Origin of the sequence: Chryseobacterium rhizosphaerae (assembly GCF_003385455.1) — a bacterium.
GTDB classification, from domain to species: domain Bacteria; phylum Bacteroidota; class Bacteroidia; order Flavobacteriales; family Weeksellaceae; genus Chryseobacterium; species Chryseobacterium rhizosphaerae.
Window position 1 is genome coordinate 1 of sequence record NZ_QNUF01000026.1, and the last position, 57,671, is coordinate 57,671.

Sequence of the window (57,671 nt, forward strand, 5' to 3'; positions counted from 1 at the left end):
TTTCTTTACTTTATGTGTTTTTATTTTCATTAAAAAAGAAAGTGATTTCTGGATTTATTCTCTGTTACAAAGTGCCGGGTATATAGGAGCAGGTTTGGTAGGACAATATCTGTTAATTAAGAAATATAAACTGAAATTTATTTTTCTACCCTATAAAATAATTGTTAACACGATAAAAACAAATTCATCAATTTTTATCAATCAGTTTGTACCTACTTTATATAATAATACAAGTACCTTTTTACTTGGGATTTTAGGAACAGCTCAGTTAGTGGGTATTTATCAAGCTATTTTAACAATTGTAAACCTGATTGTAACCTTGATTGAAATTCTTTCCCGTGTTTTTTTTCCTTTTTTAAACCGCAAAAAAGATGCATTTCAATGGTATAAAAACATGATGTTGATTACCATAAGTGTACTGATAATTGGTGTACTGGCTTTTAATAAAGTGATTTTTTGGTATTTAAATGTGAATTATGATAATGCTTTTTGGATATTATTGATATTAGCAATAGGATTATTTGGCTATACACTATATAATATTTTTGGGCTTAATTATTTTATTGTACATCGTCAGGATAAGCTAGTCATGAAGAATACATTATTTGCTTCTGTTTTAGGGTTTATTCTTGCATATCCGTTGATTCATTTTTATTCTGTATTAGGAGCTGCAATTAATTTATCCCTAGCAAGATGTGTGATGGGTGGAGGATTATATTATAAATTTTTTAGAACAAAGAAATGAAGATAGCAATACATCATCGTAAAGGAAGTTTTTCAGATCGATGGATCGAATATTTGGAAGGACGAAATATACCTTATATCATCTTAAATGCTTTTGATAATAATATTATCAGGCAAATAAAAGAGAATAATGTATCCCATTTTATGTGGCATTTTGATCAGAATTATTTTGAAGATATGCTCCATGCAAGAACTTTGTTCAGAGCTATCAGCCAAATAGGGGTGAAAACTTTTCCTAATGAAGATGCTTACTGGCATTTTGATGATAAAGTAGCACAGAAGTATCTCCTGGAAGCACTGGGAGTTCCATTAGTAAAATCAGATGTTTTTTATCACAAAAAAGAGGCTGATGAATATATAGAAAGCACATCATTTCCTAAAGTCTTTAAACTAAAAGGAGGTGCCGGGTCAATTAATGTAAAACTTATTAAAACAAAAGATCAGGCAAGAAAAATAGTAAAACAGGCATTTGGCCGTGGGTTTGAAGCCTTTGATTCGTGGACGGTATTTACGGATACTATCGAAAGATTTTGGAGACAGAAAACACTCCATAATTTTCTTAGAGTTCTAAAATGGGGATTTAAAGGAATTTTTGTAGATAAACAATACAAAGTTTTTCCGAAACAGAGAAACTATGTCTATTTCCAGGAATTCATTCCTAATCTGACTTATGATATAAGGCTTATCGTTATCGGCGATAAATGTTATTATTTGAAAAGAAATACCAGAGATAACGATTTTAGGGCTTCAGGCAGTGGAATACTTGAGTTTGTACCGGGGAATTTTAATATACAGGCAATAAAGATAGCTTTTAAAATTGCGGATCAGCTAAATATGGGATGTGTTGCTTATGATTTTGTATTTAATACAGATAATGAGCCGCTCATCGTAGAGATCAGCTATGGCTTTCAACCTTATGTATATGACCAGTGTACTGGGTTTTATGATGCCAGTTTGAATTGGCATGAATCTAAAGTAAATCTGGAAAATGAAATGATTCATAATTTTTTAAAGCAATAAATTTTTAGATGAATATATTATTTTTAGAAGCAGTACAGTCTCATGGAGGTGCCAGGAAAAGTACACTGGAGTTGGCAGAGCGGTTAACGAAACAAAATCATACTGCCCATATTGTTGACTTTTGGGGGAATTGTGAAGAATTTGTTGAGGATGCAAAAAGTAGAAATCTGCCTTTGAAAATCCTTAACCAGAGAGATTCTGCTATTATTATACAATCTTCCAAAAATCCTTTGCAAATGGTTAAACAATTAACCAGTTTATACTTGGACCAGAAAAAAATGGAAAAAGTATTGAAGGATTATATAAAAAAAAATAACATCAATTATATAGTTGTTAATAATTCTAAAACACTTTCTCTGCTAAAAAAAGATGAATCTTATAAAATTATATTTTTTGCAAGAGGATGGTTTAATCTGAATTCGATTCCAAAATTGAAACGGATTTTATATCGGAAAAGAGTGGATTATTTCTTTGGCGTTTCACAATCTACAAGACAGTCTGTTTTTGCGGGGAGTTTTGCTCCGTTAAGTAATATTTTTGTGGTACCAAATGCTATTGATATTGAAAAAATTGAAAATTTTAAAAAAGAAAACCCGGTTGTAAAAACCGGAAAATTAAAAATATTGCACTGTGGAGGATTTTTAAAAGAGAAAGGCCAGCTTTTAACACTTGAGCTTGCTGAAAAGATGAAAGCTCAGGGAATTGATTTTGAAATTACGATTGTTGGAAGTTTATACGATGGAGCAAGTTCTGTAAATTTTTATAACGAAGTCAATGAGCTTATCAAAATAAAAAGTCTTGAAAACGATGTGAAGATCGTTCTTAATAGTAAAAATCCTTATCAGTATTTTAATGAAACAGATATGCTAATCCATCCTTCTTATACCGAAGGTTTACCAAGGGTAGTAATGGAAGCTCTGGCATTCAAGAAACCTGTTATAGCTAATGCTGTAGGTGGAGTTACAGATTTTATACTGAATAATTATACTGGTGTAATCTGTGATTTTAATGTGGTGGATGATTACTTTAATGCAGTGACCCATTTACATCATAACAGAGCTGAATATGAAAGACTTGCTGAGAATGGATATCAGCTGTTGTTAGCTAATTATACGCCTGAAAAGCAAGTTAATAAATTTGAAGATGTTCTAAAAAAATTATAATGTATGAAGACGATTACTGTTTTTACACCAACTTATAATAGAGCTTATCTGTTACCCCAGCTTTATGTCAGCTTGGTAAGCCAAACCAGTCAGGACTTTGAATGGCTGATTATAGATGATGGGTCGACCGATAATACAAAAGACTTGGTAAATGGTTGGCAAAACGAAGGGAAAATTATTATCCGGTATATTTATAAAGAAAATGGAGGTATGCATACCGGGCATAATGTAGCTTATGCTCATATCCATACAGAGCTGAATATCTGCATAGATTCAGATGACTTTATGCCTGAAAATGCAATAGAATTAATCATAGGGTTTTGGGATAAAAATAAAAGCGAAAAATACGCAGGAATCCTGGGGCTGGATGTTTATAAAGATGGAAATGTTGTTTCTAACCGAAACTTTCCTAAAGGAGTGAAATCAGGGAAATATTATCAACTGAAAGGGAAATATGGACTTAAAGGAGATATCAAATTCGTTTATCGTACTGATGTTATACGGAAGTATCCTGAGTATCCGGTTTTTGAAAATGAAAGGTTTACCCCACTGGGCTACAAATATCTTTTAATAGACCAGGATTATGATATGTTGTTTTTTAATGAACCTCTATGTGTTGTAGAATATATGGCAGATGGTTCTACAAAAAATATCATTACACAATACTTTAAAAATCCAAATGGTTTTATCCATGAACGAAAAGTTAGAATGAAATATGCTTATACACTGAAAGAAAGATTTATCAATGCTGTGCATTATGTTTCTTCGTGTTTGACTATAGAAAAGAAAGGAATTATAAAGGAAAGTTCTAATAAAGGTCTAACTGTTATTGCCTTCCCTTTTGGCTTATTATTGAATAAATATCTGAAAAATAACTATGACAGGAAGAGACCAATTTAAAAAATTTAAGTTGATCATCAATATCCTTGTAGGGGTATTTGGGATCTTGGGCAGGAAAGGGAACTATTTTTTTCTGTGTATGTTTAGAAATACTAATGGAAGGATAGGTTTGCTCCTGAGATATGTCTTTCTGAAGAATTGCGGACTAGAGGTAGGAGATAACGTATCTGTGCAGCCAGGTGTGTATTTGTTCAATCTTCATAAAGTAACAATAGGAAATAATGTAAGTATACATCCTATGTGTTATATAGAAGGAGCAGGTGGGATAAAAATTGGAGATAATGTCTCTATTGCTCATGCTTCTACATTAATATCAACCAATCACACATGGACTGATACCTCTATTCCAATTAAGTATAATCAGGAAACACTGAGTCCTGTAATAATAGAAGATGACGTATGGATAGGCTGTGGGGTAAGAGTTTTATCGGGAGTTATGATCGGCAAACGATCAATTGTTGCAGCGGGTGCTGTAGTCAATAAATCATTTGAACATAATAGTATGCTGGGAGGTATTCCTGCAAAAATGATCAAGAAAATTAATGAAAACTAAACTGATACGCATAACAACGGTACCGATTTCTTTAAAGGTTTTATTGAAGGGACAACATCGATTTATGTCAGAATATTTTGACGTAAAAGGAGTTTCGTCGTCCGGAAAGGAACTGGATGAAGTGAAAAATGATGAAGGAATTGAAGTCATAGCAATTGATATGTCCCGTCAGATCACTCCTATTAAGGATATGAAGTCTTTATGGAGTACTTATAAGCTTTTAAAAAAGGAAAAACCAAACATTGTTCACACTCATACACCTAAAGCAGGTATAGTAGGGATGTTGGCAGCAAAATTGGCGGGAGTTCCCCACCGTCTACATACTGTGGCTGGTTTGCCCCTGATGGAAGCAACAGGTACGAAACGTAAAGTACTGGACTTTGTAGAAAGATTGACTTATTCCTCTGCAACAATGGTTTATCCCAATTCAAAAGGATTATATGAATTTATCTTACAAAATAATTATACAGATCAAGACAAATTAAAAGTAATAGGGAATGGTTCTTCGAACGGAATTGATACCACATTCTTTTCGCCCGAACAAATTAGTGATACGCAGAAAGAGCTTTTAAAAAAGGAATTAAATATAGAGGATACAGATTTTGTATTTGTATTTGTAGGACGTTTGGTAGGAGACAAGGGAATAAACGAACTGATCACTGCTTTTTCTCAGATAAGTAAAGAAGCAGAACCACCACACCGTTCTAAATTATTATTGGTGGGCCCACTGGAGCAGGAGCTCGATCCACTGCATCCGGATACTTTAAAAGAAATTGAAAATAATCAGGATATCATATCTGTAGGTTTTCAGAAGGATGTTCGTCCTTATTTTGCGATCGCTGATGTATTGACATTTCCAAGTTATCGTGAGGGGTTTCCTAATGTAGTGATGCAGGCAGGAGCAATGGAATTGCCAAGTATTGTTTCTAACATCAATGGATGTAACGAAATTATTATTGAAGACCAGAATGGAGTCATAGTTCCTGTGAAAAATGATGGCCAACTGAAGGAGGCAATGGAGAAAATGATATCGGACAAAGATTATTACCAGCACTTAAAAAAGAATGCACGGTCCATGATTCAGTCCCGCTACGAACAATCAGTGGTTTGGAATGCACTATTAAATGAATATAAAACTCTAATTGAAAAAAAATAATATCATGTATCAATTTTTTTTAAAAAGGGCTATAGATTTTCTGATTGCATTGATAGGGCTTATTTTGCTGGCTCCTGTTTTTATTATTGTTATGGTCTTACTGTATTTCGCAAACCAGGGTAACCCCTTTTTTGTACAAACAAGACCAGGTCTGAATGAAAAGATGTTCAACATCATTAAGTTTAAGACAATGAATGACAAAAAAGATGAAAAAGGTAATTATCTGCCTGATTCGGAACGTTTAACACCCGTGGGAAGTTTTATACGCCAGACTTCCTTAGATGAGCTTCCACAGCTGATCAATGTATTAAAAGGAGACATGGCATTGATAGGTCCAAGACCTTTGTTGCCACAATATTTGTCTTTGTATAATGAATCTCAGAAACGCAGACATAATATCCGTCCAGGGATTACAGGATGGGCACAGGTGAATGGGAGAAATGCCATTTCCTGGACCAAAAAATTTGAATTAGACATTTGGTATATCGATCATTTGTCATTTGCAACAGATTGCAAAGTGGTTATCCTTACCTTAAAAAAAGTACTAAAAAAAGAAGGGATAAATCAGGTAGGACAAGCAACAATAGAAGCCTTTAATGGCAGTAATTAATTTTAAAAAGTAGATAGTATGTATTTATATGGAGCAAGTGGTCATGGCAAAGTAGTGGCTGAGGTCGCTGAAGAATGTGGTTATAATATAAAAGCTTACATTGATGAAAATCTGTCTAAGCATAAAATACTAAATTACCCTGTTATTCATGAGATTCCGCCTTTTGATATAGATGTATTTATTTCTATAGGCAATAATAAACTGCGGAAGAAAATAGTCAGTCAAAATGAACAGTTCAATTACGCTACACTCCTTCACCCAAAAGCGATAATCTCTAAAAGATTACAGATAGGGGAAGGAACTATTGTAATGCCCGGTGTTACTATAAATGCGGCAACTGATATAGGAAAACACTGTATTATCAATACCAATGCTTCCGTTGATCACGACTGTATTATCGAAGATTTTGTTCACATTTCACCTAATGCGGCACTTGCAGGAAATGTAATAGTAGGGGAAGGAACCCATATAGGAACAGGTGCTAGTGTCATACAAGGAATAAAAATTGGGGAATGGTGTACCATTGGAGCCGGCGCTGTTATTATTAACGATGTCCCAGCCGGATCTACAGTGGTAGGCAACCCCGGTAAAATTATAAAAAGTAGAAGTTTAAAAATCCAGAACAGTAAAAATATGAAATCAAAAATATGGTTATCATCTCCCCATATGGGTGGAAACGAATTAAAGTACGTCAAGGAAGCATTTGATTCAAATTGGGTAGCCCCCTTAGGACCAAATGTTGATGGTTTTGAACAAGATTTGGAAATATTCTTGAGTGAAGATGTGAAAATAGCTGCACTTTCTGCAGGAACAGCTGCCCTACATTTGGCATTGATAGAATGTAATGTTAGCCATGGAGATGAAGTGATATGTCAGTCTATGACATTTTCTGCCTCTGCCAATCCAATTGTCTACCTGGGAGCAAATCCCGTTTTTATAGATTCTGAAAAAGATACCTGGAACATGTGTCCCGTAGCTTTACAGGAAGCCATAGAAGATAGAATGGCAAAAGGTAAAAAACCTAAGGCTATTATTGTCGTTAATCTGTACGGGATGCCGGCAAAAATGGATGAAATATTATCAATAGCTAATAAGTACGATATTCCTTTAATTGAAGACGGTGCCGAATCATTAGGCTCCAAATATAAAGGGAAAGCTTGTGGTACTTTTGGACGCTTTGGTATTCTCTCATTTAATGGTAACAAAATTATTACAACTTCCGGAGGAGGTGCCTTAGTATGTCACACTGATGAAGATAAGGAAAAAACAGTCTTTCTTTCCACACAGGCCAGAGATAATGCCCCACATTATCAGCACTCTGAAATTGGATATAATTACAGAATGAGTAATATTAGTGCAGGAGTTGGAAGAGGGCAAATGGAAGTGTTAGATGACAGGATAGAAGGCCGTAGAAAAATGCATGATTTTTATTGCGAAATTTGTAAAAATATAGAAGGAGTAAAAGTGTTTTCAGAACCGAATTCCGATTTTTATAGCAATCACTGGCTATCTGTTATTACCATTGACGAAACAAAGACATCAAAGAGCTATGAAGACCTGCGTCTGGCATTTCTGAGCGAAAATATAGAGTCCCGTCCTATCTGGAAACCAATGCATTTACAGCCTATATTTGAAGATGCACCTTACTATGGTGGAAAAGTAGCCGAGGATCTGTTCGGAAAGAGTTTATGTCTGCCATCAGGATCTAATTTATCAGAAGATGATAAAAAGAGAATTGCAAAAGTAATGGTAGAAGTTTTTTCAAATAAAAAAGAATATTCGGTATTATCATAATTCAATCAGCAAATAGTGCTGTTATTTCACCAAATACAATTAAAATACAAAACAACACCAATAGTTTTTTGGTGTTGTTTTTTATAATAGGGAAATTCAATTAAAATAAACCTTGGTACATTCTAATAAAGAATTCTACGTCCGTCAAGCTTTATAATTTCCTCATTGACCATTTTTTTTACGATTCTTATTACTGTTTCCACCCGCAGACCGGTCAGATCAGCAATCTGCTGGCGGGTAAGCTCCACCGGAAAGCAATGTTGGCAGTCTCCATCATAGTAACTCTTCAGATACTCCATTAAGCCCTGTAAGCGGTGAATAGGATTTTGGGAAGCCATATTCCGAACCATTAAGCTGTTATAATATAATCTTTGTGACAGGCACGCATTCATTTCTAAAGAAAGATCAGGATGTTTTTGTAGCATGTCTATGAAATTAGACTTTGGCATTCTAATAATCTCTACGGCTTCTAAGCTTACCGCATTGGTAGGATAGAGCCTGTCTATAAACAGAAGCGGATCTCCAAAACTTTGATTTTTACCCAGAATATTCTGGATAAATTCTTTTCCATCATCATTAAATGTATTCAGCTTTACCTTACCGCTTATCACCTGGAAATAATACAATGAATGTTCTCCTTCTCTGAAAATAAACTCTTTTGCTTTATATCTTATACTTTCACCACCAAATGAATGAAGAATATTTTCATCAATATTCATACAACTAATCGTTTTTTTCATAACCCTAATTTATTAATCTTATTCTATATTTTATAGTGTAAGTGAGAAAAGCTTTCGAAAAACGAAAGCCCGTATAATTTTCAAAAGGATGAAGTTAGTGTGTTCCTGATAGATATGCAACCTGTTTTTTCGGCAGAAATTTATATGGAGCTATGATCAACACCATACGAAATAAAGACACAGGCTATCCTCCTTCTGTATAATTTCAGGATTAGCATATAAATGAGTACTGCTCGTAGAGTAGTATAAGAATAAGGTAGTGTATGAGCGGCACGAGCGAGAAGCCCGCGCCAGAGATGCGAAATTTAATTAAGCTGGTAATTAGATATCACTAAGCTCAAAATAAAATGTACATAATCCTGTTCAACATCTTTTCTGTTGATCAGTTTATTTTTATATTCGTAAGAACTCAGCTTTCCTATCAATTCCTGATAAGCTTCAAACTGATCACCTTTAATTTTTATTCTTACGTTACCATCTCTTCTTTTAATCAGATCATCATCTAACGTTCTCACTTTAAATAAAGCTTCACATAACGTTGGACGGGATTGCATAGATCCAATATATCTTTCTACAATATTAACTTTGAACGAATCAAATATGATCGTGTTAAAAACAATTTTAGAGTTAGGCTTCTGCGTATTAAGCTCAAGCTTATAATTCATTAATTTAAATTTTGGTAAATATAAGGTTAATTATGCCAAAAACCAGTACCAATTTAATAGATCGTTCCCATTATAATGATTGAATTTTATTAATTCTATAAAAAAGAGAACATTAAAAAAAGGAGTTTTTGTTCACGATGTGTGGATATTTTATACTGCAAATAGCATAGAATAAGCTGATTTTAAGTAGTATCCTGAGAAGAATAATTAGAGGTCTTACATTACAATCCTATAAAATTATCAGCTTATAAATGAGTGATAAGTAAAAAAGCATCGGATTTTTTCTATTCTTTATTTTTTTCCTGATAGGCATTTACGTAAATTTATTCTCTGTAAACAGAAAATATACTAATATCAATACAATGGAGAGATATAATTATGGAATGATTGGCCTTGGAGTAATGGGTCGTAATCTTCTTTATAATATTGCAGATAATGGTTTTTCAATCGCAGGATTCGATCTTGATGAAGTGAAAATAAAAGAATTACAAGAAGGGGCTTCTTCACAAATGAAGGTAAAGGGTACAGGAACTTTGGAAGATTTTGTAGCTGCACTGGAAACACCCCGAAAGATTATTCTTATGGTTCCTGCAGGTAAGCCCGTAGATGCAGTCTTAGAAAATATTACACCCCTTTTAAGCAAGGGAGATATTGTTATTGATGCAGGGAATTCATATTTTAAAGACACCAATAGACGCGTTGAAGATTTAGCTTCAAAAAATCTGCATTTCATGGGAATGGGAGTTTCAGGTGGAGAAAAGGGAGCCAGAACTGGTCCCAGCATTATGCCGGGAGGAGATTTGGAAGCATTTACCCTTCTTCAGCCGATGCTTGAAGCCATTGCCGCAAAAGTAGATAATGAAGCCTGTACCGCATATATGGGAAAAGGTTCTGCCGGAAACTATGTGAAAATGGTACATAATGGAATTGAATATGCCATTATGCAGCTTATCAGCGAAGCATATGATCTTCTCAAAAGAGGAGCAGGATTAAATAACGATCAGCTCTACGAAGTTTTCAAAGAATGGAATAACGGAGAAATGAATTCTTTTTTGATCGAAATCACAAGAGATATTTTTCAGCAGAAAGATTCATTAACCGACAGTTTTCTTGTAGATCAGATTTTAGATAAAGCCGGAGCCAAAGGAACCGGAAAATGGACTTCTGAGCAAGCTATGGAAATTGGTGTTTCTATCCCGACAATTGATATCGCAGTAACATCCCGAATTTTATCAGCATATAAAGAAGAGCGAATTCTGGCTTCCCAATTGTATTCTGAAAAAGAAATTACAAGTCCGGAAGATATCAAGCTATTCATTCAGGAAGTGGGAGATGCTCTTTTTCTGGCCACATTAATCAGCTATGCACAAGGTTTGGCTTTACTGGTGAAAGCGTCAGAAGAGTATAGCTTCCAGATTCCGCTGAAGGATGTTGTGAAAATATGGAGAGGAGGCTGTATTATCCGTTCGGTATTGCTGGAAAAATTCTATGCCGCATATACCAAAGATCCTAACCTTTCTAATATTTTACTGGACCCGAATATTGCTGTTCTGGTTAAATCAAAAATTAAAGCATTAAGAAAAACAGCAGGATATGCTGCCGAAAATGGAATTTCAAGCTTAGGAATTCAAACGGCTTTAGGATATTTCGATGCCTATACTACAGAGTCTCTACCGGTAAATCTTATCCAGGCCCAACGTGACTACTTTGGGGCACACACCTATCAGCGAATTGACAGAGAAGGTGTTTTTCATACGGTATGGAATAGTGTAAACAATTAAAATTCGGAAAAATGAATGAAAATAAAATCTTGCAGCCAACTACAATCATTATTTTTGGTGCTACAGGAGATCTTGCTAAAAGAAAACTTTTTCCGGCGTTTTATAATTTATATATCGACGGCAGAATGCCCAAAGGCTTTAATATTATTGCACTAGGAAGGGCAGATAATACCGACGAATATTTTAGAAATTATATCAAAGAAAATCTGGAGAAATTCTCCAGAAAAAAAATCACTTCCGAAGATTGGGCAGGTTTTCAGGCTCATATTACCTACTTTCAGCACCAGCTGGATCAGGAAAGCTCATATCAGGATCTCCACCAGAAATTAAAAGATTTTGATACCGTTTACGGAATGAGAGCCAACAGGCTGTTTTACTTATCCATTGGTCCTAATTTCATTGCTACGATTTCCAATCATATCAAAAATACATCTTTAGCTTCTGATGCTAAAAAAGACCGTATTATTATTGAAAAACCCTTTGGGCATGATAAACAATCTGCGATTGAGCTCAACAGCCTTCTGTCGCAAACATTCGAGGAAGAGCAGATTTACCGTATCGACCATTATCTGGGGAAAGAAACCGTACAGAATATATTGGCATTCAGATTTGGGAATTCGATTTTTGAACCTTTATGGAATTATAAGTACATAGAATCAGTACAGATTACGGTAGCTGAAGAAGTAGGGGTGGAAACAAGAGGCGCTTTCTACGAACAGACCGGAGCGCTGAAGGATATGATTCAGAATCACTTATTGCAGATTCTTTGTATGGTTGCTATGGAACCGCCGGCTTCTATACAGTCAGGTGAGATTAGAGACCGGAAAGTAGATGTGTTGAAATCTATTCGTAGAATTTCACCGGATCAGGTAGACCATTATGCAGTAAGAGGTCAGTATGCAAAAAGTACGATCAACGGAGTGGAAGCAAAAGGCTATCGCCAGGAAGATGGAATTGCTGCGGATTCTAATACAGAGACTTTTGCAGCGATAAAATTCTATCTGGACAACGAAAGATGGCAAGATGTTCCTTTTTATGTTCGTACCGGAAAAAAAATGAAAGAGAAACATTCTTATATTACCATTCAGTTTAAGCCTCTTCCTCATTCTACTTTTTCAGGAAGTCCTCATCTTTTATCAGCCAACAGACTTATTATTAATATTCAGCCGATGATGGATATCAGACTGCAGTTTATGACCAAAAAGCCAGGACTATCGCTGGTTTTACAGCCGGTAGAAATGATCTTTGATAATTTTGTATGTCAGGAAGATAATCCGGAAGCTTATGAAACCTTATTATTGGATGCCCTTTTGGGGGATCTTACCCTATTTATGCGTTCCGATCAGGTGGAAGAAGCCTGGGATGTTGTCAAAACAATTCAGGAAGCCTGGGAAAATAATAAAGACTCATCTTTTCCAAACTATAGTGCAGGAAGCTGGGGACCGGAAGAGAGTTTTGCTTTGGTAGAAAGACAGGGCCACAGCTGGGTATAATACAATCAATTTAAACAGACGAAAATGAATATTACAGTATTTAATGATTTAGAAAAACTGTACAGAAAGGCGGCAGATACATTTGTTGATCTTTCAAAAGAAGCTATCCGTAAAAATAACCGTTTTACAGTAGCTTTAAGCGGAGGTTCTTCTCCCAAAGCGATTTTTAAATTGCTGGCAACAGAGGAATATGCAGGAAAAATTGAATGGAATAAACTATATTTTTTTTGGGTGGATGAGCGATGGGTTCCTCTGGACGATGAGAAAAGTAATGCACGTATGACATTTGAGGAACTGCTTAATCAGGTTCCTGTGACTAAAGACCATATTTTCCCTATGTATCAGGAAGGAATACTTCCGGAAGATTATGCCAAAGAATATGAGCAACAGATTAAAAGTGTTCTTGGTAAGGAAGGTATTTTTGATTTTATCCTTTTAGGGATGGGAGACGATGGCCATACTGCCTCTTTATTTCCAGGTGAAGAAGTTCTGGATGAAAATGAAAAATGGGTTTCTGCTTATTATCTGAAACCTCAGGAAATGTTTAGGATCACATTGACTGCACCGTTGATCAATAAAGCTGAAAATATACTGGTTGTAGCCTTCGGAGAATCCAAAAAACATGCATTGAATGAAGTATTACAGGGAGAATATAATCCCAAATTATACCCACTACAGCTTATTCATAAAAAAGAAGGCTTTCAGTTTTTCACTGATGAAAAAGCAAAAGGATAGTCTATTATAGATAGATCTTAGATTCAGGTTTAGAGCAGGAAAGCTTACTGCTCCTGACACCATAAAACAGTACCATTGGATTTCTAATGGTACTGTTTTTATTTCTTAGCAGTGTGATTGAGTATTTGTCATCCGAATATAAAACGGACAATGTACTGCCTATAAAAATAAGAAACGTCAACATATGTAGAGTTTTTTGATGCTCTTCATCGATACATTTGTTTTCAATAATTCAAAACAAAAAATATTATGAAACGTATACTATTTAATCTATCTGCTCTTTGCATAGGGGTTCTGGCTTTTTCACAAAACACGAATAATCTTAAACCAATCAGATCCAATACTATGAATACTATTACTCACAAAAATCCAAAAACTCTTTTTGACCCGACACCGTTTGCATTTTCTCATTCTACAACTCATGAAGGGGAGGGGAAATATGTATTTATATCCGGACAAAGCGGAGGAGAAGGCTTGAAACACAATCTTTCAAAAGATTTCAGAACCCAGGTAAGATTTGCTCTGAAAAACCTGGAAACGGTACTTGCAGATTATGGACTGCAAACCAGGGATGTTCTTAAAATTACCATACTCATTGTAAATCATAATCAGGAAAAGCTTAAAATATGGACAGAAGAAATGCATAATGCATGGAAAAGCGATGAATTTCCGGCAAGTACATTAATTCCGGTTCCTACACTGGCTTTGGATGATATGCAGATAGAAGTAGAAGCCATTGCCTTTATGAAAAACTAAAACCAGTTGAACCCACTTTTAGACTATAAAAAAGGCTTTCAGAACAACTGAAAGCCTTTTTATTTATTTGAAATGAAACATTAATCTTCCATAGCCTCACCGGACTTTCTGTAGATGAAGTTCCCATAAATATGTCTTCTTGCAAAACGGCTTGGTGAATCCGAATTAACCATTTTGATATAGGTGTTTCTTGGAACACCAATATATTCATACATTTTTCCGTTCAAATGCTGAACTTTTAAAATCTGTTTTTCAAGATAGAAATCCTGAATATTTGATTTTGTTGTCGTTTCCGTATATTCTTCCTTATATTTTTCCTGTGTTTCAGGATTAATACTTACCAAAAAGTGGTAAGCCTCAATCACAGATTTGCTCTTTTCTTCTGCTTCCAGTTTTCCAGCTTCATCATTAATAAACTTATCAGGATGGGAATCTTTCATCGTATTCCTGTAAATAGTCTTTAATTCTTTTAAAGTAACAGTTTTGTCAACTCCAAGAAGCTTTCTGTGCTCACCAATTCTTTTCATATTTTGAATCCTTATTTTCGGGGTGCAAAATTAAGAAAATTAATTCAAAAAAACGTAAGTTATTCATTATTAATTTATTTCGAGCCGGAAAAAAGAGTTGTTAATTCCATAGTATCTCACTATCAAGATGCTATAAAACAAAACAGCATCATTAGTTTTCTAATGGTGCTGTACACAGTTCACATTTTTACCTTGGTAAAATGGTGTTCGAAATAATCTGCTTAATCATATTTGTGTTCCATCATCATTTGCATTACTTCGTAAAAACAATCTTAGTCTGAAGGAATAAATCGGGAAAACCTTGTAACGTGAGGATCATTCAGTGTTTATCTGCCTTTTTCTACAGCTTTTAGGATGACTGCTGTGGCAAAAGGTGATACTGACTGACCCTTCACGAAAGTTTGGAATATCTTTTTACAACTTCAATTAAGTGTTTTTTAATATATAAAATGGTATTAGTTTGCACAAATATACACAATAAGACACTACGAAGTGTCTAAAATGATAAAAATTTTTCATAAACTTGTATATTGAATGTTTATCATGGAGAGAAAATCAGCAGCAGGCAGTATCCGAAACAAGGAACGCAGTAAAAAGAAATTTTTGGATGCGGTTGGAAAAATTCTGAAAACAAAAGGATATGCAGCCTTAAAAATCAATGATATTGCTGCTACAGCGGGAGTAGACAAGAAAATGATCTATACCTATTTTGGAGGAATGGATGGTCTGATGGATGAATATATACGTTCGCAGGATTACTGGAGTAATGTAACAACCGAACAGACATTGCCTGATTTATCAGACGGAGGAAAGTTACTTACGGAGCATTTGTTACTCACACAATTTGATTATGTATTCAGCAACAAAGAGTTTCAAAAATTATTACTGTGGCGTTTATCAGAACCCAGAAAGTCATTAGCAAAACTGACCGAAAGACAGGAAGAAAGCGGAGAAAATCTGTTTACACTTATTGGAGACCCCTATTTCAAAGAACATTCTCAAGATTTTCGTGCTATTATGGCTATTATGGTTTCAGGACTGTATTACTTGAATCTTTATTCTTCCCTGAATGGCAGTATTTTTTGTGGGATAGACGTCAATACCCCTGAAGGGCGTGATAAAATCAAAAAAGCAGTCTCTTTTCTGGTAGAACAAACCTATGAAAAACTGTAATATTCAATCCTTATTACTACAAAAACGTCCCATAAAATAAAAAATGCTGCCCTTTGAGAGCAGCATTTTTATAATTCCTATTCAACAACAATACTTTCAATGCCTTTTTGCAGAGCTGTTTCCTGAATAACAGGAACGGATAAACCTTCAGCCCGAACCACTGAGATATCGTTCATTCCCATAAAACCAAGTGTTTTTTCGAGATAAGGAATTACAAAATCGTAACCTTGTTTTTCACCTTCGGAATAAATTCCACCACTTGAAAAAGCCAGGTATACTTTCTTGTTTTTGACCAATCCCTCGGGCCCGTTTTCGTCATACCGAAAAGTAACACCTGCTCTGGCGATATGATCAAGCCAGGATTTCAAGGTAGACGTTATACTGAAATTATACAGAGGAGTTTCAATGACGATGAAATCTGCTTCCTGCAGTTCCGAAATTACAGTGTCAGAAAGTTTAATAAATTCTAATTGCTCAGGAGTACGGTGTTCAGCAGGGGTAAAGAACGCTGTGATTTGCTTCTCTTCCAAATGAGGGAAAAGGGGATTGGTCAAATCACGTTTTTTTAAAATAATTTCGGGATATCTGTTTTTAATTTTTTCTACCACTGCGCTGCCCAATTTTTTGCTTACTGATGATTCTGTTCTGGGACTTGAAATAATATGAAGTACTTGTTTCATTTTTTTTATTTTTTTAAAAATTTGATATTTCAAAATTATTTATATTTACTAAAAAAAAGATAGTAGTTACCAAAAGGTTAGTAATAACTTTTAGGTTAGTAACCCCAAAAAGTAAGTAAAATGGAAGAAGAAAAACCAACGTACTCACAGCCTCAATGTACTACCCATCTATCTGCTACTGAAGATGCTTTATACGTTCTTGGTGGAAGATGGACTATACGTGTAATGATAGCCATCTTGGGGGGACACACCCGGTTTAACGAACTGCAGCGAACGATACATGGAATTTCTGCAAGAGTATTGTCGAGTGAATTGAAAAAACTGGAGGTCAATCATTTGGTAGAGAGGTCGGTTCTTGCTGACCATAAACCTGTTTTAGTGGAATATATTCCCACTGAATACAGCCAGTCATTAAAAGATGTAATTGCTGCTTTAGCAGACTGGGGCGTAAAACATAAAAAGAAAATTACCGCCTGACGGGGCCACTATTCCCTACATTTAATTAATTTATTTAAATAATGACAAGATGATTATATGTGAAGACCTACTATTTTCTCATGGGGCCCGACTGGAAAAATACAATGTAGGGGACTATATTTTTGAGGAAGGAACAGGTGCTAAATATTATTTGCAGATAAAGACAGGCACGGTAAAGCTGAATACTTTTTTGGAAGATGGAAAAGAGTTTGTGCATGGGCTGCCTTTTGATGGACATTGTATTGGAGAAAGTTATTTATTTACCACCCATCATTATGCTGTCAATGCCATTGCCGTTACAAACTGTGAGATCATAAAGATTTCCAAAAATAAGATTGTAAGCATTTTACTGGAAACTCCAACGTTAATGTTGGAATTGAGCAGGTATACAGCAGACAGACTGCATTTCAGGTATATGATCTCGAGCTTTTTGGCTATTTCTGACCCTATGGTCAAGCTTGAGAAGCTTTTTGATCATCTTAAAAATTATTTCGGATTTGAAGAGGCTTATTCTTTTCTGATTCCTTATACCAGGCAGCAGATAGCCACTTTAACGGGTCTAAGGGTAGAAACTGTGATTCGGAATGTCAAAAAAATGCAGGAGCAAAACCTTGTTAAACTCGATAACACCAAGATTTATTATTAATTTTCAAAAAGCTTATTAAAAAGAAAAGTTGAGGTATCCCTTAAAGAAGTATTGCTCCGGCTCTGTAAACTGAACATTATTTCAATATCAAAACAGGTTGATGGGTATTCTGGTAAATCCCTTCGGAAATACTTCTGCTTGCCAAATAATACAGGAAACTATGCCTGCCCGGTAATGCAATGATAAGATCAGTTTCATGGGAAGAGGCAAAATTCAGGATCCCGTTGATAATGTTTTCATCGTATGAATAATGAATACTGCTTGGGATCTCAGTAAGATGCAGACGGATATACTCTTCCAGTTCTTTCTTCTTGTCAGTACTGGTATCCTCACCTTCATGGGTATTTATATTTAAAAACTGTAAACGGACATCCTGCTTTTGAATAAGAGACTTGTGATGAAATAATCTCTCTAATTTTTTAATGCCTTTGACATCGCAGGGAATAAATATATTCTTAATGGGAGTATAGCTGTAGCTATTGGGAACAATTAAGGTTTTGACAGGGCTTGTTCTTGCAATGCTTATAATATTGTCCGAAACATAGCTGGTGGTAGTAGAAGCAGAGTCATCACTTCCCAGGATAATCAGTTCCACGGATGGCTGATTATTTAAAATCTCATTGATACTTCTTGTAACAGCCCAGTCACTGAGCACTTTTGAAACTTTTATATCAGGTGCCTTTTCTGTAATCATACTGCTTAGCTGATTCAGCAGTGTCTCTGTTCTTTCGAGTAAATTATTGATGTTTTCTTCATTAACGAATGAATGTCCTTCCGCTATATGAAGAAAATCAAATTCAGATTCTCCCGCGGTTTTTAACAGAATAATATGCTCATATTCGTAATGTTTTGCCCATTCTGCAGCCAGTTTTACTGCATTTTCTGTTGTTGATGTAAAATCAATGGGTACAAGGATTGTTCTCATATTTTATTATTTTAGATCCTGATTATTCAAGGTTGGCCGTCATTTTTCTGACCAGAATAAGGGCTTTGTTGATCTCATCTTTATGAAGATCTCCAGCTGCTTTTTCATAAAGCTCCAGGGCCAATGGGTAGATAGCTTCTATGGTCTGCTGTCCTTTGGACGTAAGAAAAATCTGTTTATTTCTTCGGTCATTCTCATTTTCAATCCGTTCTACTAATTCCCGCTTTACAAGATTGTTGATGAGGTAGGTGATGCTGGACTTGTCCTTGCTCACCTGAGTTCCAATTTCCTGCTGGTTGATACCGTTATTGCGGGAAAGAAGACCCAAAATCTCAATCAGTTCAAAAGAAAGATCAGAATCATATTCATTAATCTTGGACTGAATCTTTTGTCGTAACCGACTTTTCATCTCACTCATAGCCAGCCCTAGTTCTAAGGCCAGTTCTGAAATATGGGTTGATTTTGCAGGCATAATTTTTAATAAATAATTATGATAAGTATAAAAAGAACTTCTCATACTTTCCTAACAAATATACTCAAAATTAGTTTTAATTAAAACTAATTGGTCGCAAAAAAGAGATAATTTTTCTGTTGATTTTTACATCTTAAATAGCTTGTCTGCTAACGGTGAAAAATCAATACATTTGTTTGGGCTGATCTGAAATCCGGAAGAAAAAAACTAGCCGAAAAAGAAAGATGAAAAATAAACTGACGTTGCAGCAACTCCAGCTTTTAACCCTGGAAAGCCAGGGACTGACAAAAAAATCTCCGTTTGGAACGGGAAAAAATGCTGTACTTAATGCCGTGGAGCATCTTGGATATATACAGATAGATACCCTCTCCATTATCGAACGGGCCCACCACCATACACTTTGGACGAGAATTCCGGATTTTCAAACAGATTACCTGGAAGAATTGGTAGAGGAACGCAAGATATTTGAATATTGGTTTCATGCAGCTTCTTATCTGCCTATCCAGGATTTCCGTTATGCTTTACCCCAAATGCTTCACGTTAAACAGGACGCCTCTCATTACTATAATGCAGACAAGAATGTAATGCAAGCTGTAATAGATACCATTCGTGCAGAAGGTCCTAAAAGAGCCAGAGATTTTGAAACCCAAAGCAGCAAAACGGGTAGCTGGTGGAATTGGAAACCCGCAAAATTAGCCCTTGAGAGACTTTTTATGCAGGGAGATTTAATGATCTGTGGACGCAGGGGTATGCAGAAAATGTATGATCTCACAGAAAGGGTATTACCCAAAAGCATCAGTACAGCAGAACCTGCTCCCATTGAATTTGCTGAGTATTTAATAAAAACCTATCTCAGGGCCTATGGATTTACTACAGTAAAACAAATAACGCATCTGAGAACCGGAAATGTACTAAAAGCGAATGTAAATAAGGCTTTGCAGTCCATGATGGAAGAGGGGACACTCAGTAAAGTAGATGTCGAAGGTTTGCCTCCGGTTTTTATACAAAACAATTTGCTTGAAAAAACATTCAATTCTACACCTTCCCATGTCAGGTTGCTGTCTCCGTTTGATAATTCCATTATTCATCGTGACCGTATTAAGCAGATTTTCAATTTTGACTTCCGCCTTGAATGTTATACTCCAAAAGAGAAAAGGCAGTATGGCTATTTCTGTTTGCCTATCTTATTCGGGGATCAATTTATCGGAAGGGTAGACTGTAAAACTCACAGGAAAGATAAAAAATTTGAACTGATCCATTTATTTATTGAAAACACCGATATAAGCACTGAAGTATGGCTGGAACCTTTTATAGAAGAGGTAAAGCGTTTTGCCGCATTTAATGGCTGTGAATCTCTGATACTGACCAAGGTAAGTCCTTCAAAACTGACAGCAGTCATAAAAAGAGCCTTATTTCGAAAAGAATCTAAAGGCGGAGGCATGACATAAAAATGCCTCATCGTAAAATAATGAGGCTTACCATATTTTTCTGTGTAAGAGTATTCCTTATCTGAACGTTATTTTCCCACGATATTTTCCAGAACTATATTTTTAATTGAAGCTTCCTTATAGCTCCAGTACTGGCTGTCATGGGGCATTTGGTTTTCAAGAATAACCAAACTTGTGTCAGTGGAAGGAAAATAAACATTCATGCAGGTGAAACCATCTCCAAGTCCAGTAATTCCGAAATAATTCAGTCCTTTTTCCGTGATAATTTTAACGCTGTAGCCAAATCCCATACTTTCTTTCCCGAAGGCATTATGTTGAGACTTTGTAGAAGGAGTCATCATCATCTTCTGGTATTCAGGAGAGAGTAGCTTGCCTTTATAGAGAGCCTGATCCCATTTTGCAAGATCTTCAACGGTAGACACAATTCCTGCTGCAGCTAGTAAGTCCTTATTTAAAAATGAGTTTTCAACCTTTTGAAATTGGTTTTCCTTATTCATAAATCCGGAAACTAACGCCTGATTATGTTGCGGATCATAGCAGAATGTTTTTTCCATTTTCAGTTTTCTGAAAAGCGTATTGGCCAATTCTGAAAAGCTTTTTTTAGTGGTATTCTGAAGAATTTTCCCCAAGAGGTTGTAGGATAAATTTCCATATTTGAATTGTGATCCCGGTTTAAAAGCCAATGGCTTGTCTGTATCAACAATACCATGGGTATGGTTCAGAAGGTGGTGGATGGTTACCGAGTCTGCCCAGGATTGTTTCAGTTCCGGTAAATATTTTTTGATGGGAACCTGAAGGTCAAGATTCCCTTTTTCAGCAGCCTGTAAAACCAACACGGCTGTGATTTGTTTAGAATTAGACATAATCTCAAACTGATCGTCAGCTTTCAGGAGAATTTTCTTCTCAAAATCTTTGTATCCATGGGATTTTATAAATTTTGTTTTTTCACCCTGAGATACCAATACGACACCATTGAACTGTATAGGTGCTGATGCCGTCATAATGCTGTCTATTTTTTTGAAATACGTTTCTGTTTTCTGAGCATTCAGATTCAGTGCTCCGGTGATCATGCAGATTGCAGTGATACTGTTTTTTATAAATGTCATTTTTTTTGCTGAGATTTATTTTTCTAAATATTCCAGTACTTTCTGGGTCATATATTTCCTTTCTTCAGGCGTTACATCATTATCCATACTGCTGTGATGGATGGTCGTGAATTCTACGACCATACCATATTTTTCTTTCTCATCTTCTAAAGGTAAAACTCCTTCATCTGCAGGGTAATCATCGGAGCGGAGAGTATAGATCTCAGGTGATTTTGTTCTGGGTAATGTCATTCTGCGGTTGTCGAGGGCAATCACTTTATGAATCAATGCCGGATATTGATGAGCAAATAATGCCGTCATATCACCACCGTTAGAATGCCCTATTACAGCAAGTTGACTGTAGGTAAGATCAGGGAATTCTTTTTTCATTGTATTCAGAACAAAAAGGATATTTTGGACCCCGCGTTCCCAATTGGGTCTCCTTGTCACTTGAAGTTTTCCGTCCATAGCCAGCATTTCATCCGTAGGAAGCTCGTGTTGGATACTAACGACAAAATATCCTTTGGAAGCAAGGAATTCTGTCAGGTAAGAATAGATAAAATAATCACCACCTTTATTTTCACCCCAACCGTGGCTGAAAATCACAGGGATTTTGTTTGCATTCGCCTGATTGGCAGGTTTGTATATGGCAACCGGAATTTTTCTGTGTCTGGATTGATCAAAATACGTTAAAGTATCACGTTTGAAATCTCCGGTTGTATCAGAAGATATATTCTTTTGTACAGAACACTGGATGGAAAAAATACTTAAGAAAATGAATAGGAATAACTTCATTGGAAAATTAGTAATTGTTGAAGGTCTTTTTTAGAGGGGAGGATCGTCATTTTTTGATGCCTTATAGTTCAGGCGGACTAATAGATTGTTAAAATGAAAAGAAATTTTCTCTCCCGCAAAGGGTTTATTCTTTGCTGTAATAATTATATGTGGCTCTAGCAATGTCCGCAATTAATTTTTCGGTATCAGTTCGTTCTTCAGTTATATTTTTCAGATAAACGGAAAGGATAATATGTTTTCCATTTGGAAGTTTAAAAATTCCAACATCATTCATTGCTGCCCTCAGTTTGTTTTCATTGGTGCTTGAAATACCTGTTCTGTGGGCTAGCTCGGTATGATCAGGCAAGCCTGCTTTCATCCATGTCAGACCACGGGATGTTTCTGTCATAATTCGATAAAGGTATTGCGATGTATTTTCTTTCAAAACTTTTCCATTATAGAATTTTTCAAGCAAGGCAGTGGTGGCAATAGGAGTTGTAACGTTTAAATAGAGGTTATCCCAGTTTGACATTTGCTGCTCGTTCACTTGAATGATAAAATCTTTAATACCTTGCTGATTAATAAACTTTTGAACAGGTTCAGTTCCGCCAAGAATTCTTAAAAGAATGTCGCAGCCGTTGTTATCACTGTGAGAAACTGTATATTTTAATAGCTGATCAAGAGTCAAATTTATATTTCCATTGGGGAATTCTTCCTGGATAGGGCTCCATGTCCCGGGAAGAAGATCTTCTTTTTTGATAAAGAATTTCTGATTCAGTTTTAGCTTACCTTTATCAACCTGATCTAGCACTGCCAGAGCAATATGAAATTTAAAAACACTCATCATGGGCATCATGCTGTTTCCATTGATGCTTAGAGTATCTCTATCTTCGATATTTTTTATGGAAATGCCTACCGTTGCATTTTTAGAGGTAATAATCTGCTGTATTTCTTTTCGTAAACGTTCAATGGACTGTGCATGTATTTGAATACTGATGACACTTACAGAGATCAGGAAAAGCATTTTTTTCATTTTGTGGAAAATTAGTTTTTTTATTTTTTGGCGGAGGTTATCCTAATTACTGTAAAAACTTTATTCTGGATCTTGCGATTTATACTGAAGAATATCTGCTAATTTAATAAAAAATGGTGTGAGCTTTGTTTTGAATAGTAAAAAAACAGAAAATTTAATTTTTTTTAACCTTTCTATATTGATCTATTGCTTTAATGAATGATAAGACCTCTATGTTGAATGCGGCCAGTCATCCGATGGTGATAGGAAATGCTGTTGCAAAGGTTACAAAAAAAATAGCCTGTTAACGGGATTCCTTTGGATATAGGATATTCCATTAACAGACCAGGTATTTTTTTAATGGGATCAATTACTCACTGACAGTTTTATTAAGCCATTCCAGAATATCAGCATAGACTTGTTCTTTGATATCCTCATTTAATATCTCATGTCTCATTCCGTCATACAAATTCAATTGTACATTTTTGAATCCATCAGCTTTTAAATTGTCGACAGTAGATTGTACCCCCTTACTAAAGTCTCCCACAGGATCATCAGCTCCACTTATAAAAATGAAAGGAAAGTCCTGAGAAATAGATTTTGACCAATCTCTGGCAGTTGCCGTTTCCATCACTGAAAAAAGGGTATAGAATGCATTATTGCTAAAGGGGACCCCACACAATTCATCAAGCATGAAAGCTTTTCTGTTTTCTTTATTTACACTTAGCCAGTTGGTACCGTAGTCAAATTCTTCATCCTTAAAATGACTGTTGCTTAGTTTACCAAATAATTCGGCGATAAGTTCGCTGCGATTATAGGGAGATACGGAGCTGAGAAGAGAAAGCAGCCCTTTAGCGGGTCCAATAGCCGGGTTTTGACCACCTGTTCCTATGATGACAGCCCCTTTGAAACGGGATGATTGTTTTCTTAGTAAACATCTTGTAATAAATGATCCCATTGAATGTCCTATAATAAAATGAGGGACTTCCGGATAACTTTTTTCAACGAACTCAGCCATATTTCTGGCATCCCGTATAAGTCGTTTTTCCGGGGCTTTTAAAGTGAAAAATCCCAGTTCCTCTTTAGTTTTTGCTGTTTTCCCATGTCCTAAATGATCATAGGTAAGTACTGCAAAACCTTGGTGAGCCAGGTACTTGGCAAAGTCTGCATAGCGGCCACTGTGCTCCTGCATACCGTGAAGGATCAGTATAGTAGCTTTTGCTGTTGTTTCAGGTTGGTAGAAGGTGTAGTATAACTCATGGGTTTCATCACTTACAACACTGGGTAAGTAATTTGAAGTCTCTTTCATCTTTTTAAATTTTTATAATTATTTTTTTTTGTATTAAAACCAAAATCCTGCACCTGCTGTGAACCGGCCTCCGTCACTTCCTGTAAAGTAAGTAGCTCGTATAGAAAGTGTTTCCAGAGCACTTACCCATATTCCTCCGCCCACAGACTGATGCCATTTGCGTGAATATTCATCATCCATCCATACACGTCCGTAATCATATCCTGCCAATATTCCGAAATCCATAGGAGCGACTCCATTTTTTACATGTCCAAAGTTCCAGCGGATTTCACTGCTTTGAAATAGAGAAGAACGTCCCAGGAATCTATAATTCCTGAACGATCTTAAACCGTTGTTTCCTCCTAGGTCCGCTCCCTGAAAAAAATCAAAATTGTCGTTATTGATGTACTTTCCGTGTACTTTTGTTGCAAGGACAAAGCGTCCATTACTGTCAATACGGTGCGCAATGTTCAGGAGACCTTCATAGGTCATAAAATTGCGTTGGGTATCCTCCAGATTTGTTTTCCAGGCTGCCGATAGAGCAAATCCAAATCCCATAGTAGGAAAAGCAGCATTATCACTGTGATCATAGCTGAATATATATTTTGCTCCTGCAAATTTTTGACTGTCGAATATTCGGGAGTCAATTTGGCCGGATTGCGCAATAAAGCGTTCCGGAGTATATTTTACCTTGTAATCTTCGTATCCTAGCTGAATGGTCTGTACAAGGCCCAAAAAGCTTTTTTTGGAGAAAGACGGAGTTACCTGTAACTGTTGCATTCTTACCTTATTATAATCAATACTCAACTGATCTTTATTATCAATCGTATTATTCCCAAAGCCAAAATAATTTTGCGCAAAGTTGGGCGTTGTAAAACGTCCCCTTAGGTTAAATGCCCATTTACCTATAGCATTAGGAAAATTACCATTATATATAAGTTCTAGCCCACTTGTAGCTGTCAGATAATTGGCATTAAAAGTATGTTTAGCGGTATAAGGATCGCCCTCAAATCCATTTTGGGTATAGTTTACAACAGCGCCAATTTTGACTCCCTCATCAGGATTGTAGCTTAAGCTGGGATAACCGGCCCAAAAATTATAAAGTGGTTTTTTATAATCATAGGTATTGATCTCATGTTCATCTGTTATTTTTTTAGCTGTGTGTCCTGTAAGGTTATAGGTGTTGTTCTGAGATTTAAAATCATACAGCTTAATATTTCTTCCATTTTGAACATTATACACATCGTGGTTTTGTCCACCAACAATTCTTACTTTTATTCCCGTACTTTCTGCTCCTGAGATATCGAAAACATCATTGTCATTCAATCCATAAACCCATATTTCTTTAGTTTCACCTTTAGGATATTCCCGTTGAAAAACAAGCTCATCACCTTCTTTTTTAATTCGATATTGTGAAATAGAAATTTTATCTTTTTCTTTTTTAATCACAAACCGATCTTGTTTGTTGGTTCCGGTGAGCAATACTGTTTTTTGTAGCGCTTTATAGTAATCGGTTGCATAGTGTACCATTTTATCCCTTCTTATTTTAAGGGTCTGCTGGATCTGCTGGATGGTTTCATCTTGTATTTCTTTAGGTAAATTACGGAATGCACCATCAATCACTTTGTCTGAAAGGTTTTGTTGAATGTATTCTGCTTCCTTTTTCCAGTCCTGTTCAGTAGCATTTCTTAAAAAAGCAAGATCCAGAGGATAAGGTTCCCGGTTCATCCATTTTACATCACGGATATCTTCTTTGAAACTCTGCATATGCCGTAATGGAGGAGCCATCATAATGAATTTAAAGATAACCCCATCATATTTACTGAAAGCCTGGTCCCGATCCTTTGGAATAGGTTTATAAATGTATTGGTCATTTTCTTTATATTCTGCCCAGCGCCATTGGCCATCATGTCTGTCCCAGTCACCTATAAGCATATCGAAAACACGGGCACGGATATAGCTTTGCTGGTCTACTGAATATTTTTCAGATTTTTGAAGATTCATCATCATATCCGAAGTATTCATGGTTGTGGTAGCGCCATTAAGCTGTTTTAAATCTACATCACTTCCGGATAACCGTTCTTCGATCTGATAAAGCTCATCTCCATATCCATTATTGAATTCTCCGAGTGCTTTTTGTTTGGGAATATAATACAGCTGAGAATTGGAATGAAGGACATTTATTTTCTCTGCAAGATTTTCAATCGCGAAAGGGGTATATGGATGTCCTGTGGTATAAAAATCCAATAGGAATTTTTCAGCAACAGTTTCTTCAAAATCACTTCCAAAGCTGGAGTTTTTGAATGCTACAGCATTAAGAAACCGTATGGCACTTTTTTTCACTCCTCTCATAGCGTATTCCTGTCCGTTTTGTGCAATCAGGCGTAAGGAGTTAGATTGGTGTCCACCGCCGGCACGGACAGGGGAAAGTCCCCCTTTTAAGGTGTCTAGTGTTGCTACTTTAGCCTGTATTGGTGTGCTATAGTATTTTCTGTAATGCTCACCCCATAACCAGGTGTATAGCTTGGATTTTTTTGTTAAAGATTCAGGATAGACCGAAGTCACTATATTTTTGGGGAATTTTTCAGGATATGTTTTTTCAACACCAGGCTTCTGAGCTTTTTTTAGTACCTGAATTTTTGTCAGAAGTTTTTCCGAGTCATTTTTTGTATTGTAGTAAGCTACATTAGCACTGCTATCTTGATTAATATCCAGAACGGCATATCCGTTTCCGCCAAAAGAAAAATCCTGAGAATTTGTCACTTTCGCTGCTCCATTTTCAGATCCTGCGCCGCTGATAATCTGTCGAACATTTTTTTCTTCCAGATATTGAAGATTATGATCATGCCCCGATACGAAAATAACATTGTTATTATTCTGTACAATAGATTTGATACGACTTGTCAGGGCAGCATAATGAATATTGTTCATGTCCTGAGGGCTTATACTTGATGTTGAACGGAATACATTGATAATAGTACCCAATACAGGTAAAGGAATCTGATTTCCGAGGGGATAAAGCTGGTCTTTCCAGGAAAAATATCCTGCATGGATGCCTTTACTGATAAGAGGGTGATGTAATGCTACAACAATAAGGTTATTTTGATTTTTGTTGATCAAACCTTCAAATTCTGCAAAAAAATCATCTCTGGAATTTATATTGCAGGCGGCATTGATTTTTGATTCGTTTTCCCAATTTTCAAGAAACCATTGGCTGTCAATAGTAATCAAAGTGATATTATCTTCCAGTTTTATTTTATCAATCGGGCAGCCGTTTTTGGGAAGGAATGCTTTTTTATTATCCAGGTACTGGGTGACTGTCTTTTCCTGATTTTTTAAACCTTTAATCCCATGTTTCCAATCGTGATTACCAGGAATAACTACTGTCTTTCCTTTATAGTTCTGTGTGATTCTCAGCTGATCTTCGAGTGTTGACTTGGCTTGTTTATATTCCTTATTATTTTTATCAGGCATACCCCCGGGATCAATATTATCCCCCAGAAAAAGCAATGTAGAATTGGCCGGGGCACTATTGAGCCTGTTTTGAAGTTGCTTTAAAGTATTTTGCCCCATATGCCTGTTGCTGTTTCCTATATTGCCAATAAGAAGAAGCTGATGGGCAACTTTGGATGAATCCTGCGCCGGAACCTCAGCTATATTTTTTCCTTTCTGAATATTATAGGTGGCACATGATTGAAGTAGGATTCCAAGAACAGATATTTTTATGGAAACGGGAACTGGATTTTTAATATTGAAGTGCATAATTTTACGAATTGATAAGGTTGTAGTTTTCATTCATTTTATTAAGTATTCGTTTTTTGAATTTGATTAAGTATGTTTCAAAATCCTTTGTTAGACTATTTAAATAAGATGATTGAAATAATAAAACTGATAGCGGAGGACAAAATACCAAACATAAATACGTTATAGGCAATCCGCAGGCGTCGGTATTTTTTACTTAGGACAATTCCTTGTATATAGATATCCTTAATGAGTGTCTGATACAAGTAGTGGTCGTCTTCCATTACGGAAACCATTGCTTTATGGTAATTATCAAAAGGCATATTGTAATAATTCCCAAAAAATATCAGATTTACTTTTTTCTCTTCTAAATCTTTTTGGCTATACTTTCCGGAAGAAAGATTAGGACGGGTTGCGAGAAGGGAAAAAAATATGGTAAATATATTTACACTTAAAATCATATAAGTGGGCATACTTAGATAGGAGCTGCCGTCTAATTTCCGGATCAACTGACTGAAAATAATGGATAATATGATAGAATTAACTGTTATAAGAATCTGAGCTTTTTTGTCTGCCATATCAGACATCCTTTGATTATTTCCCGAAGCTATTCTAAACATTGTTTCCACGCCTTTACTAGGCTTTTCTGCTTTTTCTTTTTTGGAAGATGAAATATTGTCTGTTTTATTCTTTTTTAGGAGTTCCTTTATTTGATTAATGTTATCTTGCTTTCCAGAGGTGTAGTTGGTGTCTGCGAAGGTTGTAAAATAGGAGTGAGATGACATCAGCTTGAGGGTGTCAGCCAGCCATTCTTCTTTGGAGATTTTTTTTTCTGATAGGTTTTCCCTCTCTTTCCAAAGTTTGTCATTATATTCCAGAAAATCAGGTAAGGAAAAGTGATGTAAATCGGCATCACATATTATTTTTTCTTCTTCACTTTTAGGGGTCTGCGGCATTTTTGTTGAGAGGATGCATCTTGTTACGAATTCTATATCATCATCTGGGCCTCCGTTTTTGTTTAAAAAATCTTGTGCAATTTCTACACTTACAACTTCATGGTTCTCTCCCTTGGTTTTAAAATAACCTGTATCGTGGAACCAGGCTGCTATCAACAAAAGAGCTTTTGATCTTTCATTGTATTGATCATATTCTGCCATTATTTCAGAAGCAGCTGCTACGGAAGAGGTATGGTGAAGATTATGATAAGTCAGCTCTGGAGGAGCAGACTCGAAAAATTTTGTTACTTCATTTTCAGCCAGAAGACTAAGTTCTTTATAATTTATCATTTGTTGTTTTTGTTATTTCGTTGATGTATCCTGAATAGTCACTCTTATTGCTTTCAATCCTGATACACCCTGCATATCTTCCAGGTCTAAGTCTTCTATTGAAGGTTCAAGAATTTTATTTTCCTGGAGGTATTCAATATGTTTAAGATAATCCTCAATATCTTTTTTGTTATAATAGACTATGGCTATTTTACGGGGCTGTGTCAGTCTTTCATCAGAATTTTTAATGACAGCTTTATCAATTCTCTTTTTGATAATCTCGTACCTTATATTGTAGGCTCCTTCAACATCGAATCTTTTTTCATCATGACGGAAACTGATGGTAATGGTATTGGGTTGCACGAAAATCAGCTGGGTTGTCTGAATCTTTTTCGGAAGAAGATTTTGGCATGATTCTGTAATGATGGCAATATTTACCATGGAGATAAGCTGACGAAGTCTGACATTTTTAAGATAAACATCATTGAAAGGTTTGTCGGGAGCAATAGACTGTCCAATGTATATATTGAATTCTACACCGTCTGTGCGGTATCGGTCAAAATAATAGGGATAAGAATCCTGAAGTTCCTCATTCATCTTATCCAGTACTGAAATGATGTGTGTGTTCAGTATCTGGAATGTTTCCTCAATAGCATTGCTTTGCTTGTGAAAAGCTCCGTCTTCGGAGAGCTCTTTCAGATAAGGAGCTGTTAGATGCTGTACTTCTACATCCTGAATACCTAGCTGCATAATCAAATCCATGGATTCTACTGTTAAAAAATAGGCGATTTCTGCATCATCATTAATACTTAAGTTATTATTCTCTATCCTCTTAATAAAAACTTCTGCCTGATAAATCATTTCTCCCAACAGGTCTACATTTCTAATGTGTTTTAGCGCATTCAAAGTACGAACCAATGAATTCAACTGTGTGGTGAAATCTTCTGTAAGAGCTTTATTTCTTTCAATCGTAGAATTCCGAAAATCTATTGCTCCATAAATAGGATGTATACCATCAAAATGAATGGGAACAGGGACAAGCTGTTCTCCATTTTTTTCATTTTTTAAATAAGATATTCCTGCATTATTAAATTTCCATTCTACAGAGGGCTGGATGGCTGTAAAATGATTTTTGATGCTTTGATTGAGCTCTCTTAAATATTTGTTTATAATCGAAATAAAAAGGTTTTGAAGAGGAAATGTAAATTCTTTGAAACTGGAAAGAATAAGGTCAGTTTGTAACCCTGCATTTTCATACAGAATAACTGATAATCCAATAATTTTATCCTGAAAAAAGATAGGAAGGGAAAAAAGCCCTGAAATAGAAGTATTTTCAAAAGAATACCAGGTTTCATCCTCATTTATGTGGTATTTTATTTCGGGATTTTTTATATGTCTTTCTAAAAAGCTTGTAAAATCTGAAAATGAAGCACTGTATTTGGTAAGAATATGAGAAAGTACAGAGTCAAAATCTTTCCATATATCTGTATTTAATTTCCCATCTATTTCCAGAATCGGAAGAAAAAGAAGATCAATATCACCACCAATAAGGCTTTTCATTGCCTCTGTAGCCTGAAGAAGGATATTGTTTTCAATATCCTGCGAAATAAAAAGATTACGAAGCTTTTCTTTTGTTACTTTATAGGTTACATCTTCAATCCTAATGATAGAAAATCCTTTAAATTTAACCTTTTCAAGGGGTAAGTGCTTTTTTAAGAATTCTAAAACAGATTGTTTTGAGATCATCTCAGATTGTATTCTTTTAATATCTGGAAATACTCCGTCCACCTCCACAAAGTCATCATTGATAACAAATTCCAGATATTGGTCAGTACCGTTTTTATGGATACAAAGGACCAGCTCCATCTCATTAAAAAGATTAATATCATAGACACGCTTTACAATAAAATTATAAGCCAGTGTTTCAAATACTTCCTTTTCAGAGAGTATTCTATTCTCTTCCCAATAAATGATATTTACATGCTTTGAAGACTGTATTTCTTTCAGCTGTTTTGAAAGAAATGGTGTTCCAAATATACAATCATGGGAGAAAGGAGTAGCAATCCCCCAGGAAAAATTAGCCTCATCTACAAGAGCAGAGTTCGTTAATTGATAAACCAGCGCATAAAGATCTTCATACTGAGGAATATCTTCAGGGATAATACTATAGTTGGAATCAGGGAAACGTTTATTGAGCTTTTCTATTGCGCTTCTTATTACTTTTTTGAGTACACTGTCCTGACTGACAGAACCCTTTAAATAATTTAAAAAAGGGCTGAAGGAAAATTCGATTAAATTTTCGTGAGAGGTATTATTTTTAGAGGTATTCAAAATCATTTTAGAATGATGGTATTGGGAATATTATTTTCTGGTAATTAAAACATAATGAGTTATCTGTAAGTAAGGTTTACCCTGAAAAGCTATTAGTTTAGATAACCTCTGAATAAGTGGCTATTCAGTAAATTTCTTATGTATATGATCATAAATATCATATTGAGAACGGACAGGGATCCCATTATTGGAAATGGGTTTATTGTCAAGATTTACATTGATTTCGGTAGCTTTGATATTATCATTCATCTGGATGGTGATTAATTCCAGAATTTCATTTTTTAGCTGAGGTGAGTATACAGGGCAGAGTACTTCAATTCTATCATACATGCTGCGGTTCATAATATCCGAAGAACCTATAAAAATTTTATTTTCCCCGTCATTTTCGAAAATAAAAATTCTGCCGTGCTCCAAATAACGGTCTACTATCCGGGTTACTTTTATATTTTCACTTTGTCCCGGTACTCCTGGTACAAGACAGCAGATGCTTCGTACGATAAGTTCAACTTTAACTCCGGCCTGTGAGGCTTCATAAAGTTTGCTTATGATGATAATCTCTTCAAGGTTATTTACTTTGATGGTGATCCCTGAGGGCTTACCTTTCCTATGGTTCCGGATTTCTCTTTCGATCATTTCCAGGATAAGTGACATGAGGTTAAACTGTCCCACAGCCAAATGATTAAATGAAACTTCATCCGGACTTAAAGGTTTCCTTTTCTTCAGTAAAAAATTGAAAAATGTCTCTATTTCGTTGGAAATTTCAGAACTCGCTGTAAACAGAATGTGGTCCGTATAATAACGGGCTGTAGACTCATTGAAATTTCCTGTGGAAACCAGTGCATACTTTTTTTTATCCCTTTTGATCAAAGCTACTTTTGCATGTACTTTGAGTTTTGGAATGCTGGTAATAATATGTACTCCTGCATTTTTCATTTTCCTTAACCATTTCAGATTGTTTTCTTCATCAAATCTGGCTTTAAGCTCTACAAAGACTGTTACTTTTTTACCCAGTTTGGCTGCGATCATAAGAGCTTCAATGATGACGGAGTTCATTGCTGTCCTATAAATGGTAATATAAATTTCAGTTACTTTTTCATCGGTTGCCGCTTCCATAAAAAAGTCAATAACTTTATCATAAGACTCATAGGGAGTATGAATCATAAAATCTTGTTTATCAATCAATTCAAATACAAATCCTTCACCTGTATGTCTTTCCAATGTTTTCATAGAAGGGTAGGAGGCCTTTTCATCTTCAATTGAAATCAAATTCAAATCTTTTAAATGGTGATAGGCACTACCGGCTACGGCATCTCTAAAAGGGATACTTAGTACCTGCAACAGATTTTGAAGTTTTTTAAGTGGCATATCTTTCTCATACAGAAATCTGGTGGTTTTCCCTTTTTCCCTGTTTTCAAGATATACCTCCAGGTTTTCCAGGATATCTTCTTCTTTTTCAAAATTGATATTGGCATCCCGGGTGACTTTAAAATTCCATATACTTACCGCCATATTGGGAAAATACATTTCCGGTAGAAATTTCTTTAAAATATCATCAATAAAAACAATATGCCTACGATTGTTGCTGTCCGTTTCATAAAATCTTGAGACTTTATGAGTTGGGATTTTAAGGATATACATATTTTCTTTACCCTCTATGGAAGTGGTAAAAATAGCCTGATATAAAGAATTGCTTTTTATAAGGAAATTATCTTTAAGAGGAAGCGGGTATAATTCTATGGCAGGAGCTATATGACGGGTGAAATATTGTATAATCCTGCCTTCCATAAATACAGGAATTGGCTTATTGTAAATAAGCTCAATATTTTCCTTTTGCAGCTGAGGTAGTATTTTATTATGTAATATTCTTCCAAAAAATTCCTGCTGATTTACAATTTCTTTATGAATGATTTTTCTTAATGATTTTTTCTTTCCTATCAATAATTTGGGTATTCTGACTTTGTAGAACTCGTCCAAATTGGAAGAAAAAATAGAAAGAAAATTAAGCCGTTCCATTAAAGGCACGGTATCATTTTCCGCTTCAGATAGAACTCTTGCATTGAAAGATAGCCAACTCAAGTCTCTATCTGTAAATAAAGGCGCAATAGTTTTCATTTATCCGTTATTTAATCAGATATTTATTATAAAATAATACAATACGGTTACCACAAGATGGATACTCTTAGGTATTTTGTGAAAATGATAACCGTAAGGAATATAAATTGTTTAATAATTTTAATCCTATTGTTGGTGTTAAAAGTAGTAATGATGCTGTGAATGAATGGTATAGGATTGGTTTTTATAAATTTTACACTTGTGTTTTTTAGAGATTATATGGAACCTGTTGTACATCTTCAGTAAAATGTGGAAAAAAAAGTATTTAAAATGATGTCTATAAATATAAATTACTGTTGATATATTGAAATGAACTGAACTAAATCATTTTTTATTAAACTTAAAAAGAGAAGATGTACAACGAATATAAAACCGGCATTTCAACCAAAACCATTTGCCGATTGGGTTCCTTAATTTTTTTAATATTTTATCTAAAAACAGAGAATAATTGATAGAGTCTTGTTGCATATTTTTTTGATTTACTATCACAGAGTTTGCTGTACATCTTTTTATAAATTATGAAAAAACGGATTTTACTATTATGTTCATATATAGATAAAATTGTTAGGGATTATATCTACTATTAAACTGGAAGAAAGATGTACAGCAAGTTATATATTGACCAAATCTGGCAAGATACCTGACTCTGTAATGCCTATCAGGGCTTCAAATATTGAAATATATCAATTTGTCATTATTCTCATCTGGGTTGAGAATATTTTAACAGTTTCAGGAGGTCTTTATATTTCTCTGGAATCTGCTCACTTCTACTTTGTTCTATAGCAGGAAGATTCAACACCTGGAAAATTCGTACTATAACAAGCTTATGATGCTACATAATTATTATTAATGACTATTGTAGATAGAATGTGGATTATCAAGGTTTTTTTCATTTTTTGTATTTGAATTTTTTATAAATAAATATTTATTTGCTGCTTTTTAGATGCTGCTGTTAAACAAGGGATATTAGTTTTAGAAACTTTCTAAAGCCTTTTTATCATGTTTTAAACAAATTTATAATGGTTCATAAAGCTTTTTATTATCTCAATGTCACTTTTTATTGTTTCATATTCTCTTTTTGATGATTTAAAAAATAGCTTTTGAAAATGATCAGTCTAAGTTATTTTTGAGACCTAATTTGGAACGGTATTGCATAGGAGAAATCCCTACTTGTCTTTTAAAGAATTTACTGAAAGACTGCAGATCTGCAAAAGGAAGGGAACTTGCAATTTCACTAATAGAGAACTTGTTTTTTTTCAATTGTATTTTGGCAATAGAAACAATAGCGTCATTAATAAAATAACCTGGAGCTTTACCCGTGGTTGTTTTGATAATTTTAATTAAGTGCTTAGGTGATACAAAAAGGGCGTCTGCATAAAATTGAAGGCTTCTTTCCTTGGGACAGTTCTCAAAAACTATTTTCTTAAATTTTTCAGTAAAAACAAGATTTCTTGTTTGATTATGTAAAGCATTTATTTTTAATTCTTTATAGAAAATAATAGCGGATTCAAAAACGTATGAAATAATTAAATTTCTGATTACTTCAATATGTAAGTTGGTATTTACTTTGTCCCGCCTGGAAAGCAAGGAGGTATATAAATCGATAATCTTTTCCAGATCTTCATCATTCAGTTTAATATCATTTTTAAAATGAACCGAAAAGTGATTAAAAGATTCTAAAAAAAAATAATTATTTGAGCTGTTAACCAGAAAATCCTTGGTAAATAAAATTGTTCTCGACCTGAAATCTTTGCTTTGTGATATTTTTTGAAGTGTATGGTTGGGCCCTATAGCAAGAAATGTATTTTTATCAATTCTGATAATTTCATCATTCACTTTAATATCCATCCATCCACTTATCCCTAGCATCAATGCATAAAAATCCGGTCTGAAAATGTTTTTATTTTTAAGTTCAAAGACAAGCTGATCTGAAGAAATATAATAATCTTCAAAATTCCAATCATAGTCATCAATGTCTTTTACTATATCAGATAATTTATATATGGGAATTTGCTTATCCTGTTCCATGTATGCAGAGATATTCATCATACTTTTTGAACTTGTATACAGGTCTGCTTTAACCGTGGTAATATTGTGCATAAATAATGGGTATTGTATGAAGAAGCCAATATTTTCGGAAACCTGACGACTATCTCATTTCGATATACCTTAGAAATGATATATTCAAAACTTGTTTTAGTCAATCCTTGAAAAGTAGTAGTAGGATGTTGTTAAATTTTTTTTCGTTATTGTGTGTTCCTGTTTTTTTGTTCTCCTGATTTTTGTATTTTATAATCAATAATATCAATTTGTGTAAGTAGGATGAGTACAATGTCAAACCAATACAGTATAGCATTAGTTTTACCTATTAAAAAATTAAATTTTAAATAATGATGTAATGTTGATCTATCAAAATTGAACAACAAAAGAGATTGTAGAATGTACTTATCTCCATTTATAAATTAGGGGGGCAAGATCTTACTATTTCATTTTGATGGTGTAAAAGTAAAGACTATTCTATAATCTGGAGAATAAAAAACCAATAATTAATGGTGTGTAGTATATGTGTAGTAGGTTGTTTTTTTTCTGATCTATGATGGATTAAATTACAATGAAGATATATTATTTAGTATTTTGTTTCATCCGGTTATTCAATAACAGAAAATTTTGCTGCCAGAATTTATTTTTACTGAAACCATATATCAGGTAAACAAAAGAAGGCATGATGAAAATACTACCTAACCGAAGAGCTGTTCCCAGATAATTTATGGATTTTTCATTGCCACTGGCAACTCTTCTCATCGATACCCTGTTGTAGAGAATTATCTGAATCAGAATTTTCAGGTTAAAAGTAGTAAAGAGGTCTGGGTCTCTGACATTACCTATATCCGAACAGGTCAGGGCTGGTTGTATCTCACAACGGTCATTGATTTATATGACAGAAAAGTTATCGGCTGGTCATTAAGTGAGACGATGAAGGCTCAGGATACAAGTATTGCTGCCTTGAAAATGGCACGGCTTCACCGTCCTTTACAGGATCATGACAGTTTAATTTTCCATTCGGACAGAGGGATACAATATGCCTGTACAGAATTTACGTCAATAGTCGGAAAAAACATTACCCGAAGTATGAGCGGAAAAGGAAATTGTTATGATAATGCTGTAGCGGGGAGTTTTTTCAAGACTCTGAAAACCGAACTTATTTATCAAAATAAATATGAAACTAGAGACCATGCTAAAAACTCTGTGTTTGAATATATAGAAACATTTTATAACACTCAGAGAAGACATTCGGCTTTAGGGAATTTAACCATAAAAGAGTATCAAAATTTAATGTCTAATCTATCTAAAAATGTAGCATAAAGAGTATATAAATTTTGTCTCAAAAATAGTTGCAAGTTCAGTCTGGAAATCCTACAAATAAGATGACGATGACAAGAATAAGCCACATATGGTTGGCCTCCCAGATGGGACCCATTGCCTGATACATTATTTTACTTACTGTCTTTAGCTCGCTTTTTGGAGAAAAACTCTACGATTCCGGCACCAAAATCTGCACCTCCCATAATAACATAGAGAAGGGTGCTTATCCATAAGAATGCCAATACTATATAAAACATGTTTTTAGTTTAAAAAGATTAATAAGTAAACTTTAATGGGCATCTATTTTTGCATTACCCACATCATACAGCTTGTCCACCATTTTTACCTGACGGTTCTGTCTGTCCAATATAAATAGCTGTTCACAAAGTCTAATTCCAAATCAATACATATTCAGACAGTTTTTCATAAAGCAGTTCAATATCGGTACGGTTAGTAGCTGTTCCTCCTTTCTGTATTTCAATTTTTGCTCTGAAGATACGCCCGTTTTCTCCTTTGGCAGGGCCTTTTTGGTTCCAGGAAAAATATCCTGCATCTGGGTCTACAGCAATACCTACGCAATGTTTGTTTTCATCAATCATGTCTTCTTTACCTTTTCCTCTTCCTCTTTCTACAAAGGTAAGGGTTTACTGCCGTCATATTTTGCATTCATTACATGCGTTCCTTCACGGTCACACCGGTAAATGCGTTCGTTTTTACGATCTAACGTAAGTTGTTTTGGGGTAACTGTTCCTCCCACAGGGATAATTATTTTATGATTGGATCCATCTAGCTCGATACGTTGTTCAATGAAACCATCATTGTTATAAAGTGTTTCTCCGCCGGTAAGTCCCCCCATATTGGTTGCATAAATATGTCCATATACATTATCTACAACAATACCATCAGGAGATTTTCCGGGAGTGTTGATTAATGTTTCCGCTGAACCAGTTTCCGGATTAATTTTTAAAATTTTCTAACTCAATGTAACTAATGCAAGGATAGAGTAGCTAGTGTTTTTCATTTTGTATTTTTTATATTTACTTGTAAAGAGTTGTCATTATGCTTATGATGGATTAGAATCTTTTTTTTCAGGTTCCAGGATAAGCCTAAGGGTTGGATCATTGGTTATAAAGCTTACGATCCAGTTGGTAGCGAGTTTAAATTTATTACGGGAACCCGCTATAGGAACAAGGTGGATCAATAACCAGGTAAGCCATGCCATAAAGCCTTTCATAAATCCACCTTTTGGAAAATCTATTACAGATTTAAATTTTGCAATTGCTGCCATACTTCCTTTATTATTGTATTTGAAAGGATTGAGTGTTTTCTGCTTCACCAGTCTTGGAAGATTTTCGGCTAATAAAATTCCTTGCTGGATGGCAATTTGTGCCAGCTGAGGATGGCCGTTCGGATAATCGGCATCTGATGTTTGGAAACACTGATCACCAAGTGCGAAAATATTGTCAGTACCGGCCACTTTATTATATTCATCTACCATTATTCTACGTCCTTTGGTTATGGAAGATTCTGGAAGACCGGGAGCTTGTCTCGCTATTACCCCTGAAGCCCATACCAAAGTAGCAGTAGGAATGGTCTGGTCATTTCCCAGAGTGACAATATCATCATTGTAGTCCTTTACTAACGTATTTAATATAACATCTACCCCTCTTTCTGTTAATACCTTTAATGCTTCCTGCTGTGCTTTCTGGCTCATGGGTCCAAGCAAGGCATTTGAGCCGTCTATAAGGTATAGTCTACCAACTCCTTTTTTAAGGTTGGGATAATCTTTTGAAATGATATTATGAGCCATATCCGAAAGCATTCCGGCCACTTCTACACCTGTAGCACCTCCTCCGGCAATAACGATATTTCTCAGTTTCTTTTCTTCTTCAGGGTCTTCAGTAATGGTGGCTTTTTCAAGACTGGTTAATATGTGATTACGCAATGCTGCTGCATCATTTATATTTTTCATAGGATAGGCCTTTTCTTCAATATTTTTGTTTCCAAAAAAATTGGTTTCTGTTCCCATAGCTAAAACCAGATAATCATAGGGTAGGCTTCCTTTATCGGTTTCCACAATATTAGCTTGCTGGTGTATCATGACAAGAGATCCTAAGTGGAATTCCACATTGGGTTTTCCCTGAAACATTTTACGGAAAGGATAACAAATATTTGAGGGTTCAATAAATGCAGTGGCTACCTGATAAATCAGTGGAGGAAAAAAATTATAATTGTTGTGATCTACAAGGGTAATATCAAAGTCTTTATTTTTTCCTAATGTATTGGCAAGGTTGATGCCGGCAAATCCACCTCCTACGATAACTATTTTCTTCATATCTTTTGTGTTAATTTATAGTTAGTACTTAGTAATAATTTGATTTTTGTATGGCCATATTTTATTGTATTTGAATTACTGTTTCTTAATAAAAAAAAGTTATTGCCGAGGGTTTTATGGTATACTTTCTTAAATTCTCTTTTAATGGTTCAAAGTTCTCCATAAGGAATTATTATTGGTTCAGCAATATACTTTTATACGTTATAAAATAAAAATACCCGTGATATTTTGGATCTAATTTCAAATAGATACGTCATATTCACGGGCATTTAAGTGCTATAAAATTTGAAAAGTGAGATTTCATTTAAGTTGATTTTGATATGAATCATTACTTTCAACGAGACAAAGTTATTAATCAATGTCTTAGGCGGTATTATCTGTAATTCTCTTTTAATAGTTTAAAATTCTCTTTATGATGAATTATTTATTTTTGATAAGTTATTTGTAATCAACATGGTGCTGGCTTTAGGCCAATGGAGTACTCATGCTATAAATCGTAAATGTTATCTGCTGAAATAATAACTAATAACGGTTATGAAATTTTCAACCGGTAATTAACCAATATGGCAATAACGAAGTAAAACACTGCTGTGAGCCACATCTGACCCCATAAATCTTTTATATCTCCCAGACTTGCCTGGAACTGGCTAAGCGCTAAAAATCCTCTGGCCCCTACGGTTGAAGGGAATGCATAAGACAATATTTTTACCCATTGAGGGAAAGCAACTACCGGCCATGAAATTCCGGTAAGGAAAACTGCAGGGGTAGATAAAAATGTGACAGACATTGCTGCATCTTCTCTTCTTTTGAAAATTCCCATGAGTGAAAATCCTAAAAATATAACTGCCAAAAAGAAAGGAATTAAAAATACAATGACATCTCCAAATGCTGCCCTGAAAGGTAATTTGAAAATAGTGAAAGTACCTCCGACGATCACTGAAAACACCAGAATACATAATAATAAGTAAGCCAATGCCCGGCCTAATAGTACCGGAATAATCTTAAGATGGGTAGAATCTGAAATACGATAAGCTTCGAGGTATTTGTTTTGTTCCCGGAAAGTTCCCCCTAAAACCCCAATAGAAGTAAGTAATAATGTCTGCATAACAATCAGAAAAACAACAGGTAGCAGAAATGTTCCATAGCCTCCGTAAGGATTAAAAACGGGTTTGGTGATAGCCGTAATCGATCGGCGGGAAATCGTACTGTTTCCATAGTTTAGTCCACTGCGTAAAGATTTACCTATTTCTATTTGAGCATTAAAAGTACCCATAACAGAGGCTGCAGCACCAGAAATAGCTTTGTTATGTAACATATTTGAGGCGTCGCTATATAATAATATTGATGATTGGCGTCCGAGAGATATTTTTTGTTCAAAGTCTTCAGGGATAACCAGTATTCCAAAGACTTTACCCTCAATAAATTCTTTTTTTGCCTCATTCATATCATTAGAAACCACAGGTACACTTACCTGCTGAGTAGCGTCAAGCATCCTTATATAATTTCTGCTCATACTACCCTTATCCAGATCTACAACTGCTATGGGCGTTTTTTCAATAATTTCATTACTGTATATTGAACTATTTAAAAAAGCAACAACAACTGTGATGATAAGAAATGTAGTCCGTAAAGCGGGATCACCAAAAAAATGGAGTAATTCTGCCCGGCAAGCTTTAAATATGGTCTTTATGATTCTGTAAAATAAATTATTTGTCATGATATCCTCCTTTTTGTAGTTGATAACTGAATTTTTTTAATGAGAGTAAGCCTATCAAAGCAAAAACTCCGAAGCCTATCAAATAGGGAAGGGATTCAGTAATGGGCATTCCTTTAACGGCAATATTGGTAAGTGCTCTGGAATATGAAGCAAATGGAAAGATAGAATCCATAATCATAATTGCGGTAGGCATCCCTTCCTGAGGAAATGTATATCCACTGAATGAATATGCTAAAGAAGAATAACCTCCTCCCATAGCGCATAAGGATCTGAAATCCTTACTGATCGTTACAAAGAAAACCGCCATGAGCTGATATACAATGATTAAAATAAGAGTTAATATATATACATTGACAACAGAGGTATTAATCGGAATGCCCAGATAGCCAAATAGATAGGCTACCATCAAAATGGTCAGTAAAGAAAAAATAATAGTATAAGGTAATATTTTTCCGAAAAATGCAAAGAAAACATTATTACCACTCAATTGATATAAGTCTGTCCCTTTGTTATATTTCAGAATACTTCCCAGCAGGTATAATGTTGTGATCATTACCGTAAGCTGTAATGTCATTGGAAAAAGAGAAAGACAAAGGTAATAGGCATAGTTAAGAAAAGGGTTAAATAATGTATGGCTTCTCATAATAACAGGCTGAACAGCGTTTTTCGCCTGTAACGAAGAGGAGCCCCTTTTCATAATTACATTAACTTTTGCAGAAGCAGAGAAATTTCCTACGACTGTGTTAAATCCTTTATTGATAAGTCCTGCAGGTGTCATGTAATCATTATTGACATATAATACCACATTGACATTCTTCCCGCGGCTGATATCTTTTTTAAAGTTATCGGGAATAATAACCAAACCAAATACATCACTGGTTTGTATCTGTTTAAGTCCTTCGCCTTCGGTATTTACTTCTTTTGTGAAATCCAGTGTAGAATTAGCATTTATCTGTCTGATAAGCTCTCGTGACAGAGATGTTTTATCCTCATCCAAAACGGCTATGGGAAGCTCCCGAAGTACGCCGTCACCAAAAATGGCAGCATATAGGATAAATATGGCTAAAGGAACTCCTAATGTCCAAAGTATTATACTAGGTTTCTTTATGATTGTTTTCCATTCATAGAAAAACACTTTCCAAAAGCCGTTTTTCATTGTATCCATTTTGGTTAGTTATAATGTTACAGAGGGTATCAGTACACTCATCCCCGGACGGAATCCTTCAATTTTCTTTGTAGGATAGGCTTTAACTTTGAATGTTCTCATATCAAAGCCTCCTTTCGTTTTGGTGGCTGTCCAGGTAGCAAAATCTCCAAGTGGAGCAATAAATCTTACCTGAAGTTCAATTTTTTTGTTATCTAATGCAGGAACTACTCCTTCAAATTTGCTGTTCATTTTGAATTTTCCCATCTGGTCTTCTTTGATGTTGATCACTACCCAGATATCATTCAGATCCACAAGATTTACAATGGGATATCCTGCATTGACAAGTTCCCCAAGATTCGGAAAATATTGATTTACCTCTCCATCCGCAGGAGCAATAACATTGATCTCACTTCTATATACATTCACCTCTTTTACGGCACCATCAGCCTGTCTCATAGAGGCTGCAGACGCATTTTTATCTTCAGTTCTGGTTCCGTTTTTTGCCATCAGGTAATTATTGTATGCTGCTTTTTCCTGTTCTCTGGAAGCATTTTTCTGTCCTTTTGCTTCATCTCTTTTTTGCGCAGGAATTACTTTTTCCTGGTACAGGTTTTCCATTCTTTTATAAGTGGTTTCTGCAAGATCAGCGGAAGCTTTGGCCTGCTGCCAGGAATTATAAGCTCCCTGAACCTGCTCATAACGGGTTCCGTTGATCGCTTTATCGTATTGTGCGGTTGCAGCATCTTTTGCAGATTGGGCCTGAATCAGTTTAGCGTCAAGTTCCGGACTGGATAAAATAGCCAGTAGCTGTCCTTTTTTTACAGACTGCCCTTCATCAGCCAGTTTCTTCTCCAGCCTTCCGGTTACTTTAGGTGCAACATGAATTTCAGTAGCTTCTGCTTGCCCCTGTAAATAATCTTTTGTCGGACTTGTGAGAAAATAAACTGATACAGCAGCTATCGCTCCAAATATTAATATAATGATGAGGATATTGATGAATATAACTGATTTTTTCTGATTTGTCGCCATTGTAATAATTTTAAGTTATATAATTTGAGATTTTATTTGGCATTTTGGACATAATCACTGCTCATTCCGCATACCTCAAAAAGTTTAGCAAGGTTGGTATCATAGTCCGTATATGCTTTCAACTGTTCAATTTTTTTCCCCGATAGGTTCAATTCAGCATCAATAACATCTGTAGACGTTGAAATTCCTTCCGCAAAAGAGGCCTTTCGTATCCTTACAAGTTCTTCTGCCAATTTTATAGATTCATTGAGAGAAACAATTTGTTCATCCGATTTTTTAAGCTCATTGTATAACTTTTCAACATATGTTTTAATATCAAGCTGAAGCTTCTCTCTGGTCATTTCAATGGTCTCTTTTTCACTTTTGGCTGCAAGAATTTTATTCTTCTGCCCAAATCCGTCAAAAAGATCATAGGTAACCATGATACCTAAAATTAAAGGGTTTTTTACCAAAGGAAAGTTATGAGAAGCAAGAATCTGCTGGCCAGTTAATAAAACAGTAGGCAGATGGCCTGCTTTTTCTATATTAATCCCTTGCTGGGCAATCTCTTCTACAAGTTTTAATTTTTGTATTTGAGGATAATTGGCTGCTGCCTTCTCTTTGTATTCTTCTAAAGAATTCATATTTTCTTTTAAAAAGAAGGGTGTAGTAAGGGTAAACTCCTCTTCTGTCTCCAGAGTTGCGGAAAGGGCTGTTTTTGCCAACTGTAAATCTTTTTTAGAAGCCAGCAACTGTCTTTCAGCTTCAGCCACGGCTACCTTAGCTTGCAGAACCTCTACACCTGCAATGATACCGTTACTTTCCATTTTTACTGAATTTGATAAGTGGACGTTCATTACCTCCAGGACATTCTCTTTTACCGTAACAGCCTCTTCTGCAAGTTTTGTCTTAAAATAACTGTTGGCCAACTCTGAAATAAGGCTTTGCTCAGAATTATTTTTGTCCACTTTGGCTACTTCAGCATTTATTTTAGAAATATTGACTGCTGATTTTATTTTTCCACCCGTATATATAGGCCAGGCCATTGATATTCCTCCAAATGCCATATCTTTTTTTTGAAGGGTAAAATCCCAGTTTCCTAATATATCCGGTGAGTGGAGCTGAAATAACGTGGCAAGTTGATCTCTTTTGTCATTAAGATTGAGTCTGTATTCTTTGTCTATATAAGTTGCAACTCCAAATGCTTTAATCTGAGGATAGAACATGCTTTGGGCAGCTTTTATCTTATAATGGGATGTCTCTATCTTTTTATTATTTATTTTTACTTCAATATTTTTATTCATCATCATATTAGTGGCTTCAGAAAAACTGAGTGCAGATTGAGCATATAAGCAATTTCCGCCTGACAATATGATGATAAGCTTAACCAATAATTTCATTGCCGTTATTTTATAGTTTATCAATTTAAAAGTGATTATGAATCATTGTATAAAACAGAGAAACTGTATTTCCCAATATCGGGATAATAAAAACGTGTATTCCCTATCTTTATAAGATTGAAAATCCTACAGTATAGTAAGAATAGAGTATAATTCCCATGTATAGATTCTGCTCATTTTATTCCCTGTTCCTTGGAAGTAAATTGTTCATGAAACCCGTTGTTTTTACCGTTATTTATTTAACAATCAATCATGGGTGCTAATTTATAATTGATCTTAATATATTGGCTTATTTGAAAGTAGTTAAATGTAGTCTGAAAGTATCATTGTGCACAAAAAAAACTGTAGTCTGTATCTGATTTTCAGGACTTATCAAATTGATCTACAATTTTAACATATTTAAAATCCGTTATTTAATCTTTAGTCTTTTTATATGTGTATGGATAAAAAGACTTTTTTATTGCTGATGTTTATATAAATAAAGAGAAATTTACATATTCTGTGTGATGAAAAATCTAGTAATTATAGATTCTGTGATTGAAATATCAGGTGTTTTTCATAATAGCAGATATTGAGATAGGCATGTTAAATTTTTTCTAAAGTAAGGAAATCTGGATGTTGTTTCATTTACAGAACTTTGGTAAACAATTGTTAGTGTTTATTGATAGCTATACTGGTAAAAATCCTCACAAAACTAATATTAAAAGTGACATGGGGTAGACATCGAAGTGTAAACATTTTAGGAAGTCTTATTACTTCTTTCCAAAAAACATCATTAAAAGAGTACATGACAGCCAACTATTTTTAAATTTCATTTGGTTTAAGCTCTGGTTAGATTATATTCTTGGCTGCTATTTCAGTATTTAGAGAGTTTTAGATAATTAAAGGTGAATCTTAGACAATATTCTTTAAAACATTCATTCCTAAATTTACAATATTCATAATTGTCTTTTATAATTTATAAAATTTATAATTGATCATGGAAAAATGTTTTTTTTTTTTTTTTGATAATATAGTTGGAACAGTTAAAGATACAGGAACATAAATCATATTAAATCAACTTTTTAATTTAAATGTTTAAATTTATGAATAAAATCATCTTTTCTTCACCAGGTAAATATGTGCAAGGAATGCATATAATAAATGAGCTAGGTAGCTATCTTGTTCCTATGGGCAAAATGGCATTTCTTATAGCAGACGATATTGTTTGGAATTTAGTGAAAACAAAAGTTGTCAAATCTTTAGATAAAGAGCAAGTTGAGTATCATTATGAATCTTTTAGAGGGGAAGCTTCAATAAACGAAATTTCACGCCTTGCAAAAATAGGTAAATCACGTAATATAAAAGTAGTTGTAGGATTAGGAGGAGGAAAAACACTAGACGTAGCTAAAGCTATTGCCGATGAGCTTGGAGTATCAGTAGCAATTATACCTACTGTGGCTTCTACAGATGCCCCTTGCAGCGGTCTTTCCGTTTTATATACTGAAGATGGAGCATTTGATAGATATCGCTTTTATAAAAAAAATCCTGATCTTGTATTGGTTGATTCCTACATTTGTGCTCAAGCTCCTGTGCGTTTGTTTGCTTCTGGAATAGCAGATGGTCTTGCCACTTATGTGGAAGCACAAGCCGTATATCGTTCCAACTCTAAATCAATGGTAGGTGGACAACAAACCATTGCAGGTATGGCTATCTCAAAAGCTTGTGAAGAGACTCTTTTAAAATATGGTTATAGTGCTTACAAAGCTGTAGAAGTACAGAAGGTCACTCCTGCAGTGGAGGCGGTAATAGAAGCCAATACATTATTATCAGGACTGGGTTTTGAAAATGGGGGGTTGGCTGCTGCTCATGCAATACATAACGGATTTACTGCACTATCCGGTGATGTACATCATCTTACCCATGGTGAGAAAGTGGCATATGGTACTCTTACACATATGCTACTGGAAGGTCGTTCTGACGAGGAAATTATAAAATATATTAAATTTTATCGTTCAATCAATATGCCGACAACATTAGAAGATATGCACCTCGAAAATGTGTCTTACGAAGAACTTATAAGTGTAGGTGAAAAGGCTGGTATTGAAAATGATACCTTACATAATTTAAATCCTACCTTGACAGCAGAGCAGGTTGCAAATGCGTTAATTGGGGTTAATGTACTCAGTAAAACAATATTTTAAATTTGAATTATATTAATTATAATAACCGATTTATATCAGGTTAAAATAACAATTTAAGATACAATTTAGGAATTACCAGCAAAAGCTTGTTATAAAATAATCCTGTGATAATAAAGAGGCTGCCTCAATATATCTCCTTTATCTCAGATTCTCATATAACAACTTTTGTCGTTTAAGAGATTCTTATAATGTTATTTTACCTTTTGAGACAGTTCCTTTTTCTTTTTTGATCGTCTCGTTCATAATAAGAATGATTCCGAGGAGGAAAAAGGCTATAATCAGATAGCGCCATGCCAGTCCTTGTTGTTCTGTTACAGTTCCGCTTACAGAAATAATAAAACTCGAAATAGAGGTGATCACATAGACCAGCCCACCCATCAATCCACCTGCTGTTCCGGCATTTTTAGGGAAATACAGCATACTTGTTGTGAAAAACGAAGTAAACAGTACTCCAGAACAGATATGAATAAAAAAGGCAAAAGGAACCATGATGAAAAGACTTTCTGCATAATTGCTGGTGATGATCAATGCAACAATCAAGGTGAGCTGCAATAGAATAGGCTGCAGGATACGGGGCTTAAAATCCAGTGTAAGTCTGCGTTTTCCTATAAAACCTCCGATCATCCATGAGAAACCTAAAATCAAAGTACAATATCCAATGACTACAGGTGTAAAATGAAACGTATTTTCAATAATAAATGGTCCTGTAATATTAAAAAGCATAACAATAGAATAGCTTAATCCCAAGATGAAAATTCCCAACATAAAGATCCTGTTTTTAAGCATCATTTTATAAAGGCTTATATTTTCTGCAAGATCAAGCTTCTTTTTCTGGGGAAGGCTTTCACCACTGAAAAACCACTCGAACAGAAAGATAAGTCCTGCATACAGGGCCAGGAAATGAAAGTTGGCATGCCAGTTAAAAAGTTTTTCAAGATAACCTCCAAGAAAAGGAGCCAGAATAGGTCCGCAGGACCATACAATGGTAAAATAACTCAGGTAATGTTTTACTCTTTCCGAATCATAAATATCCACAAAAATAGCACGGGTAGCCACAACAAGTACCGAAACGGCAACACCCTGAAGAATACGCAGCAGACATATTAATAAGATACTATCAGTCATTGTAATCAGGAGGCTGCTGATGACCAGAAGGAATAAAGCAAGCAGTTTTGGACGGTAACGCCCAATACTATCAAGGATTCCGCCTACAAACAGCTGGGAAATTCCATAGCTCAGCAGGTAGGAGGTAAGCGTAATCTGGATATCTTTTTCAGAAACCGATAATTCTCTGGCCATTGATGGAAATGACGGTAGGTAGATATCTGTGACAAACCCTGAAAGAGGGATAGACACAAAGGCCATAATGGTGATTAGCTTTATGCGTTTTTCAGATGCTTCTCTCAACATATTCATTCATTTTTACAATGCAAAAATAATTCAAGAAAAGTAAAATCCAGTTTTAAAAGACAAAGTAAAAATTACGAAATTCAAATAATTAAAATGCATTTTTAAATTTTAAAGGAGAAGTCTGTGCATGCTTCTTAAAAAAATTATTAAAATGAGAAGGTTGCTCAAAGCCCAAAGTATAGCCAATTTGTGCAATATCCCAGTTGGTGTATTTCAGCAGGTTTTTAGATTCTTCAAACATTTTGTCCTTAATGATCTGTGTGGTTGTAAGATGGGTAACTGATTTTACAGAAAAGTTTAAATGATTCACATGTACATTAAGATGATCCGCAAAATCTGAAGGTGTTCTTAAGGCCAGCGGATAAGCTGGTGAATCTAATGGAAATTGTTTGGTAAGCAATTCATCAAACAGTTTATAAAGGCGAACATTAGCGGGAAGTTCACTGGGGCTGATATCCTCTACACGATTTTCCAGAGCCAGATGCAGTACGGAGGCAAGATTGCTTTTGATACTGGAGCATCGAAATGGATAAACCGAATTATTGATCTTGTATATCTGTTCAAAATATAGGGTTGCCAGCTGGGTTTGCTCTTCGGTTAAAAAAACGACAGGTTTGCTCCACTCTTTGAAGAGTGACGTTTTTTTGAATAAATTAAACTCTGAATTTCCATTAAAAAACTCCTGGTTAAAGAGGCAAAAATAACCCTCCTGAAAATCACCGTCACATTCCCAGGTATAAGGGATGCTGGGGGAAGGGAAAAATAAAGCAGGACGGTCAATATACAACTGATGAGCCCCATAATGAATAGTCCCTTTTCCTATGATAAAGCTAATCTTATAATAATCACGCCGGTTATAAGGACTTTTGAAACTGCAATACTTTCGCATGGAAATATTGAAATGAGATTTCCCCATTTCAAAATCTTCCGAATCAAACAGTTTAATCTCATCTTTCCGAATACGTCTGTAATAATCTTCTATGGTTTCCAGCTGATCACTCATTGCCTTAAAATTATAAAAATCAAAGATACGAAATTGTAAAGAGATATAAAGTTTTTCAGTTTTTGATCCGGATTTTTAATTTTTATGAATTTCCATTTTTAAAATAGACGACGGAAGCTGAAAAGGTCCGGTCTGTGTCTGGGAAACCGGGGTAAAGCCAGACTCCTTCAAAAATTCCAGAAGCGGATCATGGCTGAACATATTGATCCATATTATATCTGTAAAACCTAGTGCAGATCTGCATTTTTTCCAAAGAGACTGCCTTGTTTCAGGAGAATCAAATTCAGGGAGAATAACAAAGCTGATTTCCGCAGACCTTTTTCCTTCAGGTATTCCCGGATATACGGAGCCGCTTTTAATGATGCTGTATCCCACTGGTTGCTGATCTGCATACGTTATGATAAGCTGGTTGGATAGATCGTTCAGTTCATTAATCATCTTTCTTGGATCTATATCGTTGTAGATATATTTTTTGATGTCTTCTTCAGAAACAAAGTCCTTGTACAGGCTATAAACTGAAGAATCGATAATGGTTATAAGATCAGAAATTCCCTCTTCAGAACCTACTGTAAATTTTGAAATGATATCCATTCTTTTTTTTATTCAAAATTATAAGATTTATCCGAGCAGAAGGGATACAGTTTGCGAAAATATAATCAGTACAGATGTTTATTTTGTAAATTTGTTCAGTACAGTTTAGCCGAGTTTATGAAACCATACAAATACGAAATTTTTACAGCTGTTATTGAGGAACAAATCCGTAACGGACTTTTGCAGGGTAAAGATCGCCTGCCATCGATCCGGGAAATTAAGAAAACATATCAGCTGAGTACAAGTTCTGTTCAGAGTGGTTTTGAATACCTTATGATGAAAGGTCTGGTTGAAAGCAATCCGCGTTCAGGGTATTTTGTTTCGGACATCGTGGAAGAAAATATTCCCAGAAGAAGAACAAAGCTTGCCCCGGTAGTCAGGGATGAGGTATTTATGAAAAACATGATGCTGACATCCAAAAGAACATCGGAGTTCAGCTCTTTTAATGCCGCTATGCCGGGAGATCTTCTGATTCCACAAAAATTAATACTCAGGACGATGCAGGAAGTGATCCGTGAAAAAGGGGCTGCACTTCTCCGGTATTATCCTTCAAACGGGTTAGAATCATTGAGAAAACATATTGCAGTTCAAATGGGAAAATATGGCGGCACATGTAATCCCGATGAATTGATTATTACAGATGGAGCTTTGCAGGCATTGGTTATTGCATTGAGGTCTGTAACAAATACCGGAGATGTGGTAGCGGTTGATAGTCCCTGTGTATTTTCAATATTAGAAGTGATTGCTAATCTGGGGCTTAAGGTTATAGAGGTTCCTGTTCATTATCGGAATGGTTTTGACACGGAGTATTTCAGAAAAATATGTGCAGAAAATAATATCCGTGCCCTGGTGATAACTCCCAATTTTCACAATCCTACTGGTATTTTGATGAGTGATGATACAAAGAAAGAGCTGCTGAGAATAGCTGTAGCACATCAGGTCCCGGTCATTGAAAATGATATGTATAGCGATCTTTATTTTACGGAAAAAAGACCCCGTTGCATTAAAAATTTTGATGAAACGGGATTGGTGATGACGTATTCTTCATTTTCAAAGACATTGGCACCGGGCATTCGCTTAGGCTGGTTGTCTACAGGTCGTTTTTATTCAAAGGCAGAGAGAAACAGGTTTGTATTGGGGAAATCGGTGTCGCCCATTTATCAGGAGCTGGTACTCAAACTTCTTCAGGGAAACAGCTATGAAAGGCATTTGCGCTCATTTCGAAAAAAACTGAACGAACAAGCAACTATGGTACTGGATGCATTAAGAAGGCATTTTCCACAAGACTCATATTTTCACAGACCACAGGGTGGTTACAGCGTTTGGGGACAGTTACCCGAGACTGTTGATATGGATGCATTCTACCTTTACTGTGAAAATAACAAAATTGTATTTACTCCCGGTACTACATTTTCTCTTACAGAGCACTACAGTCACCATTTTAGGATAGTATTTACAGAGAGAATTACCCCAGAGAGCCTCGCCTTACTGAAAAGTGTAGGAGAAAAGCTCAGAAGTTGCAGCTGATTTTTGATAAAAACGGAAGTGTTTTAGTATGATGTGTCGATTCTGAATTAAAAGATGTAGCTAACCTACATTTTTTTAGAATAAGATGTTGATTTTTTAGTATTTCTCTTTGTAAGTATGCTTTTTTCAATATAATTCTTTAATTTCGCGAAATCCGGTAATAATCTCTAAACATATTCTTTTGAGAATCACAAGGCATTTTAAGAATTTTCTGACGGCAATGTTTATTGCGGTCTATGCTTTTGCTGTTTCTCCGGCAGAATATCTTCACCATCATTTTCTTCACAATCTGGATGCCGGGATCAGTGTTCAGGACTCTACACATGAAAACGGAAAAGTTTTCAAAAACTCTTTTTCAAAATGTGATACCAAGTGTCCGGTTTGTCATCACAAACTGTTGGGTGAAGAGCATCATGGGAATGGTTATACCACGGTTTTTGCCTTAAAAAAAATTACCGGGAAGATTACCTCTTCTCCGGGGGGTCTGTTTTCTTTCAGCCTTTTTTCCTTATCAGACCGGGGTCCTCCTGTAATGTTATGATACTTAGATCTATATTGCCTGCTTTCTATGTGGGCTTCACTCTTTTAATCATAACATAATACATTTTTCATGTCAATATTACAAGCAATCCAGCTTAGTAAGCAGTATAACCATGTTACTGCACTAAGCGGACTCAATATATCCGTACAAAAAGGAGAAATATTCTGCCTGCTCGGACAAAACGGTGCCGGGAAAACAACAACAATTAATATCTTTTTGGGATTCCTGAAAGCCAGTTCCGGAGAGGCTCTTATTAATGGTATTCCAGTGGAAATCAATGGGGAAGCTACTAAGAAATATATAGCGTATATCCCGGAAGTGGTACAGTTATATCCTCATCTTACAGGGATTGAAAATCTGGATTTTTTCAGTCAGATGGCAGGATTTCGTTATTCGAGAGCTGAATTAGCCTTATTTCTTGAGAATACAAGTCTTCAGCAGTCTGCACACCATAAAAAACTGTCTTCGTATTCCAAAGGAATGCGTCAAAAAGTGGCTATTGCTATTGCCGTGGCCAAAAACGCAGATCTGATTTTAATGGATGAGCCCACCTCGGGTCTGGATCCTAAAGCTACTGCAGAGTTTACAAGGATTTGTAAAGATCTCGCTGCAGAAGGTAAAAGCATTCTGATGGCTACTCATGATATTTTCAATGCTGTGAATGTAGGCACCCGGATAGGAATCATGAAAGAAGGCTGTCTTGTTCATACGTTGGAGGCAAGTTCAGTCACTGCTGATGAACTTCAGAAAATCTATCTGGAAACCATTTAAGAGCAGGCCAATGAAATATTTTTATATCACAGCTGCACTGGCGACTGCCAGTGTGAAGATCTGTGCACAGCAGAGATTATCCGGAGAAGTGATAGGCGAGAATAGACACAAGCTTACAAATGCCCGGATCAGTATTGAAAATAAAGAAAATACCTACAATACAACTAGTCAGGATGGAAATTTTACAATAACGGATATCAAAAGTGGGAACTATGAGGTAAAGGTGAATGCAGACTCCTATGATGAGTATACTGAGCATATTGCAATAGACAGTACATCGCAAAGCAGAAAATTCATTTTTCATCTTTTTAAGGTTGGAAACATACAGGAAGTAGAAATTACAGGAAGAGCTTCCAAAAAATATTACAGTGATTATTCTTTTTCGGCTACTAAAATAGGAGTACAAAATAAGGATATTCCTTTTTCCATCTCTACAGTGAGCAAAGAGCTGATCAACGATTGCCAGGCCTATCAGCTTGGAGATGCTGTAAAGCTGGCCAGTAGTGTCACCCCGGTAAGCTATTATAATCAATTCAGCATCCGGGGGATTGCGCAGAATGAAGAGGGTACAATTATTAATGGAATGCGTACCCGGCAGTATTATTTTATGCAGCCCATTACCACCAACCTTGAGAAAATAGAAGTGATTAAAGGTCCGGCCAGTGCCGTTCTCTCCAGTGTAGATCCGGGAGGAAGTATTGTGCTGGTGACAAAAAAGCCCTTGAAAACTCCTGGCAGAGAAATCAGTATGAGTGTAGGAAGCTTTAGCACCATAAGAAGCTCACTGGACTTTACAGGTCCTTTGAATCAGGATAAAACGTTATTGTACCGTTTCAATGCAGCATATTCGGAAGCTAAAAGTTTCAGGGATATACAATCACAAAAGGCCATATTAATATCCCCGTCCTTTTCTTTTATCCCCAATGACAGGACGGCTGTCAATGTAGAAATGATTTATAATGACCTGAATGGAAAAATAGACCGTGGACAACCCATTTTTGGTGCAGTGGCAGGAGTTACTGATCTGAATAGTACACCTATAAGTTTTAATCTGGGGGCTGTAAATGATTATTTTAAATCAAAAGAGCTTATTATCATGTCGAATTTTACCCATCGTATTACTGATAAGCTTAGTATTAATGCGTCATATATGAAGCAGACCTGGAAAGAGGATCTTCAGGAGCACAGAACCACCAATACTTTTGGAGTAGATAGTAATAATAAAGCTATTCCGACGCTGGCAGGGATGCAGATGGTACAGCGAAACCAATTCTGGAATACAGATAACTTTAATGCATACATGGTTTTTAATGTTAAAAGCGGACCTTTAGAACACAAAATCTTGGCAGGGTATGATGTTATCAGTACTCATAAATATAAAGGCGGTGCCCAGAATACGGCAAGAGGATACCTTCTGACTAACGGAAAAACAGCATCGTCTTATGACCCTCAAAATGCGGGAGCCTATCAGATGGTGACCATTAACGGGATTACCATGCCCAAGCCGAATGTAGAACATTTTAATCTGGCAGATCCTACCTATGCGATTAAGAATCCTGAGGAATATGTATTTTCAAAAGCAGCTCTTCCGGCAGCGTTGATCCGTTCCAATGGAATATATATCCAGGACCAGATCAAATGGCATCGTTTTAATCTTTTTCTGAGTCTCAGACAGGAATGGTTTCAGGATATAACCCATTATAAAGAAAATAATGAAGTGACAGTTAAAGATACCAAACTGATTCCCAGGATTGGGGTGACCTATAATGTAAATGATCACATCAATGTCTATGCTTCCTATATAGAAGGGTTTCAGCCTCAGCCTAATACAGCTTCACTGGCAGCCGTGGCTATCCCTGAAGGGAGAGCATTTGAACCTTTAAAAAGTAAGTCACAGGAAATAGGGATGAAAGCAGACTTTTTCAATAAAAAACTTCACGTTGACTTTGCGGTTTATGAGATCACACAGCGGAATATCCTTCTGAATGCTAATGACCCTTCAGAACCGGACAGACTGGTCACCAGAGGAGAAGAACGAAGCCGTGGCTTTGAAATGGATATTATAGGAAATATACTCCCCGAATGGCAGGTATTTGCTTCTTATGGGTATAATGATGCCAGGATTATTAATGATGTAAATCCTGAGTTGGTGGGGGCAAGAAAGCAGAATACACCTTTTCACAGTGCCAATATCTGGCAGAAGTATAGTTTCGAGAAGACTTCTTTTCTGAGGGATATCGCCATAGGTTTTGGGGTTCAGTACAGTGGAAATAAAGTTCCAATGTATAACCGTTCCTTTTTGGTGCCGGAATATACCATTTTCGATGCAGCAATATACTATACGCCAAAACAGGGACCTTTGAAAATTTCCCTCAATATCAATAATCTTTTTAACACCACTTACTGGCTGGGGGCACAAAACTATCTGCGTTTATTTCCTGGGGCTCCAAGAAATGCAGTGCTTACAGCAGTATATAAATTTTAAATCATATTACTATGAGAATACATATTGTCCGGCTGATTTCAAAACAGGTTTGGAAACAGTCATTACAAAATAAAGCCGTTGTTTTTCTTCTGATGATTTTAAGTCTTCTTTTTGTATTTGCAGCGTATACAGGATGGCAGGATTATAAGGTACAGGAAAATAACAGAATCAGACATCAGATGGAGGTACGTCAGCAGTGGGAAGAAAAACCGGATAAACATCCTCACCGGATGGCGCATTACGGATATTTGATTTTCCGACCGAGATACCCGTTTAGCTTTTTCGATTATGGATTAGAGCGGTATATGGGAAACTCTGTATTTCTGGAAGCTCACAAGCAAAATACGGTTAATTTTTCAGAGGCAGGGTTTTCAACGGGGATGCTGCGTTTTGGAGAGGTAAGTACTGCTGTAATTTTGCAGACTTTGATTCCGTTATTTATATTTTTTCTTGGATTCAGCTGCATTTCAGCAGAGCGGGAGAATAACACACTGAAAGTATTACTGAGCCAGGGTGTCAAATGGAAAGAGCTGTTGGCCGGGAAAATAGTAGGTTTACTTTGTTTGGTCAGCATTGTGTTTTTTCCTGTGATGCTGTTGTCGGCGTTTATTTGGTTTAGCCTTGCAGGTTTCTACACTACAGTTAATGAGTTTTCGCATTTATTGTTGGTGACTGTAGTATACCTGGCGTATTTTTTCATGATTTGCAGTATCTGTGTTATGGTATCGGCAGTAAGCAGTACCTCGAGATCTTCTTTAATAAAGCTAATAGGAATATGGCTTTTGTTTATTGTTATTATACCAAGGACTGCGCAGGCTTTTGGATCCTTTCTTTATCCGGCTCCATCAAAAATAGATTTTGATACTATGGTGGAAAATGAACTGGTAAAAACCGGAGACAGCCATAACCCTAATGATATATATTATAAAGGAATAAAAGATTCTTTACTCAATGCATACAAAGTAAAAACGGTAGAGGAACTGCCTTTTAATTATAGCGGATATATTATGGCTGAAGGAGAAAAGATCAGCTCGGGAATCTACAATAAATACTGGAAAAGGCAGCTTACAATTTATGAGCAGCAGAACAGTATTAATAATTCCCTTGTTTTTGTTAACCCTTTTCAGGCTGTCAGGAACCTTTCCATGGCACTTACGGGGTCTGATTTTAATTCTTATATAAGTTATCAGGAACAAGTGGAAGACTACCGGTATCAATTGGCACAGCTGATGAACAAACTGCAGATGGAGAATATCAGCAATAAAAAACAGCTGCCGGGAGAGAAACCGTATACCATCGGGAGAGATCACTGGAAAGAACTTCCGGATTTTCAGTATCGTTTTATCAGTAGCAGGGAGCTTTTTCAGAATGAGGCGGCTTCAGGGCTTTCACTTCTTGTATGGGGAGTGGGTCTTCTTTTTATCCTTCATTTTATATCCAAAAAAATAAAAATAAATTAGTCATGTACCTATTATTATACAAGAATTTTATACGTTCCCAGGCAGCTTACCTAGGAATATTGTTTCTGCTCTTATCAGGATTGATCAGTATTTTTGTAGGAAAACAATTTATAGATCAGCAGAATGCCAATATCCATAAAACAGAGATATATCAGCATGAGCATATCCAGAGGTATACAGGATATATAGACAAAGACCTTGGGCTGCTTCTGTATTATCTGAAATTTGGATTGGTTAATAAAGCAGATCCTATTAATGCATTGTCAATAGGACAGAGAGATCTTAATCCTTCCATACAGAGTGTGACGATCAGAAACCTGGAAGGTCAAAAATATGATACTGATCTTCAGAATCCTGTAAGCCTTCTTTTAGGAAGCCTGGATCTTGGATTTGTCATTATTTTTCTTTTTCCTTTGGTCATTATATCATATACCTATAACCTTTTATCAGAAGAGAAAGAAGAAAGCACATGGGTTCTTCTTTGTGTACAGTCTCAAAAACCTTTCCGTATTTTATTTCAAAAATTTATGATACGTTTTACGGCCATTGCCGGAACTTTATTCCTTTTGGTTCTTTTGGCAATTCCTATTCTGAATCTCAGCTTTGATCTCACTTTATTAGCTTTCATCATGATTTCCCTGTTGTATTTTATTTTCTGGTTTGC

At 35.6% G+C, this 57,671-nt stretch carries 51 protein-coding genes and 1 pseudogene (1 of these 52 running past the window's edge); 25 read left to right on the forward strand and 27 right to left on the reverse strand.

Annotation, left to right across the window (positions count from 1 at the left end; genetic code table 11):
• From DRF57_RS18335 to DRF57_RS18375, 9 genes and pseudogenes are all read left to right on the forward strand, one after another.
• The coding region (locus DRF57_RS18335) for an oligosaccharide flippase family protein (protein WP_157969915.1) at window positions 1-745 on the forward strand (745 nt) is incomplete at its 5' end.
• Window positions 742-1,764: an ATP-grasp domain-containing protein gene (locus DRF57_RS18340; RefSeq protein ID WP_115920086.1), complete on the forward strand. Its 1,023-nt coding sequence runs from the start codon at window positions 742-744 to the stop codon at window positions 1,762-1,764. The genes DRF57_RS18335 and DRF57_RS18340, both read left to right, overlap by 4 nt.
• 8 nt (window positions 1,765-1,772) lie before the next feature.
• Complete coding sequence (locus DRF57_RS18345; RefSeq protein WP_115920089.1) at window positions 1,773-2,927, forward strand: glycosyltransferase family 4 protein; 1,155 nt, start codon at window positions 1,773-1,775, stop codon at window positions 2,925-2,927.
• A gap of 3 nt (window positions 2,928-2,930) precedes the next feature.
• A complete protein-coding gene (locus DRF57_RS18350) occupies window positions 2,931-3,827 on the forward strand; it encodes a glycosyltransferase family 2 protein (protein WP_115920091.1) in 897 nt (298 codons plus the stop codon).
• Window positions 3,805-4,380, forward strand: a complete 576-nt coding sequence (locus DRF57_RS18355) for an acyltransferase (RefSeq protein WP_206607204.1) — start codon at window positions 3,805-3,807, stop codon at window positions 4,378-4,380. Before DRF57_RS18350 ends, DRF57_RS18355 begins: the two co-directional genes overlap by 23 nt.
• A 64-nt stretch (window positions 4,381-4,444) precedes the next feature.
• Window positions 4,445-5,536 carry a glycosyltransferase family 4 protein gene (locus DRF57_RS18360; RefSeq protein ID WP_047485890.1) on the forward strand — a complete coding sequence of 364 codons (1,092 nt, stop codon included), beginning with the start codon at window positions 4,445-4,447 and terminating at the stop codon, window positions 5,534-5,536.
• Between the two features lie 4 nt (window positions 5,537-5,540).
• Window positions 5,541-6,146, forward strand: a complete 606-nt coding sequence (locus DRF57_RS18365; RefSeq protein ID WP_115920173.1) for a sugar transferase — start codon at window positions 5,541-5,543, stop codon at window positions 6,144-6,146.
• An 18-nt stretch (window positions 6,147-6,164) separates the two neighbouring features.
• A pseudogene (locus DRF57_RS18370) lies at window positions 6,165-6,725 on the forward strand (acetyltransferase); the annotation flags it as partial.
• Window positions 6,726-6,779: 54 nt separating this feature from the next.
• The gene (locus DRF57_RS18375) at window positions 6,780-7,940 is read left to right on the forward strand and encodes an aminotransferase class I/II-fold pyridoxal phosphate-dependent enzyme (protein ID WP_115920175.1); all 1,161 of its coding nucleotides are present in this window, start codon (window positions 6,780-6,782) and stop codon (window positions 7,938-7,940) included.
• A gap of 122 nt (window positions 7,941-8,062) precedes the next feature.
• On the opposite strand, the gene DRF57_RS18380 is transcribed toward DRF57_RS18375, so the two are convergent.
• Both DRF57_RS18380 and DRF57_RS18385 read right to left on the reverse strand, forming a co-directional pair.
• The gene (locus tag DRF57_RS18380) at window positions 8,063-8,680 is read right to left on the reverse strand and encodes a Crp/Fnr family transcriptional regulator (protein ID WP_228450367.1); all 618 of its coding nucleotides are present in this window, start codon (window positions 8,678-8,680) and stop codon (window positions 8,063-8,065) included.
• A 305-nt stretch (window positions 8,681-8,985) separates the two neighbouring features.
• On the reverse strand, window positions 8,986-9,345 hold the full coding sequence (locus DRF57_RS18385; RefSeq protein ID WP_047485886.1) for a hypothetical protein: 360 nt from the start codon (window positions 9,343-9,345) through the stop codon (window positions 8,986-8,988).
• 362 nt (window positions 9,346-9,707) lie between these two features.
• On the opposite strand from DRF57_RS18385, the gene gndA reads away from it, so the two are divergent.
• The 4 genes from gndA to DRF57_RS18405 all read left to right on the forward strand — a co-directional run bounded on the left by gndA (window position 9,708) and on the right by DRF57_RS18405 (window position 14,110).
• A complete protein-coding gene (gene gndA, locus DRF57_RS18390; protein WP_115920093.1) occupies window positions 9,708-11,126 on the forward strand; it encodes an NADP-dependent phosphogluconate dehydrogenase in 1,419 nt (472 codons plus the stop codon).
• Window positions 11,127-11,137: 11 nt separating this feature from the next.
• Window positions 11,138-12,619, forward strand: coding sequence for a glucose-6-phosphate dehydrogenase (gene zwf / locus DRF57_RS18395; RefSeq protein WP_115920095.1), 1,482 nt, complete (start codon window positions 11,138-11,140; stop codon window positions 12,617-12,619).
• A gap of 24 nt (window positions 12,620-12,643) precedes the next feature.
• Window positions 12,644-13,354 carry a 6-phosphogluconolactonase gene (pgl, locus tag DRF57_RS18400; RefSeq protein ID WP_115920097.1) on the forward strand — a complete coding sequence of 237 codons (711 nt, stop codon included), beginning with the start codon at window positions 12,644-12,646 and terminating at the stop codon, window positions 13,352-13,354.
• Window positions 13,355-13,603: 249 nt separating this feature from the next.
• Window positions 13,604-14,110, forward strand: coding sequence for a RidA family protein (locus DRF57_RS18405; protein ID WP_228450368.1), 507 nt, complete (start codon window positions 13,604-13,606; stop codon window positions 14,108-14,110).
• Between the two features lie 80 nt (window positions 14,111-14,190).
• Here DRF57_RS18405 and DRF57_RS18410 read toward each other — a convergent pair whose 3' ends face one another.
• Window positions 14,191-14,637, reverse strand: coding sequence for a KTSC domain-containing protein (locus tag DRF57_RS18410; protein WP_047485877.1), 447 nt, complete (start codon window positions 14,635-14,637; stop codon window positions 14,191-14,193).
• Between the two features lie 543 nt (window positions 14,638-15,180).
• On the opposite strand from DRF57_RS18410, the gene DRF57_RS18415 reads away from it, so the two are divergent.
• Entirely contained in the window at window positions 15,181-15,810 is a 630-nt protein-coding gene (locus DRF57_RS18415; RefSeq protein ID WP_047486316.1) for a TetR/AcrR family transcriptional regulator, read from the forward strand.
• Window positions 15,811-15,887: 77 nt separating this feature from the next.
• Here the strand turns inward: DRF57_RS18415 and DRF57_RS18420 are convergent, their stop codons facing one another.
• Entirely contained in the window at window positions 15,888-16,490 is a 603-nt protein-coding gene (locus DRF57_RS18420) for an FMN-dependent NADH-azoreductase (RefSeq protein ID WP_084087756.1), read from the reverse strand.
• Window positions 16,491-16,610: 120 nt separating this feature from the next.
• Between DRF57_RS18420 and DRF57_RS18425 the strand changes: the two genes are divergently transcribed.
• On the forward strand, window positions 16,611-16,967 hold the full coding sequence (locus DRF57_RS18425) for a winged helix-turn-helix transcriptional regulator (protein ID WP_047485873.1): 357 nt from the start codon (window positions 16,611-16,613) through the stop codon (window positions 16,965-16,967).
• Between the two features lie 49 nt (window positions 16,968-17,016).
• Window positions 17,017-17,613, forward strand: coding sequence for a Crp/Fnr family transcriptional regulator (locus DRF57_RS18430; protein ID WP_047485871.1), 597 nt, complete (start codon window positions 17,017-17,019; stop codon window positions 17,611-17,613).
• A gap of 76 nt (window positions 17,614-17,689) precedes the next feature.
• Here the strand turns inward: DRF57_RS18430 and DRF57_RS18435 are convergent, their stop codons facing one another.
• Window positions 17,690-18,538: a universal stress protein gene (locus tag DRF57_RS18435; RefSeq protein WP_115920099.1), complete on the reverse strand. Its 849-nt coding sequence runs from the start codon at window positions 18,536-18,538 to the stop codon at window positions 17,690-17,692.
• A 22-nt stretch (window positions 18,539-18,560) separates the two neighbouring features.
• Complete coding sequence (locus DRF57_RS18440; protein ID WP_047486314.1) at window positions 18,561-19,010, reverse strand: MarR family winged helix-turn-helix transcriptional regulator; 450 nt, start codon at window positions 19,008-19,010, stop codon at window positions 18,561-18,563.
• Between the two features lie 224 nt (window positions 19,011-19,234).
• Here DRF57_RS18440 and DRF57_RS18445 point away from each other — a divergent pair, with 224 nt between their 5' ends.
• Window positions 19,235-20,458: a winged helix-turn-helix domain-containing protein gene (locus tag DRF57_RS18445; RefSeq protein WP_115920101.1), complete on the forward strand. Its 1,224-nt coding sequence runs from the start codon at window positions 19,235-19,237 to the stop codon at window positions 20,456-20,458.
• A 68-nt stretch (window positions 20,459-20,526) separates the two neighbouring features.
• On the opposite strand, the gene DRF57_RS18450 is transcribed toward DRF57_RS18445, so the two are convergent.
• The 9 genes from DRF57_RS18450 to DRF57_RS18495 all read right to left on the reverse strand — a co-directional run bounded on the left by DRF57_RS18450 (window position 20,527) and on the right by DRF57_RS18495 (window position 36,166).
• Window positions 20,527-21,564: a serine hydrolase domain-containing protein gene (locus DRF57_RS18450; protein ID WP_115920103.1), complete on the reverse strand. Its 1,038-nt coding sequence runs from the start codon at window positions 21,562-21,564 to the stop codon at window positions 20,527-20,529.
• A 15-nt stretch (window positions 21,565-21,579) separates the two neighbouring features.
• Complete coding sequence (locus DRF57_RS18455; protein WP_115920105.1) at window positions 21,580-22,338, reverse strand: alpha/beta hydrolase family protein; 759 nt, start codon at window positions 22,336-22,338, stop codon at window positions 21,580-21,582.
• Window positions 22,339-22,462: 124 nt separating this feature from the next.
• A complete protein-coding gene (gene bla, locus DRF57_RS18460) occupies window positions 22,463-23,350 on the reverse strand; it encodes a class A beta-lactamase, subclass A2 (RefSeq protein ID WP_115920107.1) in 888 nt (295 codons plus the stop codon).
• Window positions 23,351-23,699: 349 nt separating this feature from the next.
• The gene (locus tag DRF57_RS18465) at window positions 23,700-24,638 is read right to left on the reverse strand and encodes an alpha/beta fold hydrolase (protein WP_115920109.1); all 939 of its coding nucleotides are present in this window, start codon (window positions 24,636-24,638) and stop codon (window positions 23,700-23,702) included.
• A gap of 33 nt (window positions 24,639-24,671) precedes the next feature.
• A complete protein-coding gene (locus DRF57_RS18470; RefSeq protein WP_228450369.1) occupies window positions 24,672-28,412 on the reverse strand; it encodes a metallophosphoesterase in 3,741 nt (1,246 codons plus the stop codon).
• A gap of 62 nt (window positions 28,413-28,474) precedes the next feature.
• Window positions 28,475-29,644: a Pycsar system effector family protein gene (locus DRF57_RS18475; protein ID WP_052188514.1), complete on the reverse strand. Its 1,170-nt coding sequence runs from the start codon at window positions 29,642-29,644 to the stop codon at window positions 28,475-28,477.
• A gap of 12 nt (window positions 29,645-29,656) precedes the next feature.
• Window positions 29,657-31,960, reverse strand: coding sequence for a hypothetical protein (locus tag DRF57_RS18480; protein WP_115920113.1), 2,304 nt, complete (start codon window positions 31,958-31,960; stop codon window positions 29,657-29,659).
• A gap of 114 nt (window positions 31,961-32,074) precedes the next feature.
• Window positions 32,075-34,066 (reverse strand): polyphosphate kinase 1, encoded by a 1,992-nt coding sequence (gene ppk1, locus DRF57_RS18485; protein ID WP_115920115.1) that lies wholly within the window; start codon window positions 34,064-34,066, stop codon window positions 32,075-32,077.
• A 1,110-nt stretch (window positions 34,067-35,176) separates the two neighbouring features.
• Window positions 35,177-36,166: a helix-turn-helix domain-containing protein gene (locus tag DRF57_RS18495; RefSeq protein ID WP_115920119.1), complete on the reverse strand. Its 990-nt coding sequence runs from the start codon at window positions 36,164-36,166 to the stop codon at window positions 35,177-35,179.
• A gap of 678 nt (window positions 36,167-36,844) precedes the next feature.
• Here DRF57_RS18495 and DRF57_RS18505 point away from each other — a divergent pair.
• On the forward strand, window positions 36,845-37,429 hold the full coding sequence (locus DRF57_RS18505; RefSeq protein ID WP_228450370.1) for an IS3 family transposase: 585 nt from the start codon (window positions 36,845-36,847) through the stop codon (window positions 37,427-37,429).
• A gap of 37 nt (window positions 37,430-37,466) precedes the next feature.
• Here the strand turns inward: DRF57_RS18505 and DRF57_RS24195 are convergent, their stop codons facing one another.
• The 9 genes from DRF57_RS24195 to DRF57_RS18545 all read right to left on the reverse strand — a co-directional run bounded on the left by DRF57_RS24195 (window position 37,467) and on the right by DRF57_RS18545 (window position 45,036).
• Complete coding sequence (locus DRF57_RS24195; protein ID WP_307724824.1) at window positions 37,467-37,556, reverse strand: cytochrome d ubiquinol oxidase subunit II; 90 nt, start codon at window positions 37,554-37,556, stop codon at window positions 37,467-37,469.
• A gap of 4 nt (window positions 37,557-37,560) precedes the next feature.
• The gene (locus DRF57_RS24200; protein WP_307724825.1) at window positions 37,561-37,686 is read right to left on the reverse strand and encodes a hypothetical protein; all 126 of its coding nucleotides are present in this window, start codon (window positions 37,684-37,686) and stop codon (window positions 37,561-37,563) included.
• A 132-nt stretch (window positions 37,687-37,818) separates the two neighbouring features.
• Window positions 37,819-38,028 (reverse strand): hypothetical protein, encoded by a 210-nt coding sequence (locus DRF57_RS18515; RefSeq protein WP_115920125.1) that lies wholly within the window; start codon window positions 38,026-38,028, stop codon window positions 37,819-37,821.
• 29 nt (window positions 38,029-38,057) lie between these two features.
• A complete protein-coding gene (locus tag DRF57_RS18520; protein ID WP_115920127.1) occupies window positions 38,058-38,285 on the reverse strand; it encodes a hypothetical protein in 228 nt (75 codons plus the stop codon).
• A 207-nt stretch (window positions 38,286-38,492) separates the two neighbouring features.
• Window positions 38,493-39,764: an NAD(P)/FAD-dependent oxidoreductase gene (locus DRF57_RS18525; protein WP_115920129.1), complete on the reverse strand. Its 1,272-nt coding sequence runs from the start codon at window positions 39,762-39,764 to the stop codon at window positions 38,493-38,495.
• Between the two features lie 532 nt (window positions 39,765-40,296).
• Window positions 40,297-41,481, reverse strand: coding sequence for an ABC transporter permease (locus DRF57_RS18530; protein ID WP_052188508.1), 1,185 nt, complete (start codon window positions 41,479-41,481; stop codon window positions 40,297-40,299).
• On the reverse strand, window positions 41,471-42,637 hold the full coding sequence (locus DRF57_RS18535) for an ABC transporter permease (protein WP_047486297.1): 1,167 nt from the start codon (window positions 42,635-42,637) through the stop codon (window positions 41,471-41,473). The genes DRF57_RS18530 and DRF57_RS18535 overlap by 11 nt, the downstream gene beginning before the upstream one ends.
• 18 nt (window positions 42,638-42,655) lie before the next feature.
• Window positions 42,656-43,657 (reverse strand): HlyD family secretion protein, encoded by a 1,002-nt coding sequence (locus DRF57_RS18540; protein ID WP_047485848.1) that lies wholly within the window; start codon window positions 43,655-43,657, stop codon window positions 42,656-42,658.
• A gap of 32 nt (window positions 43,658-43,689) precedes the next feature.
• On the reverse strand, window positions 43,690-45,036 hold the full coding sequence (locus DRF57_RS18545) for a TolC family protein (RefSeq protein WP_115920131.1): 1,347 nt from the start codon (window positions 45,034-45,036) through the stop codon (window positions 43,690-43,692).
• A 1,085-nt stretch (window positions 45,037-46,121) separates the two neighbouring features.
• On the opposite strand from DRF57_RS18545, the gene DRF57_RS18550 reads away from it, so the two are divergent.
• The gene (locus DRF57_RS18550; RefSeq protein ID WP_047486295.1) at window positions 46,122-47,219 is read left to right on the forward strand and encodes a glycerol dehydrogenase; all 1,098 of its coding nucleotides are present in this window, start codon (window positions 46,122-46,124) and stop codon (window positions 47,217-47,219) included.
• A gap of 183 nt (window positions 47,220-47,402) precedes the next feature.
• Here DRF57_RS18550 and DRF57_RS18555 read toward each other — a convergent pair whose 3' ends face one another.
• The 3 genes from DRF57_RS18555 to DRF57_RS18565 all read right to left on the reverse strand — a co-directional run bounded on the left by DRF57_RS18555 (window position 47,403) and on the right by DRF57_RS18565 (window position 50,223).
• Complete coding sequence (locus DRF57_RS18555) at window positions 47,403-48,629, reverse strand: MFS transporter (protein WP_115920133.1); 1,227 nt, start codon at window positions 48,627-48,629, stop codon at window positions 47,403-47,405.
• Between the two features lie 88 nt (window positions 48,630-48,717).
• Window positions 48,718-49,632, reverse strand: coding sequence for a helix-turn-helix domain-containing protein (locus DRF57_RS18560; RefSeq protein WP_115920135.1), 915 nt, complete (start codon window positions 49,630-49,632; stop codon window positions 48,718-48,720).
• 75 nt (window positions 49,633-49,707) lie between these two features.
• On the reverse strand, window positions 49,708-50,223 hold the full coding sequence (locus tag DRF57_RS18565) for a hypothetical protein (RefSeq protein WP_115920137.1): 516 nt from the start codon (window positions 50,221-50,223) through the stop codon (window positions 49,708-49,710).
• 117 nt (window positions 50,224-50,340) lie between these two features.
• Here DRF57_RS18565 and DRF57_RS18570 point away from each other — a divergent pair, with 117 nt between their 5' ends.
• The 6 genes from DRF57_RS18570 to DRF57_RS18595 all read left to right on the forward strand — a co-directional run.
• On the forward strand, window positions 50,341-51,750 hold the full coding sequence (locus DRF57_RS18570) for an aminotransferase-like domain-containing protein (protein WP_115920139.1): 1,410 nt from the start codon (window positions 50,341-50,343) through the stop codon (window positions 51,748-51,750).
• A 181-nt stretch (window positions 51,751-51,931) separates the two neighbouring features.
• A complete protein-coding gene (locus DRF57_RS18575) occupies window positions 51,932-52,291 on the forward strand; it encodes a hypothetical protein (protein WP_115920141.1) in 360 nt (119 codons plus the stop codon).
• Window positions 52,292-52,360: 69 nt separating this feature from the next.
• Entirely contained in the window at window positions 52,361-53,062 is a 702-nt protein-coding gene (locus DRF57_RS18580) for an ABC transporter ATP-binding protein (protein WP_115920143.1), read from the forward strand.
• Between the two features lie 10 nt (window positions 53,063-53,072).
• Window positions 53,073-55,547, forward strand: a complete 2,475-nt coding sequence (locus DRF57_RS18585; protein WP_115920177.1) for a TonB-dependent receptor — start codon at window positions 53,073-53,075, stop codon at window positions 55,545-55,547.
• A gap of 11 nt (window positions 55,548-55,558) precedes the next feature.
• Window positions 55,559-57,007, forward strand: coding sequence for an ABC transporter permease (locus tag DRF57_RS18590; protein ID WP_115920145.1), 1,449 nt, complete (start codon window positions 55,559-55,561; stop codon window positions 57,005-57,007).
• Between the two features lie 2 nt (window positions 57,008-57,009).
• On the forward strand, window positions 57,010-57,671 hold the 5' portion of the coding sequence (locus tag DRF57_RS18595) for a DUF3526 domain-containing protein (protein WP_115920147.1). Its footprint extends 688 nt past the window's final position; the window shows 662 of its 1,350 coding nt (coding positions 1-662); it begins with the start codon at window positions 57,010-57,012; its stop codon lies beyond the right edge, outside the window.

Excerpts from the sequence above, each read along its gene's own strand:
- DRF57_RS18450 (WP_115920103.1), bottom strand. The coding sequence starts at position 21,564 with ATGACATTTATAAAAAACAGTATCACTGCAATCTGCATGATCACCGGA.
- ppk1 (WP_115920115.1), bottom strand. The coding sequence starts at position 34,066 with ATGAAAACTATTGCGCCTTTATTTACAGATAGAGACTTGAGTTGGCTA.
- DRF57_RS18585 (WP_115920177.1), top strand. The coding sequence starts at position 53,073 with ATGAAATATTTTTATATCACAGCTGCACTGGCGACTGCCAGTGTGAAG.
- DRF57_RS18345 (WP_115920089.1), top strand. The coding sequence starts at position 1,773 with ATGAATATATTATTTTTAGAAGCAGTACAGTCTCATGGAGGTGCCAGG.
- DRF57_RS18525 (WP_115920129.1), bottom strand. The coding sequence starts at position 39,764 with ATGAAGAAAATAGTTATCGTAGGAGGTGGATTTGCCGGCATCAACCTT.
- DRF57_RS18405 (WP_228450368.1), top strand. The coding sequence starts at position 13,604 with ATGAAACGTATACTATTTAATCTATCTGCTCTTTGCATAGGGGTTCTG.
- DRF57_RS18540 (WP_047485848.1), bottom strand. The coding sequence starts at position 43,657 with ATGGCGACAAATCAGAAAAAATCAGTTATATTCATCAATATCCTCATC.
- DRF57_RS18445 (WP_115920101.1), top strand. The coding sequence starts at position 19,235 with ATGAAAAATAAACTGACGTTGCAGCAACTCCAGCTTTTAACCCTGGAA.
- DRF57_RS18565 (WP_115920137.1), bottom strand. The coding sequence starts at position 50,223 with ATGGATATCATTTCAAAATTTACAGTAGGTTCTGAAGAGGGAATTTCT.
- DRF57_RS18340 (WP_115920086.1), top strand. The coding sequence starts at position 742 with ATGAAGATAGCAATACATCATCGTAAAGGAAGTTTTTCAGATCGATGG.
- DRF57_RS18355 (WP_206607204.1), top strand. The coding sequence starts at position 3,805 with ATGACAGGAAGAGACCAATTTAAAAAATTTAAGTTGATCATCAATATC.
- bla (WP_115920107.1), bottom strand. The coding sequence starts at position 23,350 with ATGAAAAAAATGCTTTTCCTGATCTCTGTAAGTGTCATCAGTATTCAA.
- DRF57_RS18435 (WP_115920099.1), bottom strand. The coding sequence starts at position 18,538 with ATGAGAACAATCCTTGTACCCATTGATTTTACATCAACAACAGAAAAT.
- DRF57_RS18455 (WP_115920105.1), bottom strand. The coding sequence starts at position 22,338 with ATGAAGTTATTCCTATTCATTTTCTTAAGTATTTTTTCCATCCAGTGT.
- DRF57_RS18480 (WP_115920113.1), bottom strand. The coding sequence starts at position 31,960 with ATGATTTTGAATACCTCTAAAAATAATACCTCTCACGAAAATTTAATC.
- DRF57_RS18385 (WP_047485886.1), bottom strand. The coding sequence starts at position 9,345 with ATGAATTATAAGCTTGAGCTTAATACGCAGAAGCCTAACTCTAAAATT.
- DRF57_RS18570 (WP_115920139.1), top strand. The coding sequence starts at position 50,341 with ATGAAACCATACAAATACGAAATTTTTACAGCTGTTATTGAGGAACAA.
- pgl (WP_115920097.1), top strand. The coding sequence starts at position 12,644 with ATGAATATTACAGTATTTAATGATTTAGAAAAACTGTACAGAAAGGCG.
- DRF57_RS18470 (WP_228450369.1), bottom strand. The coding sequence starts at position 28,412 with ATGAAAACTACAACCTTATCAATTCGTAAAATTATGCACTTCAATATT.
- DRF57_RS18360 (WP_047485890.1), top strand. The coding sequence starts at position 4,445 with ATGTCAGAATATTTTGACGTAAAAGGAGTTTCGTCGTCCGGAAAGGAA.
- DRF57_RS18410 (WP_047485877.1), bottom strand. The coding sequence starts at position 14,637 with ATGAAAAGAATTGGTGAGCACAGAAAGCTTCTTGGAGTTGACAAAACT.
- DRF57_RS18475 (WP_052188514.1), bottom strand. The coding sequence starts at position 29,644 with ATGATAAATTATAAAGAACTTAGTCTTCTGGCTGAAAATGAAGTAACA.
- DRF57_RS18560 (WP_115920135.1), bottom strand. The coding sequence starts at position 49,632 with ATGAGTGATCAGCTGGAAACCATAGAAGATTATTACAGACGTATTCGG.
- DRF57_RS18440 (WP_047486314.1), bottom strand. The coding sequence starts at position 19,010 with ATGCCTGCAAAATCAACCCATATTTCAGAACTGGCCTTAGAACTAGGG.
- DRF57_RS18495 (WP_115920119.1), bottom strand. The coding sequence starts at position 36,166 with ATGCACAATATTACCACGGTTAAAGCAGACCTGTATACAAGTTCAAAA.
- DRF57_RS24195 (WP_307724824.1), bottom strand. The coding sequence starts at position 37,556 with ATGTATCAGGCAATGGGTCCCATCTGGGAGGCCAACCATATGTGGCTT.
- DRF57_RS18430 (WP_047485871.1), top strand. The coding sequence starts at position 17,017 with ATGATTATATGTGAAGACCTACTATTTTCTCATGGGGCCCGACTGGAA.
- DRF57_RS18590 (WP_115920145.1), top strand. The coding sequence starts at position 55,559 with ATGAGAATACATATTGTCCGGCTGATTTCAAAACAGGTTTGGAAACAG.
- DRF57_RS18425 (WP_047485873.1), top strand. The coding sequence starts at position 16,611 with ATGGAAGAAGAAAAACCAACGTACTCACAGCCTCAATGTACTACCCAT.
- DRF57_RS18550 (WP_047486295.1), top strand. The coding sequence starts at position 46,122 with ATGAATAAAATCATCTTTTCTTCACCAGGTAAATATGTGCAAGGAATG.
- DRF57_RS18515 (WP_115920125.1), bottom strand. The coding sequence starts at position 38,028 with ATGATTGATGAAAACAAACATTGCGTAGGTATTGCTGTAGACCCAGAT.
- DRF57_RS18365 (WP_115920173.1), top strand. The coding sequence starts at position 5,541 with ATGTATCAATTTTTTTTAAAAAGGGCTATAGATTTTCTGATTGCATTG.
- DRF57_RS18555 (WP_115920133.1), bottom strand. The coding sequence starts at position 48,629 with ATGTTGAGAGAAGCATCTGAAAAACGCATAAAGCTAATCACCATTATG.
- DRF57_RS18535 (WP_047486297.1), bottom strand. The coding sequence starts at position 42,637 with ATGAAAAACGGCTTTTGGAAAGTGTTTTTCTATGAATGGAAAACAATC.
- DRF57_RS18350 (WP_115920091.1), top strand. The coding sequence starts at position 2,931 with ATGAAGACGATTACTGTTTTTACACCAACTTATAATAGAGCTTATCTG.
- DRF57_RS24200 (WP_307724825.1), bottom strand. The coding sequence starts at position 37,686 with ATGTTTTATATAGTATTGGCATTCTTATGGATAAGCACCCTTCTCTAT.
- zwf (WP_115920095.1), top strand. The coding sequence starts at position 11,138 with ATGAATGAAAATAAAATCTTGCAGCCAACTACAATCATTATTTTTGGT.
- DRF57_RS18580 (WP_115920143.1), top strand. The coding sequence starts at position 52,361 with ATGTCAATATTACAAGCAATCCAGCTTAGTAAGCAGTATAACCATGTT.
- DRF57_RS18380 (WP_228450367.1), bottom strand. The coding sequence starts at position 8,680 with ATGAAAAAAACGATTAGTTGTATGAATATTGATGAAAATATTCTTCAT.
- DRF57_RS18375 (WP_115920175.1), top strand. The coding sequence starts at position 6,780 with ATGAAATCAAAAATATGGTTATCATCTCCCCATATGGGTGGAAACGAA.
- DRF57_RS18520 (WP_115920127.1), bottom strand. The coding sequence starts at position 38,285 with ATGGGGGGACTTACCGGCGGAGAAACACTTTATAACAATGATGGTTTC.
- DRF57_RS18530 (WP_052188508.1), bottom strand. The coding sequence starts at position 41,481 with ATGACAAATAATTTATTTTACAGAATCATAAAGACCATATTTAAAGCT.
- gndA (WP_115920093.1), top strand. The coding sequence starts at position 9,708 with ATGGAGAGATATAATTATGGAATGATTGGCCTTGGAGTAATGGGTCGT.
- DRF57_RS18465 (WP_115920109.1), bottom strand. The coding sequence starts at position 24,638 with ATGAAAGAGACTTCAAATTACTTACCCAGTGTTGTAAGTGATGAAACC.
- DRF57_RS18545 (WP_115920131.1), bottom strand. The coding sequence starts at position 45,036 with ATGAAATTATTGGTTAAGCTTATCATCATATTGTCAGGCGGAAATTGC.
- DRF57_RS18415 (WP_047486316.1), top strand. The coding sequence starts at position 15,181 with ATGGAGAGAAAATCAGCAGCAGGCAGTATCCGAAACAAGGAACGCAGT.
- DRF57_RS18420 (WP_084087756.1), bottom strand. The coding sequence starts at position 16,490 with ATGAAACAAGTACTTCATATTATTTCAAGTCCCAGAACAGAATCATCA.